The organism is Calothrix sp. NIES-2100 (genome assembly GCF_963875285.1).
Classification (GTDB): domain Bacteria; phylum Cyanobacteriota; class Cyanobacteriia; order Cyanobacteriales; family Nostocaceae; genus Aulosira.
This window is the reverse complement of record NZ_CAWNLA010000001.1, coordinates 3,697,421-3,755,091: the sequence shown is the minus strand read 5'-3', so window position 1 is coordinate 3,755,091 and position 57,671 is coordinate 3,697,421. Positions and strand designations below refer to the sequence as shown.

Below are 57,671 nucleotides of genomic sequence, written 5' to 3'. Positions count from 1 at the left end.
GTTCTAGATATAGTCAGCTTTGTGGTTGTTGTGTGTGGTAAAGACTCATAAGTTGACACCCAGCCAATGGTTGGTAATTTTATGCGTTTACCGCCCAAGTTTATGGGTCTACCACTGGCGTTAATTGTAAAGCTGTCATTTCTACCTTTGATTTTCAACTTGGGATAGTCTGCACGATTTTCAAAGAAGTTTTTAAAGGCTTTACCTAAGTTTTCAAAAGCAAATTCTGTGATTTTTTGACAAATCCCTTGTTCTTTAATCCAGGTGAGAACTGGTTTAACTTCATTATTAAAGAACTTCTTCAACATCAAATGATTTGGTTGATATCCTGACTGATACAAAGCTTTCCATGTTGCCAGTCCCCAGTTGTATGTAAATCGGGATATTCCAGCATGTTTTGACATCAACATTTTTTGTGATGATGTCAATTTTAGCTTGGTTTTGATAGCAGTTAACAACACAAATTTAAGCGATGAATGGCAAGCCATGTTTCAAATCATTATATAACTTGTCTTCTTCAGTCTAATCAGTTGATGTAAATTTTATTAAACCTAGGTGGTGACTGCCTCGAGACGCTCCGCAAGTCTGGATGGTTTTTTGGTAGGGTTTGTCAGCAAATGTCAGGTTTTGTCGGGTAAATAGTAGACTAGGAGATTACTCCTTAAGAGCCTTGTTTCGTGGTTGGAGTTAAACTTTCATAGATACAGATTGGTTGAAAAAACTACCTTAGAGTAGAGACCTAAACTGCCAAACCACTGCGATGCTAGACTTTATCCTATGACTTGCGATCAATCCTCAGAGCAACCGATGTCTGAACCGACTGGAAATGCAATCGACGCGGCGCAGCAAAACATGACACAAGCTCCATTTCCCATTGTTGGTGTTGCTGCCTCTGCGGGAGGATTGGAAGCCTTTATAGAGTTACTGCGCCATCTGCCCACGGATACCGGGATGGCATATGTGCTGATTCAGCATTTGTCTCCCAACCATGAAAGCCTATTATCGGAGATTCTCGCTAGAACAACGCAACTGCCAGTGCAGGAAGTGCAGGACGGGATGAGGGTAAAGCCAAACCAAGTTTACGTGATTCCGCCTAACACGAAGATGATCCTGTCTGAAGGCGTACTGCAACTGTCGCCCCGCGAGAAGATTCTGGGAAAATATATGCCAGGTGATGCCTTCTTTACCTCTTTGGCAGCAGATTGCGGGCATAAAGCGATCGCGGTGGTGTTATCGGGAACAGATGGAGATGGTTCGCTGGGGCTAAAGGCAATCAAGACAGCCGGAGGCGTAACGTTTGCTCAGTGTGAAAACACGGCAAAATTCGACAGTATGCCCAATACCGCAGTCGCCACAGGGAATGTCGATTTTGTACTGCCGCCGGAAAAAATTGCCTCAGAAATAGTAAACTTCAGTCGCAATCCTCTGCTAGCTTGCTCAGTGCCGGTCACAGAGGATGAAGAATTACCCGAAGCGAAAGATGTCCTCACAACCATTTTTGCACTGCTGCGATCAAGCACTGGCGTTGACTTCAGCCACTACAAGCCCACTACACTCAATCGCCGCATCCAGCGCCGAATGCTGTTGTACAAGCTAGAAGGTTTGTCAGATTACGCCCAGTATCTGCAAGCGCATCCAGCTGAAGTCAAGGCACTCTATGAGGAAATTCTGATCCACGTCACCCATTTTTTCCGCGATGCTGAAGCGTTTGAACTGTTGAAAGAGCGAGTCTTTCCCACGATTGTGCAAAACAAGTCAGCAGAATTTCCAATTCGGATTTGGGTAGCGGGCTGTTCGACGGGTGAGGAGGTTTATTCGCTCGCCATCTGCCTGCTGGAATTTTTGGCGGATAAAGCTACCCAGCCACCGATCCAAATTTTTGCTACAGACATTAGTGAGGTCTCGATCAACAAAGCTAGATCTGGCATCTATTCAGAAAATCAGATGGTGCAGGTTTCACCAGAACGCCGCCGCCGATTCTTCCATGTCCTTGAGGGAAGTAAATACCAAATTAATAAGACGGTGCGGGAACTGTGTGTCTTTGCTCGCCAGAACTTGGGCAGCGATCCGCCTTTCTCTAACCTAGATTTGATTAGCTGCCGAAATGTGTTGATTTATTTGGGAGAGGCGCTGCAAAAACGCATCATGCCCATCTTCCATTACAGCCTAAACCCGGAGGGCTTTCTGCTACTGGGCACCTCGGAAAGTACAGGTAAATACTCGGACTTGTTTACTTTAGTCGAGAAAAAGTACAGAATTTATAGCAAGAAATTAACCGCCACTCGTCCAACGTTTTCTTTTGTTACTAGTAATTATTCGATCGCTAAATTGGACGAGGATCAGCCAATGAAGCAGACTCCAACCGAAGGTTTTGATTTACAAAAAAAGATGGATCAGCTGATCTTGAGTCACTACGCCCCGGTGGGTGTGACGATCAACGACAAGATGGAGGTGCTGCAATTGCGGGGAGAAATTGATCGCTACCTCAAGCTAGTCCCTGGAGTTGCTAACTTCAACTTATTCAACCTGGTACGAGATGGCTTACTCATTGAGCTACGCGCTGCGATTTATCAGGCACAACGGCAAGAGTTGCCAGTTAGGAAGAATGGGTTAGGGATTGAAAAAGGCGATCGCGTCAAATTGGTCAATCTTCAGGTGATTCCTTTTAAGGTTCCGCCTGCTGACGAACTCCACTTTTTAGTTTTGTTTGAAGAAGTGCCACCTAGCGTGAGTAGCCCTAGCCTAATCGATTCTGCAAACCTCCAAGGAGATTTAGAGCGTGAGAATGCTCGGCTGAAGCAGGAACTTGCCACCGCAATTCAGGAGCGAGCAGCGACTCAGGAATATCTCCAAGCGGTGATTCAGGAGCAGGAACACACCAATCAAGACCTCAAAGTTGCCAATGAAGAAATTTTGTCGAGCAACGAGGAGTTGCAAAGCACTAATGAAGAGCTAGAAACCGCCAAAGAAGAAATTCAAGCAACCAACGAAGAACTCAATACCACTAACGAAGAACTTCGCAGCCGCAATATTGAATTATATCAGGTCAACAACGATCTAACCAATTTGCTGGCCTGCATTAATATCCCAATTTTGATGTTAACTTCGGACTTACGAATTCGACGGTTTACGCCAATGGCGCAGCGATTGTTCAACTTTATTCCCACCGATGCTGGACGACCACTTAGCGACATCCGCGCCAATCTCAATATCCCAGACTTAGAAGCGCTGATGTTAGAAGTTTTGGATACGCTCGGTGTCAAAGAGCGAGAAGTCCAAACCCAAGGCGGACATTGGTATAACCTCCGCATCCGTCCTTATCGCACTTTAGAAAACCAGATTGAAGGGGTAGTGTTGGTATTACTCGATATTGATGCCCTCAAACGCAGTGCCGCCACCTTAGAAGCCGCCCGGAATTACGCGGAAGCGATCGTAGAGACGGTGCAAGTGCCGCTAATCGTGCTGGACTCTGACTTCCGGGTGAACAAAGCCAATCGCTCGTTTTATGAAACGTTCCAGGTTTTGCCAACAGAAACGATGCAATCGCTCATCTTTGAATTGGGAAACGGTCAGTGGAACATACCCGAACTGCGATCGCTGTTGTCAGACGTTTTTGCCAACGATACCCCGATGCAAAACTTCGAGGTCGAGCATTACTTTGAGCGCATTGGGCAGAAAACCATGCTACTGAATGGTTGGAAAATCATTCAAGCAGGGGATGCCCAAAGGATTTTGCTGGCGATTGAAGACATCACCCCTCGCAAGGAGTTTGAAGCGGAGCGATCGCAACTCCTCAGCCAGGAACAGTCAGCTCGTCAACAAGCGGAGGCTGCCAATCTAGCCAAAGACGAGTTCCTATCAAATCTCTCCCATGAACTCCGCAACCCGCTCAATACCATGCTGGGCTGGGCGCAAATTCTCCGCACCCGCCAGCTAGACGAAGCAACTGTTACTCTTGGCTTGGAAGTGATGGAGCGGAGTGCCAGGGTACAAACTCAATTAATTGAGGATCTGCTGGATAGTTCACGGATTACAAGTGGCAAGCTACATCTCAACACACGGCTAATTGATCTGGTTTCAGTTGTGGATGACGCGATCAAGTCCATTGAACTATCCGCCGAAGCAAAATCGATTCAAATAGTTTCACGGTTGAACTCTGCAACGATTGTGGGCGATGGCGATCGCTTACAGCAAGTGCTGTGGAATCTACTCTCCAACGCGATTAAATTCACTCCCGTCGGTGGACGAGTGGAAATTACGTTGTCACCTGTGCAGACTCATGCGGAAATTCGGGTCAGTGATACAGGACAAGGTATCCGAGCCGACTTCCTTCCCTACGTGTTTGAGCGCTTTCGCCAGGGAGATTCCAGTACCAGCAAAGGCAGTCAAGGTTTAGGGTTGGGCTTGACAATTGTCCGTCATATCGTGGAGCTTCACGGCGGCACAGTGGGAGCAGAGAGTCCTGGCGAAGGACAAGGAACTACGATGATCGTGAGGTTGCCGTTGAGCGCGAGACCGCAAGAGATTACACCACCAAGTTACTTAGAACTGACAGCACAAGAGCCTCTCGATGTATTGAGCCAGGAGGTTCCTTCCCTGGAAGGCTTATGCATCCTAGTTGTAGATGATGAAGCAGATAGCCTTGAGTTAATGAAGTGGATGTTAGAAAACGCGGGCGCACAAGTGGTAGCTGTTTCCTCGGCTAGGTCAGCAATCATGGCGCTGACTGAATCTCCTGGCAAATATGATGTGCTGCTAGCAGATATTGGGATGCCTGACGAAGATGGGTTCTCTCTGATTCGTCAGGTGAGAGCACTTGATGCTCTTGCTGGTGGACAAATTCCGGCAGCAGCAATCACTGCCTATGCCAGCGAACGAGAACAGCAACAAGTGATCGATGCCGGATTTCAAATACACATGAAGAAGCCAGTTGACCTGACTCAGTTGGTAATTATGGTTGCGGACTTAGTTGGACGAGTGAGGAATGAGTAGCGCATGGTCAACGAAACTCTGCTTCCGGTCGCTGAGCCAAGCCGAAGCGATTGATGATTTTTTTATTTGGAAGTCCCTTACAGCTCCTTAAGGAATTTATGCCTGGACACGACATCATTGTCATTGGTACCTCGGCAGGTGGACTCAAAGCACTAGGCGCAATTGTCGGTGCTTTAAGATCTGATATCGATGCTGTTTTATTGATTGTTCAACACCTCGCAGCTGATAAGCCCAGTATTCTCCCCCAAATTCTTGCGGACGTTGGCTCGCTTCCAGCCTCTCACCCAGTCGATGGAGAAGAGATTGACAAAGGGCGAATATATATTGCTCCGCCCGATCATCATTTGTTGGTGGATCAAGGACACATACGGATCGTCCGTGGACCGCAAGAAAACCGATTTAGACCGGCAATCGATGCACTATTTCGTTCCGCTGCTCGCGCTTATGGTCCGAGGGTTGTGGGAGTGGTGCTGACGGGCTACCTCGATGATGGTACTGTGGGATTGCAGGCGGTTAAGAAACGGGGCGGCATTGCGATCGTTCAAGACCCGAAAGAAGCAGAATACCCTAGCATGGCAAAGAGTGCCTTGCGGTTTGTCAAGGTCGATTATTGTCTGCCGCTTGCCGAAATTCCAGACCTTTTAGTGCGTTTATCGAAGGAACCCGCCGCTGAGGAGGAAGCCTACCCAGTGACTAAAGAAATCGAAGTTGAATCCAAGATTGCTCAACAGGGAATGAACACCCAAGAATTTTTGCAGAATGTAGAAGCAATAGGGACTCGAACGACCTACACCTGCCCTGAATGCAACGGCAGCATCTGGCAAATTGGCAAAGACGAGCCGCTCCGGTTTCGCTGTCATATCGGGCATTCCTTTACAGCGAATGTCTTCCTAGCAGAGCAAACCCAGAATTTGGAAAACGCGCTTTGGTCGGCTGTTCGAGCGATGGAGGAAAAGGTCACGTTTTCGCGTCAAATGTCTGAGCAGATGAAAAATTACAATCTACAGAGCGCAGCAGCAAAATATGAAGAGCACGCAAAAAACTTGGATGCAGAGGTGGCAATGATTCGGGGAATTATTCTCAACGGCTTTGCCACAAAGCGAACCATTGCCGAAGCAGAGGAAGAACACTCAAAGTAATTCAGGACTTACGCAACTGGCACATATATTCTGGTCAACAGTCAACGGTCAACAGTCAATGGTCAAGGTTTTTTGGACATTTGACTCTTGACCGGAGGCGGAGCGTCTCCGGCTCCGCTGTGGACGGTTTTGGCTGAAAAAATATGACACTTGTGTAAGTCTTATAATTGTAGAATCATTTACTTATTCCCGGGTATTAGCCAACAACTGACAAAGACTGCCGTCAATCTTTTTAATGGTTTGTTGAATGGCAGCGAGGTCAATATAACAGTCGGCAGCATCAATCAGAGCGGCACTGGTCATTGAACGTAACCCAACAACTTCAACCCGAACACCTTGAGCAGCAATGGCATTTACTACATAGGCAAAATCTCCATCACCGCTTACCAGAACGGCTGTATCACAATGTTGAGCTAATGTCATCATATCAACCGCAATTTCTACATCAAGATTGGCTTTTTTGGCGCTGTTTGGAGCTTGTGTCACCGCCTTAGTAATAACCCGGAAACCAATGCGACGCATACAATAGAGAAATTTATATTGCTTCTCGTTCGTAGGGTCATACCCTGTGTAGAAAAACACATGAACCAGGCAATCTCTAGCTATTAAATAATGCAGCAGTTTGACATAATCAATCTCAAGTTTTAGAGATGAAGCCGCATAAAACAAGTTTGAGCCATCAATAAAAATGATAACTCGACCTCGATATCCTTGATTGGGAATCGAGTTTTCGTTAGCACTAAATAGGTCAGTAGCTTCACTTTCAAGCTTGGTATCTGTAAAGCTTGAGCTTTGATTAGATGCCTTCTTATCTGTTTTTCCTAAAACTTTTTTCTTAAAAACGGTGTCTATCACTTTTTCATCCCTCACCGAGACAGAAAACAAGAATTTTGTCATCGAGGAACATAGTCCTGTTGAATGTGAGAACTTTTAACAACTAACCGATGGCTAGCAATAGCTTCTACTAAAACAACAGTAGAAAGCATCATCATACAAATTTCTAGTTCAGCCTCTGGTGGTGCTTCAAATAAGAATCTTTCACCTACCTAGAAAACTAACGCGCTCAAAGCGCTAATTTGAAATATTCATTATCCGAGCGAGCTTAACCTTATGATTTTTATTAATGTAACAACAGATAATTCGCTCAGCACAGCCAGTAGGTAAAGTATTTAAGATTTGAGTCATGACAATGTAGCCAGCATTTTGTTCATGAATTTTAGTTTGACATACAGATGTTAAAGATCGCGTCTGAGTAAAGGCTTTAGTTATGTATAACTTATACAAATTCTGATAAAACATTCAAAAGTTGTAGCTGATGTTTGACTTCTTTACATAAAAAGATACAAAATATATTTGATTTCTTCGACTAAAACAGAAGTTATCAACTACTATGCATTGGAAGAGTCTTACTCATGACTGCAACCTTGATTAAAGTGCCCAGTTTTCGCAATACTCAGCGAGTGAAGTTTGTTGGTGGAGAAGGAATTGTGCGAAGCTTCAAACCTGAATCTGGAAGCTGGACTTATCTCGTCGAAATGGCATTGGGGCAGAAGCCTGATTTTGGCAGAGTAGGCGCAGAGACGATGGTCATTCTCAACGAGGCAGATTTGCGAGCTGTTTAATCTGGGTAACATTGCAATAGGGTTCGGATAAGTATTTTGAACTAAGAATTAGGTTTGGGGAAAAGATTAAAGGGTAAAGGTTAAAAATTTTTTCTTCCCCTTTCCCCCTTCTTTTTTAACCGAACCGTATTGGATGAAATTCGACCTTGATGCTTTTGACAACCTGCTAATTTGCTCATGCACCTTGATAGATGTAGAACAAAAAATTTTACCCACATAACTCAAGCATTTTTCAAAGAATATTTGTTACAGTTCAACCACTAAACTCTACCTCTCGGCAACCACCCATATTGAAATTAGTTCCTAGCTCATCTCACATAGTCATCAGTTGCTGAGCTTCCCAAAATCGAGCGATTGAAAGTTACTTTTATCATTAACAACTGCAACTAATGAACCAACAGCCGTTTTTCCAAAGCACAGAAGTATTGCACAAACGTTTAGCAGATTTATATCAAACTGCTACTGTTTTGCCTTGGGTACCATCAGAAATGCTACCACAAGCTTTTGAGGAACTTCATCACACCTCAAAAACATTACAGTTGGCAGTAGAAGAACTGTATCAGCAAAATGAGGAACTTATACGAACACAAAATTTTTTAGCAACCGAACACCAACGCTATCAGGATTTATTCGAGTATGCACCAGATGCTTATTTAGTGACTAATGCATTGGGTACGATTCACGAAGCTAACCAAATGGCAGCTAAATTACTCAATGTTGACAAACAATTTTTAATAGGCAAGCCAATTACTAACTTTATCCCCCTCAAAGAACGTGAGCAAGTTCGTAGCAAAATCAACCGATTATCTGAATCGGACAGAAATACAGAATTGTTTGTACGCTTGCAGCAACTTCATGGCGATATCTTTAATGCTGCTTTAACAGTGGCAGCCGTTCGCAATCAACAGGGTGAAGTAATCTCTCTGCGATGGTTAATACGTAATATTACTGCACGCAATAAATGGGAATCATCAGAAATCAAGAGTATTAGCAGCATTATTAGAGAGCGCCCCTTATCTAAATACATTAAAGGAGACAATATTCCTCTCAACCCGCTAAAAATTTTACATGTTTGTCGGGGTTGGGTGAAACTTAGTACTTTTTGTGAAACAGGTGAAGAAGTACTGATGGGCTTGGCTGGAGCAGGAATGATCTTTGGTTCTAGTATGACTTCTCTGACGATTTATCAAGCAAAAGCATTATCTGAAGTGGAGTTAGTATCAATTCATGTGTCAGAGATAACAGCTTCTCCTCACCTCAGCCATAACTTTTTACCAAAAATTAATCAACGGTTACAGCAAACAGAATCTTTGTTAGCCATTTCTGGAAAGCGGCAAGTACAAGAGCGCTTGCGTTATCTTTTGGAATTTCTCAAACAAGAAATTGGTGAACCTTTGCCAGAGGGAATACGCTTAAATGCTCGTTTGACTCATGAAGATATTGCTAGCGCCTGCTGTGCTAATAGAGTAACAATTACAAGATTTTTGAGCAAATTGAAACAACTTGGTGTAATTAGTTTTGATTCTCATAGACATATGATTTTAAAAGATTTTAATTGCTCAAAATAACCTGATAAACTGCGTCTACTTTAAAACCCATAGTTTTTTCTCGATCGGGTTTTGCTCCCAAATCCTATGTTTTCTCAAAGCCTTGTAGAGAAGTGCTTTTGTGAGTTGTCGGCTGGTAACAGCTTGGCCATTTTTACCCTAGTAAGCTGGATTTGAGACTTTGTTCTTTGTCTTGTTTGTTACATAACTTATAGAAGCTCTTTGAGATTGACCTGGTTTTCAGTCAAGGGGTGGATTATTGACGTACAAGAAAACTGTATATTTAGTTAAGTTTGTGAATGTATAAGTTCTGAGAGTAAAACCAAAGGTTTTATCTCATGGTGAAGCGATCGCTCCGGGCATCAGTTTCGGGAATTCAGGAAGCTAAATACGCCTTTGCTCGCAAGGGCTGGACTCAAGAAAACCTAGCAGGGGAAGTAGGCTTAAAGACGCGCCAATCGATCTGGCGGTTTTTCTCAGGGCAACCGATCGAGCGGCAAATTTTTTTAGAAATTTGTTCGATATTAGATCTGGATTGGCGAGAAATCGCGGTTGACCCTCCCGCCGAATTTCCGGAAACTAGGGGGGTGACCAATACTCCAATTGTAGACATCGACACGCTGGTGCAACAAGTGCGATCGCAGCGCCAAGACAAGATCCAAGACCAGTGTGGCATCTTGCAGTTGTTGAACATTAGCTACCCTGTCAGAATTGATGATATTTACATTAATGTCAACGTTTTGGAGGAGATTCCTAGCCAGCAGTGGTTAGAGCTAGCTGATCTGCAACGCCTCACCTCCAAAGAATTTAATCGCTTTGGTTTATGGGACGTATCTCAGACACAAATCGTGGGGATCAGAGCTGTCGAAACCTACTCAAAGCTTCGGGTACTGGGTAAACCAGGATCGGGTAAAACTACTTTTTTGCAAAATCTAGCGATTCAGTGTAGCCGAGGCAACTTTGCAGCCAATCGGGTTCCCATTTTCGTCACCTTGAGAGATTTTGCCAATGAGTCTAAAGCAGCAGGCGAGTTCAGTTTACTCAACTATATTCATCAGGAATTTCTGACCTCTGGGATTTCAAATTCGTCCGTCATTGAAACCTTACTGCGGGAGGGCAGAGTGTTGCTGTTGCTGGATGGGTTAGATGAAGTGCTGCATCAAGAGTGCAAGGCGGTAGTTGGGGAAATTCGCAGGGTTTCGGAAAAGTATCAAAATAATCTGTTTGTTGTGACCTGCCGCACAGCGGCAACAGCTTTTAACCTCAGACGCTTCACCGATGTGGAAATTTCTCTATTTGCTCAAGACCAAATTGTTGCTTTTGCACAGAAGTGGTTTACAGCATTCACAAAAACTACTGTTCAAGATGGGCAGAAACAGGCAGTTCAGTTCATTGAGAAACTAAATTTGCCGGAAAATATCTCTTTGCGCGCACTTGCTGTTACGCCTTTGTTTCTGCATCTTGTCTGTTGGGTCTTTCACCATCAGGGTAAGTTTCCGGCTAAACCGTCAGAATTTTATAAGCAATGTTTAGATCTTCTGCTCAGCAAATGGGATGAAACCAAAGGAGTTGAACGTGACCAATTGTACCAGAACTTTTCATTGCCACAAAAACTTAAGCTGCTGAGTCAAATCGCCACAACGACATTTGAGCAAGGGGATTACTTTTTTGAACAACAAGCCGTTGAACAACATATTAATGACTATATCCGTGATTTACCGAATGCTTCGACGGAGCCAGAGGAATTGCAATTAGAGAGTCAAGCAATACTCAAGGCAATCGAGTTGCAACATGGATTAGTGGCAGAACGCGTGTGGGGGATTTTCTCTTTTTCTTATTTGATATTTCAAGAATATTTCACGGCTCGAAAGATTGTTGCCAGTCACAATTTGCGAGCATCAGATCAATCGTTAGAACGGCTGGTAAGTCACATTACTGAACCCCGTTGGCGAGAAATCTTTTTGTTGACTGTTGCGATGTTGCGGAGTGCAGACTCTTTAGTGCAGTTGATGAAACAACGAATTGATGCGATCGTTGCTCAAGACCCACACCTACAAAACTTTTTAACTTGGGCAAGTCAAAAGTCTCTGACTGCTCCTCCCCAACCTGCTGCAACCCGTGCCTTTTTCCTCGCCTTAAATCGAACTCCTCACATTGCTCCGCATTTTGTCCTGGCCTGCACGTTTGATCAAAGTGTTTTTCTAGATACGGTGCTGGATCTTCTAGTGCTGGAATGCACTGTTGATGCCAAATATGATTTGCCTCATGTCCATACCTGCGCTGATGCACTTAGTACTGCGCTAGCAATCATTCTAGATCCTGAGCTACATCAAGCACTGCAACAGCTTCAAACCCAACTCCCCAACCCAAAGCAAAGCAAAGAAAAGCTTCAGGCATGGTGGCAAACGAATTATCTTACTTGGATAGAGCAGTTGAAGGCAGCGATCTTTAAGTATCGCAACACTCAGCATGACTGGCACTTCAGTCCAGAGCAGGAGGAGATATTGCAAAGATATTACGATGCGAATCAATTGTTGCTCGATTGCCTCAATAGCACTTGTGAGGTGACGGCTGTTGTGCGGCAGGAGATTAAAGCCACTTTGTTATTGCCTTAGGGACTTCCAGAAAATAAATTATCGTATGTCTTGCTAGGGAACAAGGGAAGGGGATGCGATCGCTCTGCAATGACATCGGCTTGTTATATTAAAACATCGCCCTGTTATGCCATTACATCGGCTTGTTATGCCATTACATCGGCTTGTTATATTAAAACATCGCCCTGTTATGCCATTACATCGCCATGTAATGCCATTACATCGCCATGTTATGCCATTACATCGGCTTGTTATATTAAAACATCGCCATGTTATAGGATTGCAGGTGGATACATTAACAAATTTTTCCATCGTTAAGCACTGCGATCGCACTTTCCCTTTTCTTCAGGTATACTGTGAGCGATCGCACTGACAAAACAAGCTCTGAATTAGCTCTGCGGGCTTTCGTCAGTCGGCTCCAACGATGTATTAACCTGGGCGATGGGAGCAATAGCTTGATGATCTCGCATCACTCTAATTAGAAATCGTAAAGCTTCATTAACCGCATCTGCACTGGGAAATATTTCTGCAACATCAGCTTCTAAGCGCACAGTAGTACCACCAAAACTTTTTCTTCCAGAGCCTAATTTTCTCACTTGTAAGCTTTTTAAGTCATACTCTGCCCGTAACTCATCTTCCATTTCTGATTTATCCTTCTTCATAGGCTTCTCGCTCGCTTCGTGTTACTTCTCTAGCACTAATGAGACGAATTGAATTTCGTCTTTCCGTATACGACACAATCAGCAATCGCCCTCGGTTTGATTCTCCCACAATCAGGTATCGCTCCTCATCTTCGGAATGGTCTGGATCGTAGAAATCAACATAAAAAGGATCATCAAAAACAGTTTTTGCTTCCTCAAATGAGACTCCATGCTTTGACAGATTGCTAACCGCTTTGTTCTCGTTCCACTCAAACTGCATGAGATCATTGTATCACTGCCTATTTGAGAGCTTTTTTGCACAGGCATACTACATCTTAACTACGACTCTTAAAACCCTGTTGCCCATTCACTGGGTCAAACAGTACATCATATTTATCAAAAAATGCAATTCCACTATTCACAACCACAGGATTTTCAGCCTTTGCAGAGATACTTATATTCCACAAATTAAACCCGTCACGGTTTCCTGGTGTCAAGCTGTAATCAAAAACCCCAGGAATTGTCACCTTCACCGCATTTTCTGGGCGTAATTTTCCTGGTTTGAGCTTACCCATGAGTGAAGCTGATTTAATCTCTGTAAAGCCACTACTTGTTCCAGTATCAGCAACCATTTTGCTGTTACAGGTATTTTTCATCGAACTCCCAGAAATAGTTACACAAACTCCGTTGAGTTGAGAGTCCCACCGATTACCCGGTAAACCATCAATCGCAGGTTGGGGACTTAAGGAAACCATCTGAAAACCTTCGCGATTATTGGCTGTTAAACCGATAATTAGACTACCGTTGTTTTTACTTCCACCATTACCACTCACAATCAACCCATTACTGAGATTTCCCGGTAGTTTTCGCAAGGGATTATAGGGAACTGCTTTTTCCGAATAGTTGACACCGATAATACCAGAGAACGGTGTACCATTTTTCGCAGAGCAATTAGGTTTTTGGGGGAGACATTGGCGACTGGTAACGATTTGCACGGGAACAGGTTCGTCTGTGGAGATGAAACCAATCCGCATAGTGGTGTAAACTAACTCACCTTCTAGGACAGTACCATCATTTAAGACTTCTTTGATAATTTGACCTGTTCTATTAATGGGAGCATTGCCTAAAAATTCTTGCGGAACTCTCAGCCCCGCAGATCCTGTATCTAATAAAACACGTTTTGGCTGACCACCTGCAACTGATACCTCCATAAAATAGCCGCGTACCCGTTGTCCCACGGAACCTTTAGTATATAAAGGAACTGTTATGGTATTAAAACTGGGCTTACGGGCGATAAATTGGGAGGTATCGCGCACCACCGGATTGGGAAACAGTTCTTGAAATCCTGCTTGGCGCTGTGCTACTGGTTCCTGTGCATAATCCCAAAGGCTTTCGTAATAGAAAAAGGTAACACCTAAACCCCGTTGTTGCGCCGCCCGGACTTGAGATTGTATTTGTTGCATGGAAACTGGGCGATTTCTCAACCCTGCCATAATACCGATACCAGTAGGTATTAATTGTTGGGTTTCGATAAGTTCTGGGGTGGTAAGTTTACCGTTAAAACTTTCCAAATCATTACGGTAAAGCTGGACAATTAGCTCGTCTACAACACCCAACCGTACCCAGTTCAGCCAGTCTTGCAGTTGATATTTATACGCAAAGTCGTAATAATTAGGAGATACAGAGAAAACCGCGTTGGGTTTTCTAGCTTTGACAGCTTGGTTTAGCTGAAGCATAAAAGCTGTGATTTTATCTATGCGCCATTGCTTCCATGCTTGGGCGTGAGGATTTGGTGGAGGAGGGCTGCCAGTTTCTTGAGTGTACAGGTTAATTGTGTACTTGTCGTAGCCAAAATCAACCGGTAAACTCATGTGATCGTCAAATTGAATGCCATCAGCGTTATATTGGGTGATGATTTCTAATACAAGGTCAGTAATAAACTTTTGCACTTCTGGATGAAAGGGATTTAACCAAGCCACCTCACCCGCAGCGCTAATGGAAGTTTGGGTTCCATCCTGCTTTTGCGTTAGCCAATCGGGATGATTTGATGCGAGTTCGGAAGTTAGGGGAGCCATGAAACCAAACTCAAACCAAGGGATGGCGAGTACACCTTGGCTGCGGGATTGAGTAACGATGTCTGCAATTATGTCTTGTCCTTCTCTACCTTTGAAGTAAAAAGGGATACCCGCTTTTTGTGCTACGGCGCTGGGATATTTTGTATAACCATCATTCCAAACTACCGGATAAATGGTGTTAAAGTTCAAGCGGTGCAGTTGAGCAATGGTATCTTGGAGTTTAGTGCGATCGCTCAGAATGTCAAAATCATTATTAGTTAGCCAAACTCCGCGAATTTCTCCCAGAGGTGACGGCGATAGTTGAGCCGTGACAGGGGTGAGGTTATCTAGCAGTAAGACTGTAGCAAATGATATTGCAAACAGAAGTGGAAGCAGGCGCTTAATTGACCGTAAACCCTTATCAATAAATGAAAATTGCATAAGTACAGATATTAAGTTACTTAGCAAGCTAATATTTTTTATACTTTTAAACTGAAAGTGACTTGCCATTACTGTCTAAATAGGGCTTACTGAAAATTCCATACAATACAAACATAAAATGACTGCACCAGTAAAACTGATGCAGGTTTAGCTTAGTGAACTAATTGACGCAACTAAGGGGTAATTAGTGCCAAAATCTGATAATTTCGTCAGTGTGCTTAGTTCACTGCACTGATTGTTGACAATATTTTTGCAGAAGATTGACGGCTAACTCAAAATTGTTAGGTTGAGTTTGTACGGCGTAAGCTTCTCTCTCTAAATCTTGTCTGTGGACATCGGTATAACGCATAAACAAGGGTCGCGCATAATTGATGGGTTCAATCTTTAACCGTAAAGTTCTGATTTTACCGTTTCCCGCGCATACTTGTGCAGCATGAACAGATTCATGGATAAGAGTTTGATTAGCGATTCCTAAATCAAAGACTACGGGATTAATCCAAATTTTTTTGGTACCCTCTTGTAATAAACCATAAGCTCCGCGCTTTGGTGGTAGCTCGATGATTACCTGAAAACCAGATTTTTCTAATTTATTTTTTAATTCTCTAAATTGTTTTTCGGTAGTCGAGGTTTGCGCAATCAGTAATAAAGAACTTAATAAAAGGGTTTTTAGCATATATAGTATTAAATTTATAAAAATCCAGAGGTTCAGAACCCCGACTTCTTGAAGAAGTCGGGGTTCTATTTGTTCACAGTTTTTTGAATCCTATCAAACAACAAGAGCGATCGCATAATTTAAAGGGTGGGACTATGCCCATTGGTGTCAATTTAAGCTCGAACGCTTACCCGATATACGTTTTACCCCACCCCTCAATCTCCTCCCCGCTTGCGGGGAGGGGAAGTTTTGCGTCAGCAAAACTGGGGTGGGGTAACGCGGATCTTGATGTTAAGTGAGAGAATTCGCTTATCACGTCTTGATAAGGGTTTCACGTTACCAATGGACTATGCCCACCCTTTAAATTAAGATTCCAGTGCTTGTGCTGTCTTCTCTGTATTCAACTTGAGAATTAAAACTCCCAAAGGTGGTAAACACAAATCCAAAGAATAAGGACGATTGTGCAACGACCAATCATCAGTCCACTTACCGCCTAAGTTACCCATGTTGCTACCGCCATACTGACGCGCATCACTATTAAACAACTCGGTATAAAAACCTTTTTCTGGTACTCCTATGCGGTAATGGGAATGAGGCTGGGGTGTGAAGTTGCAAACCACAACCACAAAATTTTCCGAATCCTTTTCTCGGCGCATGAAGGAAACCACACTATGACGGTTGTCGCTACAGTCAATCCACTCAAACCCCGGTTCAGCAAAATCTTGGGTGTATAAAGCTGGTTCGCTGCGATAAAGATGGTTCAGCTCATGGAAAAATTGTTTTAACTGTTGGTGTGGCTCGTATTGTAGTAAGTGCCATTCTAAATCACCCCAGACATTCCACTCACTCCACTGCCCAAACTCCATGCTCATAAACATGGTTTTTTTGCCGGGGTGAGCAAACATATAGCTAAACAAACAACGGATATTAGCTAACTTCTGCCATGTATCCCCTGGCATTTTACCAATCATATTGCTCTTGCCATGCACGATTTCATCGTGGGATAGCGCCAGCATGAAGTTTTCGCTGTGGTTGTACCACATACTAAAGGTGATGTTGTTTTGGTGGAACTGACGGAACCAAGGGTCCATGCTGAAGTAGTCTAGCATGTCGTGCATCCAGCCCATATTCCACTTTAAATTGAAACCCAGACCACCTGTGTAGGTAGGCCAAGATACCATCGGCCAAGAAGTAGATTCCTCAGCAATGGAAAGCGCACCTGGAAAATAGCTGAAAATCAGAGAATTTACCTGACGCAGAAAATCTGCTGCTTCCAGATTTTCTCTACCACCGTACTGGTTAGGTAGCCATTCTCCTGGTTTACGGCAATAATCAAGGTACAGCATCGAAGCCACAGCATCGACGCGAATGCCGTCAATATGGTACTTGTCAAACCAGAAGAGGGCATTTGCTGCTAGGAAATTACGGACTTCGTGACGCGCGTAATTAAATACCAGCGTTCCCCATTCTTTGTGTTCGCCTTTGCGGGGGTCAGCGTGTTCGTACAAGTGACTACCATCAAAGAAGGCTAAACCATGCCCATCTTTGGGGAAGTGACCCGGAACCCAATCAACTAGCACACCGATGCCATTTTTGTGACATTCGTCAACAAAGTACATGAAATCTTCGGGGCTACCAAACCGGGAAGTAGGAGCATAGTATCCGGTTACTTGATAACCCCAAGAGCCATCAAAGGGATGCTCCGCAATCGGTAACAGTTCTACATGGGTGTAACCCAATTCTTTGACGTAGGGTATCAGTTTATCTGCTAGTTCCCGGTAAGTCAGGAAGCGTGCGCCGGGTTTCAGTTCAGAAACTATAACTACAGGTTCAGTTTCACCATTGGGTAATTTGGCGGGTTCAGCACTAGAAGCATGTAGCCAAGAGCCGATATGGACTTCGTATACTGATACAGGCTGGGTGAGAGGATCAGTGTGACGCCGCTGTTCTAACCAATCTTGATCGCTCCATTTGTAAGTATTTAAATCGGTAACAATGGATGCAGTTTTTGGGCGTGCTTCCTGTTGGAAACCGTAGGGATCAGATTTTTCGTAAATGTGACCTTCAAAATTTTTGATTTCATATTTATAATGCTCACCCACTCCTAATTCGGGAATAAACAATTCCCAAACGCCAGTCGGGCCTTTTCGCATTTGGTGTTTGCGTCCATCCCAGTTATTAAAATCTCCCAGCAAAGAAACGTTACGAGCATTAGGTGCCCAAACAGCAAAGTAAACGCCTTTCACGCCGTCTACTTCTGTGAGGTGCGCTCCCAGCTTTTCGTAAATTCGGTGGTGATTACCCTCACCAAACAAATGTAAGTCAAAGTCTGTGAGGTTGGGAGAACGGAAAGCGTAAGGATCGTAGGTGACGCGCTCGTGATCCCCTTCTTTAATTTTTAACTGGTAGTTTGCCAGTTCTGCTGTTTCAATCGTGCATTCAAAAAAGTGGGGATGATGCACTGCTTGCATCGGATATTCTTTCCGTTCTTCAGGAATTACTACCCAGGCCGCACTTGCATTTGGTAGGTAGGCTCGCACAGCCCAGACATTTTTGCCATCTTGTTCTATGAGATGCGAACCCAGTACTTCAAAGGGATCTTGATGTTGATTCCAAACGATGCTGTTAACCTGTTCAGGGGCGATCGTGGTCATGGACATGAAAGCTACCTACGTTAAATAAAGTGATTGACTAAACTACTTTTGTAATTTATATATATATTCTTTACATTTATTTGCAATTTTGTCCCCACCGTTATCGTACATCAGAAAGGGTTCACTATTACCTGATTTCGGGGATGAGGGAAGGGGGATGAGGGGGACAACTGACAACTGACTATTGACTATTGACTATTGACAAATTTCTCAAATTCCTAAAAATGGGAAAATTTGCAGCAAACCCTTACGTATCCGCAATAAAAAAATCTGATCCCGAATTTTCGGATCGAGTTTTCGTGGCGGGCTAACTTGCAACTGCTCTTGCAATTGTGCATATTCGGCGGCAGTTAGTGGCTTACCATCAATAGGCGATCGCGCTGCGATAATTATCTGTGTCCGTAAAATTTCTTCGGGAATATCATCTGGTGGTGGTAATGCCATACCTACTGTGCCTATATGGCTGCTCAACCACACCAAAATGCTCATGCTGATGCTCAAAACCAAAAATCTTGTCCGCTTCATCGGTATCCTTGATTGGTCATTTGTCATTGGTCATTGGTCATTGGTCACTTGTCAAGGTTAATTCTCTGTTCCTATTGACTCTGGACTATTGACTCTTGACTATTGACACCGGATTCTTGACAACCCTAACCTTGATTGATTGAGCCAGTTACGTCAGTTCTATGTTTATGCGATCGCAGCAAAAGGACACTTGGTAGCAGTACTTACTTTGTTCACCAGTGTCCTCTATCTTGCTGACTGAATTAAACAGCTACTTAAGCAACCTCTACTTTGCATCAAGTAACAACAGACTCTTAATACCTGAGCGGCTCACCAAATCTACTCAAAAGATATGGTGAGGACTGCTGTTAGTGACCTAGCGATAACTAAGGCTTGGGGCTGGCGCTAGGGCTAGGGCTAGCAGCACCAGCTTTAGGAGAGGCAGCACCAGACTTAGGAGAGGCAGCACCAGGGGCAGGGCTAGTTTTAGTACCACCAGATGTTCCAGAATCAGTGGGTTCGCCTGTAGATGCTGGGCTGCTGCTTGCACCACCACCAGCACCGCCACCAGCGTCACCACCACCACCTTCGCAAGCTCCGAGAAATGTAGCCAGACTTAAAACGAGAGCCAAACCAAAGATTTTTGTTTTCATAACTCCTCTTTCACCAATTGTGGCAAGAACAAATTTTCGCCTGATGACTAAGATACCTTATTTGTTGCTTTTTTTTAAAATACTTTGAGGAATATATATTCAACGGAATGTGAACGATTTTTTCCCAAGTAGCATGGTAAAGCGTCTCAGATAATTTAGTTGATCTTGACATACTAAGAATCTAGCCTAATCACTAAACGTAATATTCATTAAACTCATCTCACTACTTCTGAGGATATATTTCGATAATTGAAGGATAAGATCCATGACCGACTCAAGTGTCTGAGTAGCGGACAAAAGCGGGCATTGGACATTAGGGATTGGGCAAAAGTAATTATTCTCCTTGCTTTCTAGTCCCTAATCACGATTTTGGCGCTAGATTACCACAGGCTTTAGCTGACAACGAAGGTATGTAAATTAACTCCCTCTCATCCCTAGCCCCTATTCCCTAGTTCCTAGTCAACACCTGTAAATTTAGCAGCAAAGCGAGCTATCATACCAAAAATTGTCATGTTTTCGCAGACACTTGTCGCTTACGCTCTAGCATTGCCATACTTTATAGACAATGCCCAAAGGGTCAAGTTGTCCAAGTGGAGTTCGCTGCTAGCGCGAGCATTGCAATACGCAAGTAATGCCAACATTGGGGCAGCTACCTACCAGAACACTGAAAAAATTTTAGGGTATCATTTGTGCTGATTGCATCAAAGGCGATTTGAACCTTAGCAAAAACAGACAAGCAATCTCAAATCCAGTTTTTCCAACCTGAAGAAAAAATTATGGCTGCTGCTCGCAAATCAGCTGTTTCTGCAACAAGTAATTGGTTTCGCCGAGATTCTACCCCATCTTTGGGGAAGAGGCGCTCGGCACATCGACTCTCAACTGCCCCAAGAGGCTCTACACCTGCTGTTGAACCTTCACCAGTACCCGCGAAAAGACAACGGCGTTCATCGAAAAAGTTATCTGTTTCTGGCACTAATGGCTCAGTTATGCCCCCAGTAGTGCAATCAGGTAAACAACAAGCTACCAATTTCAAAGCGCAGTCAAGTACTGTAAATAAAAGTCCGAAATTGGGTTTTCTCAGCCTTCCTGTGATGAATAGTGGGGGAACTTTACCTGTGTGGTTGCTGCGTTTTTATGCCTGTCATCGTTATTCCTCATGTGTCGCATTTTTGTTAGTAGCAACAACCTTGGTAGTCTATGGTTGGACAGTATATTCTCAGGAACTGTGGAGCCAGGGATACCGCAGATTGCAAACTTTACAACGTCAGGAGCGGCAATTGACGACAACTAATGCCGCACTAACCAACAAAATGGCCCAAGAAGCAGAACAACCGGCAGCAGGATTGGCACTACCAACTCCATCTCGCACGATTTTTTTGCCACCAGCAGCTCATAGTCCTAATTCCACACCCACTCAGACAACGCCCAATCAAGAGACGCAAGCGCCAATTTCCTCGCCGCTGGGATATTAAAGTTAAGAGTCAATGGTCAATAGTCATTGGTCAATTGACTTTGGACTTGAGACTATTGACTCTGGACTATTGACTCTGGACTATTGACAATGGACAAACCCAATGCGTAAGTCACCAAGTAGAAGCAAATTCAAAAATTTTCGCCATTCAGATTTTACAAGGCGGAAGAAGTTTTCTCAACAAGGTTTACTAGAGGAATCGACCTCGAATACTGAAGACAAACTAGCTAATAGCAGAACTCGACTGTTCATCACATGGGGTTTACTAATTGCCGCCGGGTTGGGGCTGGCGATTAATTTGTATCAATTACAAATTGTCCGGGGAGCAAAGCTCACAGAAAGGGCCAGAAACCAGCAAATGGTAAATTTAAGACCTTTTATGCCGCGTCGCCCGGTAATCGATCGCAGCAATAATTTGTTGGCGATCGACCGTCCGGTATATACTGTTTTTGCCCATCCCAAGCTGTTTGATAAGTCTAATGAAGAAATAGCCAAAATTCTGGCTCCAATAATCAACAAAGATGCTGCTGATTTAGTAAAAATCTTTGAAAGTAAAAAAAGTGGGATTACACTGGCCCCAGCATTGCCGGAAGAAATTGCCGATCGCTTTATCGCATTACATTTAAATGGGTTTGAATTTACACAAAAATACTCGCGTTTTTACCCACAAGAAGATTTAGCCGCTGATGTGGTGGGTTACGTGAATCTTGACCGTCGCGGTCAGGCAGGTGTGGAATATAGTCAAGAGAAGTTATTAGAACGTTCTGTGCAAACGGTGCGCTTAAGTCGGGCTGGTAATGGCGCATTGATGCCAGATCATGCACCGGAAGGATTTTTGCATTTTGATGATTTGCAATTACAATTAACTCTCGATAGTCGCCTGCAACGGGCAGCTCGTTCTGCGCTCAAACAACAGATGGAAAAGTTTGGTGCAAAACGAGGCGGAGTAATTGTCATGGATGCATCGGATGGTTCGATACTGGCTTTAGTTTCCCAACCTACTTACGATCCCAATCAGTACTCCAAAGCTAAAATCGAACTGTTTAAAAACTGGACAGTAGCAGATCTTTACGAACCAGGATCGACATTCAAGCCATTAAATGTAGCGATCGCTCTCGAAAATGGTGTAATTAAACCAGACGATGTATTTAATGACCCTGGTTCAATAGCAGTAGCCGATCGCATCATTAAAAATGCGGAAAACAAACGTTACGGGCAAATCAACATTGCGCAAATTCTCCAACATTCCAGCAATATTGGCATGGTACAAATGATCCAACGATTGCAGCCCAATATCTACTACAATTGGCTGGAACGTTTAGGATTAGGGCAAACCGTTGATACAGATTTGCCTTTTGAAGTCGGCAGTCGGCTCAAAAGTCAAGAAGAGTTTATTTCCTCACCAATTGAACCTGCAACTACCTCTTTTGGCCAAGGCTTTTCTTTAACACCCTTGCAGCTAGTACAAATGCACGGCGCTTTAGCTAATGGGGGTAAATTGGTAACACCTCATGTTGTCCGTGGGCTAGTTGATAGCAAAGGGCAGATGCATTATGTACCCACTCTCCCTACACCACGTCAAATTTTCTCCAGAGCGACAACCCAACGAGTAGTGGAGATGATGGAATCTGTAGTTTCTGAAGGCACTGGCAAGGTGGCACAAATACCACGATACCGGATCGGTGGTAAAACAGGTACAGCACAAAAAGCTAGTGCCTCTGGTGGTTATATCGCTGGCGCTAGAATCACCAGCTTCGTCGGGATTTTACCTGTAGAATCTCCCCGCTATGTTGTTTTGGCATTAGTAGATGAGCCAAAAGGAGAAAATGCCTATGGTTCTACCGTCGCTGCACCGATTGTCAAAGCTGTGATGGAAGCATTGATTCCAATTGAGCAAATTCCGCCCAGTCAAGCAAGCGATCCCAGCCTAGTAAATCCTCAAAATTGAGGGCTAGGGGCTAGGAAACTCAGGGACTTACCACTAGAGCAGGGCGGACAGATTCCCGCGATCGCTCTGACTCTGCCTATGCAGGAGAAATTGACGAAAAACAGGCAATCCTAGCAGGTTTTCCCCAGCATATTCCTCCGCCAGTCGATCCAGCCAACCTGGTTCATTCTATTACCCATTTGCGGAAAAACACTTGATTTAACTAATTACTAATTCATAATTCGTAATCATTCGACTTGCAAGAGTACAAGTGACGCTCCTTCTCACTGGGGGAGACGCTGACGCTACGCACAGTCGCTACCGCTTTGAAGATCGCGAACGTAATTTTTGGGTTTAATTCCCCTTCGTCTATAAGTGGATTTGTTTAAGTCGGGGTCTACATCCCCATCTCCAACCGTCTTTAATTACGAATTACGAATTATCAATTACGAATTATTTTAACAGGGCATCAAAGCATCTGATCTCCCTAGTACCGCCATATCTTCTGCATCTAACTCCATTGGTGTACCACTCCGAATTAATTCGGAAAAATCTTCATTAGGCACCATAACTGTTAATGTATACAAGCGAGTTGAACCTGTATTTTTAATCAAATGAGTGCCTGTAGGCGGTACTAATAAACTATCTCCGGCTTTAATAGCAACTTGCTTACCATCACAAAGAGCTATACCTTCCCCTTTTAAGACAAAAAACATTTCTACTGCCCATTGATGACGATTAGGTGGAGTTTGCCCACCCACATCAAAAATTTCTACACAGCAAGTTAAGGAAGTATTAGCATTTGCTGTATCAAAAATAATTGCTAACCGATTAGAATCGTGAGGGCTAATGCGGTAAACTTGATAATCTTTGGGAGATTTAATCACAGGAATTACGCAACGAGTAGCGTGCATTAATTTATCTCCTCTGAAGTTGTTGATGTCCAGCAAAACTCAAGAATTAGCATTTTGCAATGCTGTTAAAATCTCTTGGGAGTCAGTCACAAAACCGAAGCATTGTTTGACGTTGTACAACGTCGCCAGCCAACAATAGTCGGGGGAGGTTGTAGCAGTGCAATCTTTGACTAAAATGCAGTCATATCCTAAAAAGTTGGCATCACATAGGGTAGCCATCACACATTGATCGGCATTGACACCAGCAAAAAAGATTGTCGTTGTTCCCAAGTTACGCAAGATACTATCTAAGGGAGTATCCCAAAAGCCGCTCATGCGATATTTATCAATCAGAATATCTGACGGTAACTGTTGGAGTTCGTCTACTACTGCTGCTGCCCAACTACCCGCCATGAGTACTTTAGCACCATTGGTAGGTAAGGGATGGCCTAATCCCACGCCGTCGCCTGTGGGGTTGTAAACGTGATGCAAACCAGCACTAATATTCAGTAAATCAGGACGATTTCCCCAATTTAACCAAATTACCGGCACACCAGCCCCACGCAGCTGTGGTAGTAAGTTTTGTAAAGGTGCAATTGGCTTGCGGGCTGGGGAAACATCTACACCGATATGGGCTAACCAGCCATCGGGGTGGCAAAAGTCGTTTTGCATATCAATGACGATAATGGCAGCTTTTGCCAAGTCCAGTCGCAGGGTTTTAGTTTCTGTTGATAAAATAGCGGGTTGTGGGGTCTTTGGCGGACGAGTAATGTCTGCGATCGCCTGATTCACTGTCCAAGCATTTGGTGCAACTCCCAATGACCGAAAAGGCTGATTCATAAAATAGCAACACCCAAGACCATGTTCTAATTTGTAACCTGAAATTCCCTTAGACGCTCGATTACTTAACTAAGGTTAAAATCGTGAAGTTTATTATTCAGTGTTCCCCAAATCTGAGACTGTATGCATTTAGTTAGATGTTTACTCGCCGCATATCGCTACTCAGTATAAATTACACCATCCCAGTAACTCACTAGATAACATAAGCTCTCCTTGAAGTTCTCCCAAAGAGCAACACTGTTCATCATCTCGCTAAAACTATCTAAGTGTGTAGCAAAAATTTCCGGAAAAGGTAATTATCGTTTTGTAGTTTTTTTTGCATCGGCACAGAGCGATCGCAGTCATACCGTTTCTGGATGAAGATGCGCCTAATTAGCCCACGGAGGTAAGCTCTGTTTGTAAGCCACTAGCTTCCAGCCTGCGGGCGAATATAGCGCAACTGCAAATAGAATTGGTCTCACTAAATCTAAATATTAGGGTAAGAATCGCAGTTAATTCCCAATCTTTGACCTTTAAGAAACCTTTGGTTAAGGAAGAGAGAAAATGACGCTACCGAATCGTGAAAGTTTTTTTGAGGCTGTTCAGGCATTCATCACTTCCTTTGATATAGAGGAAAGTAAGCGTATTTTGACAGAATATCAAGACCTATTGTTGACAGATACTGCGGATCAGATATTTGTAGAGTTATTGGAATATAATGAAGGTAATTCTACGGCCACATACCTTTTAACTGAAGACCGTACTCTTTTGCGTCGCTGTCGTGAAGTGGGAATAGAGCAGGCATTTAGCGAGCAAGCTGATTCACAACAGATTAAACAAGTAACCAAAGCCGTTCTGATCTTTGGCAATACCCGAACACCAGAAGAAGGAAAGCGTGTTGTAGAGCAATATCAGGAATTGTTGTTAACAGATGAAGCTGATCGCGTTTTGACTGATTTATTAGTGAAGTATGCAGAAGATTTCTCCAGAGTCTCTTGGTTAATGGGTCTGCATGATTTGCTTCGCCGATGTCGTGATGTAGGCATTGAAGTTGCGTTTGCTGAACTTTCATGTTTACCCACTCCCTCAGAACAACCTCCTGCTCTCAGGCAAATGGAAGCAATGCGCCATCATGCTTCAGCCATAAGCTACCTTGAGCGCAACGAAACTGAAATAACTCAAAGCATTGAACGAGCTATTTGGCATTGTCACCAGGCGCTAACAATCCTACCTCCACAGGAGCCTCCGACTTATGATTGGGCGAAAATTCAGCACACACTTGCATCCGCTTATGCAGAACGCCGTGTTGAAGATCGCGCTGAAAACCTAGAACGTGCAATTTATCATTATCTTCAGGCATTACAGGTTTTTTCGAGTTCGGAATTTCCTAATGAATGGGCTGCGACACATCTTGACATTGGTATTGCATACAAAAATCGGATTCGAGAAAATCGTGCTAATAGTTTGGAACAGTCCATCAGACATTATGAACAAGCGTTAGAGGTTTACACTCGTGACACTTATCCTACAGAATGGGCGCGTGTCCAGAATAACCTAGCAAATGCTTATATTCACCGCATTCATGGAGAACGAGCTGATAACTTGGATCGTGCTATTGAGTACTGTAATCAAGCACTAGAAGTTCGTACCCGTGATGTTTTCCCAGAAAAGTGGGCAATGACGCAGCATAACTTAGCAACCGCCTATGCTCAAAGGTTGCGCGGTGAGCTATCTGATAATTTGGAAAAAGCTATTTTTCACTATGAACAAGCGCTACAAGTTCGCACCGAGGAATCATTTCCAGAATTCTGGGCAATGACTCATCTCAATTTAGGGCTTGCCTATATTTCCCGCTTGCAAGGAGAACGTTCAAAGAATTTACAACAAGCTATTACCCATTGTGAACAAGCATTAAAGATTTACAAGCGCTCCGCCTTTCCACAAGAGTGGGCATCGGTTCAAAACAACCTGGCGATCGCTTACCTTAAAGCTAATAATGTTGAGCAAGCAATCGAGCATGGGCAGCAGGCGTTAGCAGTACGTAGAAAAAGTGATTTTCCTGAACAATGGGCAGAAACAAATAATAACCTGGGAGAAGCTTACAAGTTACGGCTCACTGGTTCACCAGAGATGAATTTGCGGCAAGCGATCGCTTATTACAAGCAAGCTTTGGATGTTTACGCTGCGGATACGTTTCCAGATAATTGCCGCACAACAGCCCGCAACCTCGGTAAACTCCATTTTGAGCAACAAGCTTGGGCAGAAGCCGCTAGTGCCTACACCAAAGCCCTCCAAGCTGGCGAGAACCTCTACCAATCTGCCATCCTGCTTGATGGCAAAGCCGTCGAACTTGCCGAAACCAACGCTTTGCCGCGTCTTGCTGCCTATGCTCTCGCCCGCAGTGGCGACCTGCAAGCGGCTGTTCTTACCCTAGAGCAAGGTCGCGCCCGTGGATTCAGTGAAACCCTAGACAGAGACAGAGCCAACCTCACTCAACTTCAGCAACTCGCCCCCAGCCTTTATACTCAATACACAGATACCACCAACCAACTCCGTAACCTCGAAACGCAACAACGCCTGCGGATCACCTCAGATGATCGCCATAGCCTTACCCCCGAGGCTCTCCGCTCCCAAGCCCTGCAACTACGCGAAACCTTGACAAAAATCATTGATCAAATTCGCCAAGTTCCGGGCTATGAAGACTTGTTGGCTCAACCCAGCTTCGATGACATCCGCCAAGCTCTCCGCCCTGGTATCCCGCTCGTCTATCTCGTAACCAGTCCTGCTGGTAGCCTCGCCCTGATCGTCACCCAAAAGGGCATTGATGATCTTTGGTTGGATGACCTCACCGAAAACAGCCTAGGAGAAATCTTCCTAGCCTGGTTCAGGGCTTATTATGACCAATCACAAACCAACCGCCCAGCTTGGCTAGCCGCGATTGAACAAGGCACTCGCCAACTCTGGCAACCCCTGATGTTACCCCTAATCAAGCACCTCCAGCAGAACAATTTCCAGCAAGCCACTCTCATTCCAACAGGTTTACTCAGCTTTCTCCCCCTGCACGCTGCCTGGGTCGAAGATTCTACCGCTCCCACTGGAAAGTACTACGCCCTGGATGCCATCCAGTTTACCTATGTTCCCAATGCGCGATCGCTCTCAACGGCTCAGGAAATTGCTCAACGGACTGTGGCAAATTCCATACTAGCAATTGATAATCCCTGTAAAGATTTGCCCAATTCTACTCGTGAAGTTACTGCTGCTGTTGCCACCTTCCCCCAGCACAAAGTTCTACAACACGAACAAGCTGCACTCTCAGATGTTCTTGCTGCTCTGCCTCACTACAACGTTCTGCACCTCTCCTGCCACGGCACAGCCAACCTCCGAGAACCCCTCACCAGTGGACTTGCCATGAGCGATGGACTGCTCACCCTGCGCGATCTCCTTGACCTCAAACTCGACGGCATTCGCTTGGCCATCCTCTCCGCTTGCGAAACTGGACTAGCAGGAATTGAACTGGCTGACGAAGCCATCAGTCTACCTACAGGTTTACTCCAGGCAGGTGTCGCCGGCGTTGCAGCTTCCCTGTGGTCAGTTTCCGACCTCAGTACTATGATGCTCCTCACCCGCTTCTATGACTTCTGGCGGAGCGATAATCTGGAAATCGACCAAGCTCTTCGTCAAGCCCAACGGTGGGTACGGGATTCTACTAACAGTGAAAAAGTCGCCTACTTCAAAGCTTCACTACCTGAATTCGTCGCTCAGGTAAAAATGCCCGCCGAAACTGCTAGCTTCCTGTATAAGTCTGTTCTCCTTTCAAACCCCAAAGCTAGGGATTTCGCCCATCCCTTCCACTGGGCAGCCTTTCATTATGTGGGTGTGTAAATGTTTATTATTCATCACCAGGAGATAACCCATCATGTACGAATCCGCTGATATCCTAGAAGCCGCCCGTTCCATCCGTCCATACCTCAGTGAATTGCTCTCAACCGCACAAGCAGAAGAGATTGACCAACAACTTGCTGATCTGCTGGCACAAGCCAACACTAGGCAACCCATCGATAACCTCATCCTGGAACTTCTAGCCGCCCAAGATGCCACCCGTGAATGGTTGTCCAGATTTCTCCAAGATAAACAACAACCAGAGCATTTGAGAAGCTTCTCTCCCTTACCTGGTCAGGGTTCAATTGTGAATGCTGCCAAATTTGTTTGTCCCCAAGGCGACTACACATGGTATCGTCCCAGAGTTGGCATTGAGCCACCCCGTTGCCCTACCCACAATCTGCCCTTAGATCAGGCATAACTGCCAAGGTGCATCATGTCCGCAAAATTCCTGGAAAGCTTTGGCAGCAAACTCGCCGAGCAATGGGTTGCCACCCTGCTCACCCCCGCCTTTGTCTTTTGGGCAGGGGGAACCGCAGCCGGACTACAGCGCTTCGGCTGGAAACGTGCTAGCACGTGGTTCAGTCAACAAAGCGAACCCCTACAAATCGCTATCCTTGTCGGCGTTTTCTGCCTGATTGTCGCCTCTGGCTTCGTGGTGCAACGCTTCGATTTGCCTGTGCTGCGTTTTCTGGAAGGCTATTGGCATCCGTGGCTGCGTCCTTTGCGTCGTTGGTTGATCGCCAGAGAAGCGAAACGCAGTCAACGGATTAGCGATCGCTGGCAAACACTTCAACGTCTCAATTCCCTCACTGCCGAACAGCGCGATGAACTGATCCAACTCGACTGGCAGCAACTCCACCTCCCCCTGCCTAACCAACTCATGCCCACTCGCCTGGGTAACATCCTCCGTGCTGCCGAACAACGCCCCTTAGAAAAATATGGATTAGATGCGATCATCTGCTGGTCACGCCTGTGGCTTCTCCTCCCCGATGCAGTCAAAAAAGACCTGCAAGAAGCCCGCGCCGACCTCAACACCGCCGTCCGCTTCTTGCTGTGGAGTCTGTTATTTATCCTCTGGACATTTTGGGCTTGGTGGGCGGCTCCTGTGGGCATTATTTCTGCCATCTTTGCTTACTATTACTGGGCAATTGATGCCGCCACAAACTATGGTGAACTAATTGAAGCCACCTTTGACCTGAATCGCCATCTACTCTATCAATCTCTACGTTGGAATTTGCCCCCCGATCCCAAGGAAGAGCGTATTGTGGGACGGCAGCTGACAGAATACTTATGGCGGGGTTTTTGATTCTAGGGAGAAGCGATCGCCTCCAAGTAGTACTAAACGCCGAGTTATATCATGTTCGGTTAAACACTTATAATATTTCAGGACTTACGCAACTGGCACATATATTCTGGTCAAGAGGAGCCAGCGCCGTGGGCGGGTTCCCCGACTTGAGGAGCCACTGCGTTGCCGGGGTTCCCCCGGTTGAAGCAAGTGGCGTGCGACTGGCGTTCAATGGTCAAGGTTTTTTGGAAATTTGACTCTTGACCGGAGGCGGAGCGGCTCCGCTCTGGACGGTTTTGGCTGAAAAAATATGACACGCAGCTTTAGTCCTAAAATAAATTTTTCCTTAATTCATGCGCCATCCCTTTCTGGTCACTGAGCTTGTCGAAGTGTAGGTGGAATAATTTCATACTTCATACTTCACAGTCTTCAGTTGAGCGCATCTGGGAATATCTTTGACAGCAACGGCAGTAATGGCAGATTATCTGACTTTGAAATTTTGCTACTCAAATGCTACTCATTAAGAAGTAAAAACAAGCTATTGTAAGCCCTCATGAAGTTTACTATCCAGAATGCTTTAATTCCTACTGATAGTGCTTATGCATTTGTTGATGTCCAGATTGTGGACGGTAAAATTGCGGCAATCGCCCCAAGTCTGAATGTGATTGGCACAGCAATTGATGGCACAGATCAGCTATTACTTCCAGGTTTCATCAACGCCCATACCCATTCTTCGGAAATGTGGCAACGCGGCGCGATTCCACCTTTACCTTTAGAATTATGGCTGGCGGAACTCTACGATTTTGCCAACCTCGATTTAGAAAAAATTTACCTCAGTGCTTTGGGAACAGCGGTGGAAACTCTACTTTCTGGGGGTACGAGTGTAGTAGATCATTTGGTGTTAATTCCGGGACTGGAGTTTGAAACTATTGCTACTGCGACGCGCGCCTACAGGGAAGTCGGAATTCGCGCCTTTATCGCCCCATTAATTCAAGATGAATCCTTAGCAGCCGGCATACCATCCGGAGAATCGCAACAAAGTCATGAGCCTTATTTTCGCTCAACTCAAGCCACCCTCGACATCATCGAAGAGGTGGTAAAGCAGTTTCATCGCCCGGATGAGGGTGTGAGTATTTTAGTTGCGCCTACGGGAATTCAACTGTGTAGTGATGCTTTATTTACTGGGTGTATTGAATTAAGCGATCGCTATAATCTTTGTCGTCACTCTCACTTACTGGAAACCAAAGCACAGGAAAAACTCGCCCAAGAGAAATACGGTTGTTCTGCTGTGGAACATCTCAAACGGATTGGCTATTTAAGCGATCGCACAACTCTTGCCCATTGTGTCTGGTTGAGTGATGCTGATATTGCTATTCTCGCAGAAACTAAATCTACAGTTGTTCACAATCCCTTGAGTAATTTGCGTTTAGGTAGCGGTATTGCCCCAATTTTAAAATATCGTCAAGCTGGAGTAAATGTCACCTTTGGTTGTGATGGCGCTTCTAGTAATGACTCACAAGATTTGCTAGAAGCTATTAAAATTGGTTCTATTTTACACAACATCACAGACTTAGATTATCAGCACTGGATTACACCCAGGCAAGCAGTCACAATGGCCTCCTTAGGAGGTGCTAAGGGATTAAATCTCGCAGATCAACTCGGTACTTTATCAATAGGTAAACAAGCCGATTTAGTACTTTACGATCTGACTAATTTATCCTTATTACCTCGTACAGATCCCATCGGGTTATTAGTGTTAGGAAGACCTAGCAATGTTGTCAATAGTGTTTGGGTAAATGGTAAGCAAATAGTCGCTAATGGCAAAGTTACCACAATCAACGTTGACGACTTGCGAAAAGAAATATTTAACCACAGCCAATGGCATAGTCAACGCCAGTCTCGGACTGTAGCCCAACTTGCAGCCCATTATCGTGCAGTGATGGGTTTACCTGAGTGAAAATTATTGGGGATTGGGAATACAATCAAAAAATTTCCCTGTTTCCCCATGTTTTTTGGTTATTATTGCCCGCCTTCACCATTGGCAACTTTGACCAACGCGATCCACACTGGAGATAAGACTTCACTGAGCTAACTTAAATGTTGGAGCTACTTGCAAGAATCACAATTAATCCTAAACAGTGTGGCGGTCGCCCCTGTATCCGTGGCATGAGAATTCGGGTATCAGATGTACTAGACTTATTTGCGGCTGGTCTGACTGCTGAACAAATCTTAGAAGAAATGCCCGATCTGGAAATGGATGACCTCAAAGCATCCCTGATCTACGCTTCACGTAAAGTTAATCATCCAGTGCTAGTTGCATGACTATTTGGGTAGATGCACACCTGTCACCTGCGATCGCCACCTGGATAACAAATACACTTGGGGTAACAGCAGTAGCTTTACGTGACATTGGACTCAGAGATGCTGAAGATCTTGAGATTTTCGAGACAGCCAAATCACAGGGAGTGATTTTGATGACTAAGGATAGCGACTTTGTTGATTTGGTAACTCGTCTTGGTTCACCACCACAAATTATTTGGTTGACATGTGGTAATTACATCAAATGCTCGATTGCAAGAGATTCTGAGTGCAACCTTACTAGACGCGCTGCAACTTTTGAGTGCAGGTGAGACATTGGTGGAGATTAGCGGGAATTAGCCGCACCATAAAAACCGACTTTTGACACCAATTTACGACAATAGGAGCGCGGTACAAATCATTGGTGTCAACTTAAGTTAAAAGGCTTATCCCACAAGCGTTTTACCCCACCCCTCAATCCCCTCCCCGTAAACGGGGAGGGGAGGTTTTGCGTCAGCAAAGCCGGGGTGGGGTAACGCGGATCTTGATTTTAAGTGAGAGAATTCGCTCATCAAGTCTTGGCAAGGGTTTCGCGTTAAGTTGACACGTATGGGTACAAATGCCCAATGCCCAATACTTATTTGCACCCCAAACTTTCCCGTGTAGAAACACCAGTAACAGGATTAATGCCATCGGCGCGATCGCATAATAAAGACACTTGATAGCGGTCAATCAACGCATCGGTAAAATCAGCACCAGTAATCACCGCATCATAAAAGCGGCTATTGGTCAAAGTTGCTTCTGTGAAAATCGCATTTTTCAGGTTAGCACTATCAAAAGTTACGCGATCGACCAAAGCACCGCTGAGGTTTGCATCTTCTAAATTTGCTTTTAATAAAACGCCTTTCGTGAGAATAGCGTTGGTTAAATTTGCTCCTTGAAAATTTGCCTCCCGCATTTCTGCTGCTACGAATTTTGCACCAGCTAAATCAGTGTAGGAAAAGTCACGATTTTCTAAATGAGTATTGTTGTAGTTGATGGTCTTTGCTTGCGCAAAAGCTGGTTTAGGAGTAAACAGCACCCATAAACCAGCCAATAGCAAAATCAGTATTAAACTCAAACAGCGTCGCCAAAATTTTTTCATAATTTTGTCCTTTGTCCTTTGTCAATTGTCAGTAGGGGCGGGTTTATTTAAATCATCGTGAAAGAGCGAGGATATCTGTGAACCCGTCCGTACAATTGTTATTTGCTACTGACTACTGACTACTGACTAATGACTAATGACTATTTCCAATCTTTACCAATCCGAATTGTCAGATCAGATTCCAAATCTCCGGTAGCGGAAACTTCGATTTGACCTAAACCAACTATTTGTTGCAGGTTAGCTCCTAGTTCTCGGTTACCTTTTTGGACAATAATTTGAGTTTGACGTTGGGTATCAGGCCAATCTGGCACTGCGTAAACACTGGTGAAGCCTTTTTCTTTGAGATATTTGATAACTTTTTCAGTTAACTGCGGTTGATTAGAAGCATTTTGAATAGCAATTTTGAGTTTAGGTACTGGTCGCGCATCGGGCTTCAGACCTGGTACATTTACCCCAACATAATCATTCAATAGGCTCTGTTGTCCAGTCATATTCAACCAATAACTATTGGGATCTTGGCTGAAACGGCTGAAGCCACCAGGTAACACAGTCATTTGGAAATTATCCCGATCTTGGTTGAGCGAGAAATTCACCAATGCCATCATTTCTTCGATTTTCAGGTTGGTATCAAAGTACTTCCGCATAATCCTGGTTAATTGCGGTAACCTGGGTAACACAGTAGGACTATTGAGCCGTTCTAATAACGCTTTGATCAGTGCTTGCTGTCGTTGTACTCTTGGCAGATCTCCCAAGCCTGGTTCGCGGTAACGCACAAATAGTTCTGCTTGTTCGCCGTTGAGTGTTTGCCAACCGCTGACCAAACTGATGGATTTACCAGAGGTATCTTGATATGACATGGATTGAGGCACGAAAACCTCTACCCCACCCAATTGATCTACTAATTGACGTAAGCCACTAGTAGAGATGCGTATGTAGCGATCGATTGGTGCATTACTTAAGGTCCGGCTGATTACCCGCGCTGCCAAAACTGGGCCGCCTTGGGCATTAGCATCGGATACTTTGGTTAATCCCTTTGCTTCGGGGATGGCAATCATCGTATCTTTAGGAATCGAAAGCACTTTAATCGATTTATCGCTGGGGTCGAGGCGCGCCATCAGCATAGTCTCGCTTTTGCCAGCAAAACTTTCCGGTGAGCCATCAACAGTACCTTTGACTGGTTCAATCCCCATAATTAAAATATTCATGGGTCTTGAAAGCTGATACTCGGAGATTTTGCCCCATAGTTCCCCAGGTAAGGGGATTTTTTGCTGTTCTTTATTACCTAGACCTGCATCTTCATCGGTTTGATCCAGATTGCTCCATAAAGGAGTCCACAACGCCAAGGTGGATACTAGCAGCCCAGATAAGACTATCCCTAAAACAACTGTTAATATCCACAACAGCCATCTGGGCATGGTCAAGCCCAACCGCTCATAAAGCTGGTTAGGTATTTCTCCTACAGATTCTACAACTTTCCGGGAAACAATAGCTGGTTCCTGGGGTGTAACCTCCGTATCTGGTGCTGGTACTTCTGGCGGTGCAACCAGATTCTCTGACCTTTGTAATTGCTGAGGCTTAACCTCATCTGCATCTAAATCTGCTACTTGTTGCGGCGTAATTTGATTTTCCGCCCATTGCATTTGTTTAATCACAATTATCTCCCCACTCAACCACTCCCTAGAAGTATGTTAATGCAAGCTACAAATCTTGCCAGTGGATAAGCCCACTGTAAACTTGTAGTGTTCTTTAGTAGGTGTGTATGACAAAATGACTAACTCATTGTTCCCTGTAATCCTTGCTGGTGGTAAAGGTGAGCGTTTTTGGCCATTGAGTCGTTCTGGGCGACCCAAGCAATTTTTAAGTCTTGATGGTAGCTCTAGGAGCCTACTACAAGCAACCGCCGATCGACTGATAGAACTCGTAAGCGGATGGGATTCTTTGTTTGTCATCACTTCTAAACAAATAGCTGAAGGAGTGCGACAACAATTGCCACAACTTCCGTCACAAAACTTATTAATCGAGTCAGAGGGAAGAGACACTGCCGCAGCTGTTGCTTGGACAAGTTTGTTAATCAAACAGCGCTATGGAGAAGACGCTGTCATCGGCTTTTTCCCCGCCGATCACTGGATTGCCGATCGAGAAGCATTTGCTAACACATTACATGCTGCTAGCTCTTTAGCGGCAAGCACAGAAGCGATTGTCACATTGGGGATCAAGCCAACTTTTCCATCAACTGGTTACGGTTATATCGAACAAGGCGCAAAAATTGGTAGCTTTAATGAGTTGCCAGCTTATCACGTCAACCGCTTTACTGAAAAGCCCAACCGAGAAACGGCGGAATCTTTTTTATCAACGGGGCGTTTTAGCTGGAATAGTGGCATGTTCTTTTTTCGAGCTGGGGTGGTTCTGAAAGAACTTTATACCCATGCACCGGAAATTATTGAACCTCTAGCACAAAATGGTCCTGATATTTATCCGCAATTACCTAAAAAAAGTATAGACTATGCTCTCATGGAAAAGACCAATTTAGCATATGTCTTACCAGTGTCATTTGCTTGGGATGATTTAGGAGATTGGAATGCGATCGAGCGCTTACTCAAAACAGAAGAGACTCCCAATGTGGAACTTGCTACCCATGTTGGGCTGGATACCAAAGGGTCACTGCTTTACGCCACCGATGACAATGACGTAATTGTTACCATAGGCTTAGAGGATGTTGTGATTGTGCGCGATCGCAATGTTACCCTCATAGTCAAAAAAGACCGTACCCAGGAAATTAAGCAGATACTCAAAACACTCCAAAGCGATCCCCGATTTACCGACTTGCTATAGCTGTAAAAGTTAAAACCCTTGGCAGAGGTTAACATTCTGCTTATTTTATTATAACTTGATCAGGGCTGCTGACTAGAGGCTAGGGACTAGGGGCTAGAGGGGACAAGGAGGACAAGGGAGACAAATAAAAAATGCCCCATGCGCCATGCCCCATGCCCCATGCCCCATGCCCAATTCCCAATTCCCAAAAATAAATGTTCTTAACTCAAACTGTTCCCCGTCAACGAGAAATTATTGAAGTAGTGCTGCGTAATGGCTGGGATTATATGCGCAGGCTACTGACTGGTGGTAAAGCTGATGAACCACAGTTACCCACACCTGCGGTGTTAAAAAATATCCTGGTGGATTTGGGGCCTGTTTATGTCAAACTCGGTCAGTTACTATCTACCCGTCCAGATTTACTCAGTGCTGGTTACATTGATGAACTATCCACGCTGCAAGATGAAGTTCCACCAGTTCCCTGGACGGAAATCGAAATCCTGTTACGCCAACAGCTAAAAGCGCCACTAGAACAAAGTTTTAAAACAGTTAATCCTGTCCCAGTAGCAGCCGGATCAATTGCCCAAACCCATCGCGCTACATTAATAGATGGTCGGGAAGTAGCTTTAAAAGTGCAACGTCCGGGAATCGATCTGACAGTTGCTCAAGATATTGCTTTAATTCAAGGGATTGCTGATTTAGTCGCCCGGACTGATTTTGGCAAAACTTACGAAATTAAATCTATTGCTGAAGAATTTACCAAAGCCCTAGAAGCTGAGTTAGATTTTACGCGGGAAGCTGGATATACAGACCAACTACGGCGGAACTTATCTCATAGTAAATGGTTTGATCCCCAACAAATAGTGGTTGCGCAAATCTATTGGGAATTAACTACAGAAAAATTAATGGTGATGGAGTGGCTAGAAGGTGTACCCATACTTTCAGCCAGATTAAATAGTAATAATAATGGTAAAGATCCCGTTCCAGAACGCAAAGCCATCACGACTTTGTTATTTAGAGCTTTTTTCCAACAACTATATATAGATGGATTTTTTCACGCCGATCCCCATCCGGGAAATTTATTCTATCTCGTAGATGGGCGGATCGCGCTGTTAGATTGTGGCATGGTGGGCAGACTAGATCCCCGCACGCAACAGATTTTAACAGAAATGCTGTTAGCGATCGTCGATTTAGATGCCCAGCGATGTGCGCAGTTAACTTTACAGCTAGCAGATTCTAGCCAGCCGGTGATTTTAGCGCGCCTAGAAAATGATTATGACCGGATGCTGCGCAAGTATCTCAACGTCAATTTATCGGAAATTAATTTTAGTCGAGTAATTTACGAAATTTTCCAAGTCGCCCGGAATAATAAAATTCGCTTGCCGAGTAATATGGGCTTGTATGCCAAAACTTTGGCTAATTTAGAAGGGTTGGCGCGGGGGTTTAATCCAGAACTGAACTTTGTCGATGAAGTTCAGCCCTTGCTCACAGATTTGTTCCGCCGCCAGTTAGTCGGGGAAAATCCTGTGCGATCGCTCTTAAGAACTGCATTGGATATTAAAAGCCTATCCTTACAATCTCCCCGGCAAATTGAACTGTTATTAGACCGAGTAACATCGGAAACATTGCAGTGGAATTTATCGCTGCGGGGTTTAGATGGTGTCCGCCGGACTATGGATGATGCTGCCAATCGCCTTTCCTTTAGCATATTGGTAGGTTCACTGATAATGGGTGCAGCAATTATATCCAATCATGCCCAGACAAGCCAACTATCTTTTTTGAGTACCATCCTGTTTGCCGTTGCTAGTTTTTTGGGGCTATGGCTAATTGTGAGTATTTTGCGCTCAGGTCGGTTAAAATGAGGCTTATGCCGATAATCGTGGCTGAAAACCTGAGCAAATTTTATCCGGTGGCGGTGAAAGAACCGGGGATTAAAGGGACAATTACCCACTTTTTCCGCCGAACTTACCGTTCTATTAAAGCAGTTCAAGATGTTTCCTTTGAAATCGCTACTGGGGAAGTAGTCGGTTTTTTAGGGCCGAATGGCGCAGGGAAAACTACTACACTGAAAATGCTGACGGGGCTGATTCATCCTTCTAGCGGGAAGGTAAGAGTAGCGGGACAAATTCCCTTTCATCGCCAAGAAGCTTTTTTACAAAAGATTACTTTGGTGATGGGACAAAAGCAACAATTGATTTGGGATTTACCGGCTTTAGATTCTTTGAGAATTAACGCAGCGGTTTACAATATTCCGGAGCGAGAATTTAAACAGCGAGTTGGCGAATTATCCGAGATGCTTTTCCTGGGAGGAAAGCTTACCCAACCAGTGCGGAAACTGTCTTTGGGCGAACGGATGAAGGCGGAACTTTTAGCCGCACTCTTACACCGTCCCCAGGTATTGTTTTTGGATGAACCTACCTTGGGATTAGATGTGAATGCGCAAGCGGGAGTCCGGGATTTTTTACGGGAGTACAATCAGCGTTATCAAGCAACTGTACTGTTGACTAGTCATTACATGGCTGACATTACGGCTTTATGTCAACGGGTGTTGTTGATTCATCAAGGAACGTTGATGTACGATGGCAGCTTAGATGAACTTTTGGAACGTTTCGCACCTTATCGAGAAATTCATGTTGAATTAGCTCAATGTTTACCACGAGAAAAACTTGCATCTTATGGTGAAGTGCAACTCTTAGAAGGGCGGAGTGTGCGTTTTTTAGTTCCCCAAGAGGTGCTGACGCAAACGGTGTCGCGGATTTTGGCTGATTTGGAAGTGGTGGATTTAAAAGTAACTGAACCGCCTGTAGAAGAAGTGATTGGTAAAGTTTTTCAGGTGGGTGTGGTTTGAGATAAAGGGTATCATGCAAGCTTCTTTAATTGGTTTTACACCATTACCATGCTTTGTGGGATTGATTGTAAAATTGGATGTACCAGGAGGATGCACAATTAAAGAAATAGCATCACGGATTTCACTACGAATAATCAACCAATCGTTTGATTCTGCAAAACTCCCTACACTGATTAAAGAAACTTCTTGAACAATCTTCATAACTAAGTTTTAGTTAATTTTATCCGGTAAGTTTTTAGCATATTTTCTAGCAAAAACTTTAACTTTATAGATGAGCAAGCTAATTGTCTAATCGTTTAAAGACTGAATTAACAGGCTAGGACGTGCAGCCTGGACAACAAGATAAAGAGCGGGATGATGAACAAATATATAGTGTTCATACTCGTACCAATTCATCTCACTCTTTTGTTGGTTACAAATTTGGCAAATAACCCACAAATTCTGAAATTCCATTGATAACCAAGGAAACTGCGCTCGCGGTAGCTTATGATCTATCGTCTTACCGCCTTTTTGGGAGTAGTGATGCTTACAAACTGGACAGTACCAATCTGAATTTTCTCTCACCCACTTTTTACTTTCTGGGGTTGTTCCACATTCATAATCACCATTAATATACCGCCAGTAATCGAATTTTCTGTAATTTTCAAAATCTTGATGAGTTAATTTGTGATACCGCTTGTTGCCAATCTTTTTAGCAAGCTCAAATAATTCTTGAAGTTCTTTGTCTTCGATATTCACGGTATATCTCACCTAAATATTATATTTTTATATATTTTTTGTGGCGATATCTCTTTTTGGAGCTTGTACTAAAATCAATAAATTCTACTTCTGTATCAGGAAACTGCTGGTCTATTTTTTCGGCAATCTCGTTGACTTCTATAGCTAATTTGTGATTGAATTCTGATATTTCTTGACTTGTGAGATATTTATTGCCAATCCGATCGGCTTCTAAAAATAATTCTTCGAGCGTCAATTCGGCAAATTGATGTTTATTCAAAAATTCTTCTATTTTAGAAAAAAGATTAATCACATTATCCCAGCCAATGTTTTTATAAGAATTTTCTTGGAGCCAAGCTTGCTCTTCTTTATGAAGCTTGGTTCTATTTTTTGAGTTAGTGATTTGCACATCACGGTAACTCATTCCCTGGAAAAATATTTGACAAGGTTTTTTATGAGTCATGGAGTCATTTGGTTATCCTAATGTTGATTTAAACATATTCATTAATGCTTGGCGAATTTCACTGTCTTCATATCGCAGAAGTTTTTTAGTATCTATAGCTAGTCTGAGCTTAATGGCATCAACTAAATTTTTCAAGGCTTTATTATCCTTTTTAAGTTGGTCATTTAGTTGAATCAGCTCATGATTTTGAGAATTGATAGTCTGGAATTGGCTATCTAAACTTTTAATTTCGGCAGCGTATTTTTCCCTTTCCTGTTTTTGAGACTTATTTAGTTGGTCAATTTTTGCCGTATATTCCTGATGATTCTGATGAATTTCTTTATTCTTCTTGGTTATCGTACCTTTATGCGTAGCTTGAAGCCGCTGGCGATTGACTAGTTCAGAACCAGCAAAAGGTGAAATCCCTCTGCGAATGCTAAGTTCATCAGGATTGGTATTAAAGTTAATTAATTTCAAAGCCCGCTTAGCATCCGCTTGTGCCCATCCCTCACTTTTAAGTAGCTTAAGAGCCTGTGATTTATTCACGGTGTTCTGAGATAATTAATGTTCAATATATTCTGGTTTGATAATATATTGTACCCATGTGATTAGTTAGACTAACAATTGCAGTCTTAAATGGTGGGGAAATGTAAACGAATGACTGAGCATGAGGTGAGCACAAAACTGAGCACTTCTACTACAGAAACAGACCTACGCTGAATGTAGAAAACAATAGCGTAAGGTTACTAATATGACTCAAATTCTAGAACGCCAAGCTGGTGGCTTATATGTTCAAACTCCTAACCAACAGCAAATTGCTTTTCCCCTGAAGCACACGGAAGTAGAAGCTAAGGTTACAGGTAACATCTCACGGGTGGAAGTTACCCAAAGCTTTGAAAATCCTTTTACGACTACCCTAGAAGCTGTTTATATTTTCCCGTTACCAGATGAAGCGGCTGTTGATGATATGCTGATTCGCATTGGCGACAAGACTATCAAAGGTAGTATTAAAAAACGCCAGGAAGCACAGCAAATTTACGAGCAAGCGAAGCAACAAGGACGCACGGCGGGGCTGCTGGAACAGGAACGGGACAATATTTTTACTCAATCCCTGGCTAATATCAAACCAGGTGAGCAAATTGACGTGATTATTCGCTACTCTGATAGCTTGAAATTTGAGGGTGGAAATTATGAGTTTGTCTTCCCAATGGTGGTAGGGCCGCGTTACATTCCAGGGACAACTATTGAGGAAAATGCTGTAGGCGGTGGTTCGGCTTCTTTCCCGATGATATCTAATCAAGATACGGATTTAGTACCAGATGCTTCGCGGTTGAATGCGCCGATTTTGCCATTGGGTACGCGATCGCGTCATGATATCAATGTGACGGTAGAAATTGATGCGGGTGTAGACATTCATGATGTGCGATCGCCTTCTCACCAAATTCAAATTTCTTACGAACAACAGCGCGTACTGGTAAAACTTGGGGGTGGCGATACAATCCCCAACAAAGACTTGATTTTACGTTACCAAGTCGCTGGAAATTCCACTCAAGCAACTATTCTCACCCAAGCTGATGAACGCGGTGGACACTTTGCACTATACCTGATTCCGGCTCTTGAGTACCGTCCAGAACAGGTGGTTCCTAAAGATATGGTGTTTCTCATTGATAGATCTGGTTCTCAAAGTGGCGCACCATTGATGCAATGTCAGGAATTGATGCGGCGTTTTATCAATGGACTCAATCCTCATGACACTTTTAGTATTATTGATTTCTCCGATACCACTCAGCAACTTTCGCCTGTTCCTCTCGCCAATACTTCACAGAATCGCGCTTTAGCAATTCAGTATATCAATCGATTAAACGCAGGTGGCGGAACGGAGATGTTACGGGGTATTCGCACAGTTTTGAACTTCCCAGTCACAGATCCCGGACGGTTGCGCAGTATTGTACTGTTGACTGATGGATATATTGGTAACGAAAATCACATCCTTGCAGAAGTACAACGTCATCTCCAACCAGGAACCCGTCTCCACAGCTTTGGTGCTGGTAGTTCGGTGAATCGCTTCTTACTCAATCGCATTGCGGAATTAGGAAGGGGTATTTCTCGCGTCATTCGTCACGATGAACCAGTCGATGAAGTGGTGAACAAATTCTTCCGCGCCATTAATAATCCGGTTCTCGCCAACATTAATTTGCAATGGGAAGGTGATGGTACAGCGCCAATGATGTATCCTTCTACACCTCCTGATTTATTTGCTGAACAGCCGTTAGTGCTATTTGGACGCAAACCAGATAGTCGTGGAGGTAAACTGCATATTAGCGGGATTGCTGCGGGTGGTACGCGCTATCAACAAACCTTTAATGTGAATTTTGAGACAACGGGTAATACTGCGATCGCGCAACTTTGGGGACGTTCCCGCATCAAGGATTTAATGAATCAGATGATGAATGGTGAAACCAAGTCAGGCGTGGAAGCAGTCACAGATACAGCGCTGACTTATCAACTATTATCGCAGTATACCGCCTTTATTGCTGTGAGTGATGATATCCGAGTCAATCCTGCTGAAGCTTCTATATCTGTGCAAGTACCTGTAGAAATGCCAGAAGGTATCAATTATCAAGGTATATTTGGTAGTGCTGCACCAACAATGTTGAATGCTCAGTCTGACGCACCTGAATTTTTAACACTCGCAAGAATGCAGCCTGCTGCGCCACCATCTCCAGCGCCGATGTCTCCCCCTCCGCCAATGGCTGCAATACCGCCAACAGCAATACCTTCTTTTGAAAAAACAGAGTTACCAAAAGTAGAAAGAGTCAGGGCTAAAAAGGAAGCTTATCCTGCGGTTCCAGGTAGGGCAAATTTTGAAACAGAAAGCAAACTTTCAGAATTTGTTCCTGTTTGTCATCTGCAAATTTTGAGTGTGTCAGGATTAAATCAAGAGATGGTTTCTCTACTCACTAAACATTTGCAATCAGTTCAGGTTTCTACAGCTTTTAATGGCGATTTAGTCTTTGATTTGCAAATCAGTAAAGGAAGGGTGAGACAGGTGATATTGGATGAGCAATTCTCTTCTTTGAAGGATGAGAATGTGATTGAAATAATCAGGCGATCGCTTTTAACTTGGCTAGCTCCAAAAACGCTAACAACTACGGTGATTCTGACAATTAGAATTCAACCTTAATCAATTCATAACTACCGGGGGCTACCCCGGTTTTTCATGTAATACCAAACTGCAATCTAAAACGTAACATTGAATCTTACACAAGGGCGGGGAAACCCCGCCCCTACCAAAATCTTAATTACATATCAGAACCCGGATTGGTATAAAATCAATTTTTTTCTCCCGCAGAGACGCAGAGAAGAGTGGAAGAGTAAAGATTTATCTGTTATTAAATATGTTTGCTGACAAATTCGATTACTTCTGTTAGTCCTTGTTTTGTTTTTAAATTTGTGAAAATAAAGGGTTTATCACCGCGCATTTTTTTTGCATCCCGTTCCATAACATTTAAATCTGCACCGACATAGGGCGCAAGGTCAATTTTGTTAATTACTAATAAATCAGATTTAGTAATTCCCGGCCCACCTTTGCGAGGGATTTTATCACCAGCAGCTACATCAATGACATAAATTGTTAAATCAACTAATTCAGGACTGAATGTAGCTGCTAAATTATCGCCGCCACTTTCTAAAAATACCAAATCTAAATTAGAAAAACGCAGTTCTAACTGTTCAATAGCAGCCAAATTCATCGAAGCATCTTCGCGAATCGCGGTATGGGGACAACCGCCAGTCTCTACACCCAAAATGCGATCGCTTGCTAAAGCCTGAGAACGCACCAAAAATTGTGCATCCTCCTGAGTATATATATCATTCGTCACCACCGCAATCTGATACTGCTCGCGTAACGCCTTACACAAAGCATCTACCAAAGCAGTCTTCCCCGAACCCACAGGGCCAGCAACCCCTACTCGAAATGTGTTGTTTGTCATTTGTCATTTGTCATTTGTCATTTGTCATTTGTCATTGGTCATTTGTCTCCCTTGTCCCCCTTGTCCCATTTCTCCCCACACTCTCCCACACTCTCCCAAACTCCCCAAACTCCCCACACTCCCTCATCCCCCTTGTCCCCCCTCTTCCTCGGCGGTTCATTAACTCCTAAATAACCTGGTATACTGCGTCTCATGCTGCATACTAGCTAAAGATAAGCCCCAAGTACAACAGGCGAGGTCATCATCCTCTAAAGCTAAAATTTGTACCGCTGCAATACTCAGCAATTCCTGTAAATCCAGTAACAACATCTGTCCTGCGGTTTGTCCTAAAGGTATAATTTTTACACCAGCAGTAATTAAATTACTTGCCCAACTATGCAGATATCCTAGTAAAGCAGCTTTGATATCAATTTGCCAATGAGCCGCAGCTATACCAAAAGCGATCGCATAATTGCACGGATTACCAACAGCATTCAGCGTTGCCATGATTTCTGGTTGTAGTTTACCAAGTAACTGGATCAGAGATCGCCCCATTTGCCAGCTAGAGTTGCGTAACTCTTCTGTTTCCCTAGCCGCAGATAACCAGCGATTCCAATAGGTTAAAGCTTCTAAATCATCCATTTTCGCAGATTTATAAGCCCGTAGCATCACCGCAGCCTCTACTCTAATAGCACCATAACGCAGTTGCGAATTTAACCATGCTTGGAGATGTTGCTGATTTGCAATCACACCTTGTTCAACCAGAGTTTCTAAACCTTCAGAATAACTATATGCTCCCACAGGTAAAGCTGGGCTTGTTAACTGTAAAATCGATAAAAAAGAACTATCAGTGAGCGTGATGTCCATAGGCTCCCTGTTCTGGCTGAAATGGTAAAATTTCTTCTTTAATTTCTAGTCCCAGTTGTTCCAACATGGTGCGTAAAACTGAGTCTGTGGATAAGCGTAAATAGTTAATTGTAATTTCTACAGGTACATGACGATTGCCTAAATGGTAAGCTGCCCTGAGTAGTAACTGTGGTGTTTCGGCAAAGACGGTTAATACTGGTTCTGGTTTAGCCGTAATCCTAATTAAATTACTTTGGGTTTCATCTTGGAGAATATCGCCATCTTGCAGCACTGTTCCTCTAGGTAAACGCAAGAATACAACTTTACCATCTTCCGTTTCAAAGCGATGACGACTGCGGGTGCGTTCTTGTGCAGTCAGAGGAAGGATAAAGCTAACTACTGCATCAGGATCGGGCGGTTTACGTTGGGTAAACGTCAACATAATTGATCAACGAAAACTTTTAGGTACTATAGCAGCGATGGGTATTGTTGCGATCGCTCACCTAAAACCATTCCTCTCAACCATCAGCAACCGCGATTCATTTTATCGCTAAATGTATAAAAATTTACATTTAACATAAATTGTGCCTTTACCTATTGTTCTGATAGGATAGCGGCTGGGTAGAAATCAACTACAAAATTATTATCAAACTTTTAGTAAAAATAGTGACAACAACCTTCTACATTTCACGGTTATTGCCACGCACCTAAAACAGTAGCAGAAAAAATCAATGTATTTCCAGACATAGATGAGGATTTTTAACTGTCATCTTTTCTAACTTTGAATTTTGAATACTTCATGAGCTTCAGTACAAGTTTTGAATTTTGAATTGATATTAGCTGGTTGGATCTACTGGAATCAAAAGGTAGGCTGCATGGTCATGAGGTACGTTGGCGCTTTGACCTTCAGGCTTGTCATTTTCAACTGTACTTTTGCTGAGGTTCGCTGCATCTTTACCCTCTCCTAAGAGGAGAGGGCTAGGGAGAGGTAGGAGAGAGGTTTACCAGAGAGGTCTATTTGTGGTGTATTTACAGGAATATGCTGTAATTAATGAAAAATCTGCCAGATTGTTACCCAGCAGATTATCAAGAATTTATGCAAATTTGCCAAGAAATTGATTAGCTAAGCTGTGCTAGCAAAGATTATGGCGCCCAAGGTGCAGCAATCTTGAAGGATGCATCATTGTTATATAAGCTATCAGTAGCTTGGGGGTCAATCCACAATTCATAGTTGCGATGACGAAGATAATAGGTGGGATAGTTGAAAGATGCAAATGACACAGCAGTTGAGTCTGCTAATCCAGCTTTGGGACAAAAAGTAGCATCTGCTTTGAATAAAGCTGTACTATCGTTTTGATTCAATGTGAGACGATAATTTTGATGCCTTAAATAGAAACCTGGATTATTTTTTGACTCAAAAGAAATACACGCAGAATTTGCTAGTCCAGAGACAACATTCCAAGTAGTATTATTTTTCGTCAAGGTATCACTACTACTACTGACTGCTTGGATATAACCCAAAGAATTTGTTTGTCCTATGTAGTTAGATGGAGAATTAAGCGCTTGGAAAGATTGTAAACCACTTAAGTCATCGGTTCCAGGTTTCCAAGGTGTGACGAACTTGAAGGTAGCATCCTGCTTGTATGGGTTATCGCTAGCTTGGGGATCAATCCAAAACTCATAGTTGCGATGGCGCAGATAATAGGTGGGATAGTTGAAAGACGCAAATGATACAGCAGTTGAATCTGCTAATCCGGCTTTGGGACAAAATGTGGCATCTGCTTTGAAAAGTGCTGTATTATCGTTTTGATTTAGCTTGAGACGATAACCTTGATGTCGGAGGAATGCACCCGCAACATTAACTGACTCAAAGGAAATACACTGCTGATTTGCTAACCCTGGTACGATTTTAAATGTTGCACTACTCTTGTCTGTGTCACTACTGTTAGCGTTCACCGTCTTGAGATAAGCCAGTGAGTTAGTTTCGCCAAGGTAGTAAGTAGGATAATTGATTGACTGGATTGACTGTCGCCGATAGAGTGGTACTTGGGCGTTAGGTGGAGGTACAGGGGAAGGATTACCACCTACTTGGATAATTTTGGCTACAGAAGGTACACCAGCAGAGTTGACTAAAAACAGCATATAGTAACCCGGTGGTGCAAGATTAGCGTTGGCGGGTGCTGTCACATTCAATGTGGTTCCCGATGTGCTGAAGGATAGGGGTACTAGACGCTGATCGAAGTTAGTTGCATGGGTAACTGCACCAAGTTTAATCAGATGCACTTTGGCTATACTAGCTGAGGCGGAAGATGTGACAGAGAAGGCTTGTCCATAGTTGAGTGAATCAGGTGCAAAACTGATTGTGGGACGTACAGCTAGCTTACCATCGAGTTGGAACAGATAAGGCGGGGAGAAAATCTCAGCATTCTGTTCATTATGACCTGCTGCACCACAAGGGCCGCACACACCCCCAGCAACGACTACACGACCATCAGGCAATAATAAAGCTGTGGAGTGATATTGGCGCGGTTTAGCCATGCTGGCTAAGGTTTTCCACTGTCCAGTATTTGGGTTCCAGACTTCCGCTGCATACACTGCGGTGTTTAAGTCAAACTGAGATCCCGGTTGTCCATCTTTACCATTGGGGTTAGAGTTACCACCAGTGACTAATACTTGACCGTCAGCAAGAATGGTGAGGTTTTGCTGTCGTCGTCCATAGGTGAGGTCAGTAGTTCGAGATACTAGAGGTTGAGTACCGTTGATATCAATTGTATAGGTACTCTTCGGTGCTGGGCCGCCACCGGCTACGAGGATTTTGCCTTTGGTATACATGGCATAGCTACCGTAATCTCGGAAAATGCCATCACGATCGCCAACAGATGCGATCGCACCTGTACTATTAGTATCGAGGTAGCGTAGGGAACTTTCTGGCCCTGCGTAAAATATCTTACCATTCGGCGCTACCTGCGTCCACGGGAAATAAGATGTGTTATCAATAAAACCTTTCGGTAGTGCAAAGGGAATCTTGGCATTGCTTAAACTCCGCCATGTACCAGATTCAAATATTTCTGGTGTATCCGCATCTGATGGATAAGAGCCACCAGTCACCAGAATGTTACCGTTAGACAGTAAGGTAGAACTGGGATAATATCTCCCAGTATTCATGTTCTGGTACAGTGACCACTGGTTTGTTTGATTGTTAAAGATGTGTGTGGTACTATCTGCAACCCCAACAGTACCAGTGACTGTGAATACTTTACCATCTGGTAACTGGCTATGGGGAGCGCAGAATAATTCCTCTCCCTGTAAGGATTGATTGGAGTTAAGTTCTGTTTTGGTATTGTTAACCGGATTCCAGAGTATAGTTTTGTTGGTTGCACCGCCAAATCCGTTAGCTGTGCTATCCCATGCAAGTACATTACCATCTGGCATCAAGGTTAAATGCACTCCGTAAACTGGCCAGGGATCGACGGCAGACCATGCACCTGTATAATATGCACTGGCTGTAGTTTGGGCATATACGCCATTGCTGACAGCAATTATCAAGGCGATCGCTGCCGCAATTATCGAAAACTTTGATTTAGATTTCATTAAATTGGGATGTTTGTCAGCACCAAGTCAAAGAATGCAATAATTTGCAATCTTTTTAATCCGCAGCGTGATTACCTCACAACTACGAACAGAAAAATACTTTCCTATAGCAGAAATTATCAAATATCAGAGCATCAATCAATTATTAATTGTGTAAAAATACTTAAAGCTTAGGTAAATCCTTCATCCTTTATTGTGTGAAGTTTTGTATTGAATACAAAATCAAATAAATGATGTGCCATTTCTAATTTAGAACAAGGTGGAATTTCTCTTTGTCTCCCTTGTTTATCTAAAAATATCGCTTGATTATTATCGCTGCCAAAACCACTATCAGTTTTATCGATGGGATTGGCAACAATCGCATCTAATTTTTTATTTTGTAATTTTTCTAAAGCAGGCGTTACAATATCCCCAGTTTGAGCAGCAAATCCAATTAAAAGTTGATGTGGTTGCTTGATTTTTGCTAGCTCACTGACAATATCTGGTACAGATTCTAAAGGTAAAGATTGGGGAAGCGATCGCTTGGGTAATTTCTCGGTACTATAATCTCTAGGCTTAACATCCGCCACAGCTGCGGACATGACTATTACATCTGCACTTGCTAAATATTCCTGCATCACTTGCTGCATTTGTTCTGCATTCATCACGGGAATTGCTTGCACTCCTAAAGGCACATCCCAACTAGCAACCCCATGTACTAAGGTAACGTTTGCACCTCGGTGGAGTGCTGCTTGTGCTAAAGCTAGTCCCATTTTACCTGTGGAAGGATTGCCGATAAACCGCACGGGGTCAAGATACTCTCGCGTTCCCCCAGCGCTAATTAATACTCGTTTCCCAGCTAAATCTCTTTTACCACCCGTGTGCAATAACGATTGAATATAACTTAAAATCTCTGGAGGTTCTGCCATTCTCCCAGCACCCACGCGATCGCACGCTAATAATCCCGATGCCGTACCTATACCATGATATCGGCTATCTGTCAATAACTGCTGCCAATTTCGCTGGACTGCAACCTGTTCCCACATATCTGTGTTCATTGCTGGTGCTAGCAGCACAGGACAAGTAGAAGCTAGTACAGTATTCGTGAGTAAATTATCCGCCATCCCATAAGTTAACTTGGCTAATGTATTGGCAGTTAAAGGAGCAATTACCAATAAATCTGCCCATTCACCCAATTCGATATGCAAAGGACGAGAGTGAATAGGTTGCCAAAACATATCATCCGTATAGGCGGGATGACGGGAAAGGGTGGCTAAAGTTAGGGGTGTGATAAATGCTTGCGCTGAATTAGTGAGAATTACACGCACCTCTACCCCAGTTTTAAACAGCCGCGAAACTAGTTCACAGACTTTATAGGCGGCGATACCGCCGCCTACACCGATTAAAACCCTAGATAATTTTGGATTCAGCATGAGCGATCAAGGATGAGAAAATAAGATTAAAGTACTTTCATCCTTCATCGTTCTCACTTCATCCTTCATCTAAGCTTCATCGTATGGTTCCAAGTCTAAGAGGTGGATATAGGGTTCAACTAATTCCGGACGCTGAAATGCGATCGCTCGCAGTAGATGCCAATCATTCAAACCCTCAAAAGCATTGCTATAATTATCCATCTCCAGACGTGTAGCTAACTCTTCAACATCTGTCACAGTCATGGCAGCAATTTCTTTTTTGGAAATGCTTAGAGTTTTCATAATGCTTGCCCCTCCCTATTGCAGCATTCGCACCCAGCATGGGTCGGGTTGTGCTTTTCACGGCCACCCAATATATCTTACTCATTAGATGGTGTGGATTTTGTAAAAATTTTCCTTATTTCTACGTTATTTTGTAAAAAAATTGCAACCAAAGCTACTCAATTGCCTTGACTACAAAATTCCGTAGCAGGTCTAACATTTGTAAACCGATTTCATGACCCATGTCAAATTCCTGGTATTCTAACGGAACTCCCAAGGCTTCTAAGGTATTTTTTGCTCTCACCGCAGCGGATAATGGAACAACTTCATCTTGTCTACCATGAGTAATCAATGTTGGTGGAAAAGTATCTTGTGCAGCCTTTCCAGCTTCAGGATGCAAATAACCACTCATCGCCACTAAACCGGCTAGAGGTAAGTTTAATCCTACATCTAAAGTCATTGCCGCTCCTTGGGAAAAACCACTCAACACTGTCCGTGATAAAGGTACACCCGTGACATCTTCCAAAGATAGCAACCAATCTGTGAGTAATTGCCGGCTTTCGGTTAACCCTTGATACATATTTTCTGTTCTCAGGTCATACCATGCCCTACCTGTGGCAGCATAAGGATAAGGGTAAGGCGCATTCGGAAATACAAACTGATAATCTGGCAAATCAAAAAAAGGCAATAAACCTGCTACATCATCAGCGCTAGCACCCCAACCGTGTAAAGTTACGATTAAGCCAGATGGTGCTTGTTCTGTTTCTGGGGGAACGGAAATAAATTCTAAAGTTTGAGTCATTTGTTGGTGGTCAGTAGACAAGAATAAATAATCAAGGACAATCCTAATCAAAAGTAGGTAATGGCAATAGGATAAATTTCACATTTTTTTTTAGTGTTGTACATGACTTGTAAAATATTCTTCTGCCTTTATTCGTTGATACCAAAGGAGACTGGGGAATTATGGCACGTTTGGCTTTGCTGAGTGTATCCAATAAAACTGGTTTAATTGACCTTGCTCGTAGCTTAGTTGAAGAATTTAACTTTGATTTAATTAGCAGTGGAGGCACAGCTAAAGCAATCAAAGATGCGGGAATACCAGTTACAAAAGTCTCTGATTATACAGGTTCACCGGAAATTTTAGGCGGTCGAGTTAAAACCTTACATCCCCGGATTCATGGCGGGATTTTAGCCCGAAAGGATTTTCCCCAAGATATTACTGATTTAGAAAATAACCAAATTCGTGCGATTGATTTAGTAGTCGTCAATCTTTATCCGTTTGAAGAAACTATTGCTAAACCAGGGGTGACTTTACCGGAAGCGATTGAACAAATTGATATTGGTGGCCCAGCGATGTTAAGGGCTGCATCAAAGAACTTTGCTCATTTGACAGTGTTATGCGATCCCGCCCAATATGATGAATATTTAGAGGAATTACGCCAAAATGACGGGGAAGCATCCCTAGAGTTTCGCCAAAAGTCAGCTTTAAAAGGATTTTTACATACTGCTAGCTACGACCAAGCGATCGCATCTTACCTCATCGCCGCCCAAAATGATGAATCTGCTTTACCGCAGCAATACAGCCTTGTTGGGAAACAATTGCAATCTCTGCGTTATGGTGAAAATCCCCATCAAAGCGCTGCTTGGTATGAAAGTGGAAATACACCCACCGGCTGGGCGGCTGCAAGTAAGCTGCAAGGAAAAGAACTAAGTTACAATAACTTAGTTGATTTAGAAGCAGCACGGCGAATCATTACTGAATTTACAGATACCCCCGCTGCTGCAATTCTCAAACATACAAATCCCTGCGGTGTGGCTTTGGGAGATACCCTCAAAGAAGCTTATGAAAAGGCTTTTAATGCTGATGCTGTTTCCGCTTTTGGGGGAATTGTCGCCCTTAATCGTCCGATTGATGAAGCTACAGCCAGTGAGTTAACCAAAACCTTCTTAGAATGTGTGGTAGCACCTGGTTGTGAAGGCGATGCCCAAGCAATTCTCGCAGCTAAATCCAAAGTCAGAGTTTTAATTTTACCAGATTTGAGCAGTGGTCCCAAAGAAACAGTCAAAGCGATCGCCGGTGGTTTTCTCATCCAAGCTGCTGATGATGTCATTGCTGACACGAGTCAATGGAAAGTTGTCACCGAACGTCAACCCACCGACAGCGAATTAGCCGAATTGCTATTTGCTTGGAAAGTTTGCAAACATGTCAAATCAAATGCCATTGTGATCAGCCGCGATCGCGCTACTCTGGGAGTAGGTGCCGGACAAATGAACCGTGTCGGTTCAGCTAAAATCGCCCTGGAACAAGCTGGTGAGAAAGCTCAAGGCGCGTTTCTTGCTAGCGATGGCTTCTTTCCCTTCGATGACACCGTTAGAACAGCCGCATCTGCGGGAATTACTGCCATTGTCCAACCAGGAGGAAGCCTGCGCGATCAAGATTCCATCAAAGCTGCCAATGAATTAGGGCTAGTAATGGTGCTAACAGGACTAAGACATTTTTTACACTAAAATTGTGCCCGTGTCTAGTACACTTTATAAACTGTCACTAAAAATACTTGTAAATTCTTGGGACAAGTGATATGTTTTAGTAGTGTGTGAGGAGCAAGTTAAAGATAAAAAACGCCTGGGGTGGAAACACGGCAACACTCCCAGGCGTTTTTTAATGGGCTTATTACTTTTGACTGTTGACTTCTGGACAACTGACAACTGACAAAACCTAACTTTGATCGAGAACATCAATTCTCGCTGTGCCAACGGGGATATCTCCTTGTAATCCTACCCGTTGCGCAGTCACTCCATAAAGTAGCGTTCTCGCGGCGGGAATTCTGGTTTTTACGCCTGTAAACTGCACTTCTATAAAACCACCGGTGGCGACAGGTTGATCGAATGCGATCATCAAACGTTCCTTAGTAATCTGTGTCTTAGCTGCAATTTCTCTACCGAATTGATCATGAATCTGAACTCGATCAAAACGTTCCATTTGGTAGGGGAGAGTAATCATTAAATTTTGTACAGACATCCCATCTACTGCCACCCTAATAAAGTGTGTACCATTAAATACACCAGCGTCAGTTATATGGGGAACGTTAATTGTAGATGCTATTTGAGATGGTTGTTGTGTGTTTAGCTGTTCAGATTTGGCAGGTGAAGCGATCGCGCTAGCAGATGTGGTAAGTATTAAAGCAGATAAAGCACCAAAAATAAATCTTTTCATAATCAATACCTATTTTTTGGGTGAACCATTGGCTCAATGTCGTTTAAGAGCCTGTAACTAATAGATTGATTGATGACGATGAGATATAACTGACGAATAAATTAGATTATTCTGAGATTTGAATATTAGTTTTCTCAGTTACAGCAGTTTCCAAGTAATTGAACCACAGATCCTTTCGTAGGGGCACGGCACCAGTCATACGTGTCAACTTAACGTGAAACCCTTACCAAGACGTGATGAGCGAATTCTCTCACTTAACATCATGATCCGCGTCACCCCACCCCGGCTTTGCTGACGCAAAACCTCCCCTCCCCGTTTACGGGGAGGGGATTGAGGGGTGGGGTAAAATGCCTGTGGGATAAGCCTTTTAACTTAAGTTGACACCAATGGGTACCAGTAAGATTATTGTTTGTACCAGAAGATTGTAGATGCTGTGCCCCTACCACTTGAAAAAGGCTGTAAGATTTTATTAGCATGAAACCCCCTTGTGGCGAAAGAAAGACAGTTTTCTCATCAAAAGCTCTAACTCTATTCAGGAAAAACTCATTTTTCTGGATAATCTAACGATTACAGTAAAGTTATTTTTATTCTGAGATTAGCTGCTTGAGGGGAAAAATATGACAGCACATATCCTGGTAGTGGAAGATGAAGTTAAACTAGCGCGATTTGTGGAATTGGAATTAACTAGCGAAGGATATCAGGTAAGTGTAGCCCATGATGGGATTGAAGGTTTGACTTTAGCGCGAGACTCATCGCCAGATTTAGCGGTGCTGGATTGGATGCTACCGGGACTTTCGGGTTTAGAAATTTGTCGCCGTCTGCGTGCCACTGGTAACTCCATTCCCGTGATATTATTGACAGCAAAAGATGAAGTAAGCGATCGCGTGGCTGGTTTAGATGCAGGTGCTGATGATTATGTAGTCAAACCCTTCAGCATTGAGGAACTGTTAGCCAGAATCCGCGCCCATCTCCGTCGCACTCAAGAACCAGATGAGGATGTTTTACACTTTGAAGACTTAAGTTTAAATCGTCGCACTCGTCAAGTATTTCGGGGTAAACGCGCCATTGAATTGACAGCAAAAGAGTTTGATTTATTAGAATACCTGCTGAGTCATCCCCGCCAAGTATTTACTAGAGACCAAATTTTAGAGAAAGTTTGGGGTTATGATTTCATGGGCGATTCTAATATTATCGAAGTTTACATCCGTTACCTGCGTTTGAAGTTAGAAGAAAATCACGAGAAACGCTTAGTTCATACAGTGCGTGGCGTCGGTTACGCACTGCGGGAGTAGCATTTGGTTTCTTTGTGGCTACTGAAACGCAAGTCAGCTTAGAGAAAAAATAGTATCCCAGTTCATACAAATTTTAAAAAGAATGTGAGCCAATAATTTAACTTCACTATTCCAGCGTGTTCATGCTTAAAGGGGAGTTGTGTAAATTCAATTCCACAAATGTATGTTCTATTTGCCTATGTGATTTTTAACTATGGAACCAGTCTTCAAAATTGCATCTGTTTCCAGCATAGAAACACTTCTCAAGTTAATGAGTGAATTCTATGCACACGAACAATTATCCTTTGATGAGCAGGCTGCAAGTTCAGCTTTAAAACTGATTTTGAATAATGATTTGTATGGACAAATCCACCTGATCCATTTAGACAACAATATCGTTGGCTATCTAGTTGTAACATTTGGTTTTAGTTTAGAATATCTTGGGCGTGATGCTTTCATCGATGAATTATATATTCAGGAGAAGTATCGAGGACAAGGGATAGGAAAGCAGAGTTTACAATTGGCTGAGAAAATTTGCCGAGAGCAAAATATTCAAGCGCTACATTTAGAGGTAGAACGGGAAAATATACATGCTCAGACTGTGTATCGCAAAGCAGGATTTGTTAATAGCGATCGCTATCTGCTGACAAAATGGTTATAAACCTTGTCTCCTGGTTATTTGGTGCGGTTGAAGATTGCGATCGCTTGGTAGCAATTAAATTTTCCATGATTCTGGATTAACAATAACTTGTATTTATGTATTTGAAAAAGAAGAGTATTTGTTCTTATCTAGCGAAATGCATAGAGTATAAGTAGCAGCTTGATATATATGAATGGATGGGTGTATTAGTATGTTTGAACATTTAAGGGAAATACATTATCAACAAGGGTGTCGCGATCGCGATGCTGGGTTATTACCTCAAATGCAGGGTTCGGTTTATTTGGAAGCTTACCTCAAGGGAAGACCAGAAGGTTTAGATGGTATTATCCAATACTTTCCTTCTGTTGAAGCGTATATGAAATGGAAATTTAAAGATTTAGGACATTCAGTGTCTTGAGACTGGCGATTGCGGATAAGGGAGACAAGGGGGACAAGGGAGACAAGGGGGACAAATGACAAATGACAAATGACCAATGACCAATGACTATTTTAGGAATACGCTAACATACCATTGTATAAATAACAGTGGTTAAACCGCGTAAATGTATGGATATTGCTTTAATTGTTAAATTTCTTGCGCCTTGTCTGCCATTTCTGTTGAATGTGGGTAATAAAGCCGTAGAAGGTGCATCGCAGAAAGTTGGTGAGGATGGGTGGAATAAAGCAAAAGCTATTTGGGCTAAGTTGCTACCCAAGGTAGAGGCGAAGGAAGCAGCGAAAGAAGCGGCGGCGGATGTGGCGCAAAATCCAGAGGATGAGGATTTACAAGCCAGCTTGCGAGTGCAAATCAAGAAGATTTTGGATGCGGATACAGCACTTGCAGAGGAAATAGCCAAGATTTGGCAAGAAACAAAATCTGCTGACGGTTCGGTTAGTCTTAACGCTCAATCTTACGATGAAAGTATACAGATTAATAAAGCAGGTGGTGTTGATAACTCAACCTATGACTTTAGGAGGTACGACAACCCAAAGTAATTAATATTATTACTGCTGAACAGCAGGAAATATTAGCTTTATTAGAAAGCAGTACCAAGGTAGAATCGCCTGGGGTTCTCAAAGCTGGGAACCCACAGAAAAGTTTGGCTTATTGGCAAGGACGAAAAACCGAAATTGTCCAAATACAGCAATGGTTAACTGATGAAAATACCTTTTTAATTGGCATAGAAGGTATCGGTGGCGCGGGTAAATCGATGCTGGCGGCGAAAATTTATGAAGAAATTGCAGGTTTCCCCAAGCGTTTTTGGGCTGATGTGAGTAATGGGGCAAGTTTTAGCGATTTAGCCCGTCAAGTACTCAGTGAATTTGGCTTTCCGGTTCCAGAAGAAGAAGCGCAGTTAGTAGAAGCGCTGGTGAGGTGTTTACGCAGTGGTGAATTTTTACTAATTATTGACAACCTGGAGAGTTTATTACAACCTAATAGACAATGGGGAAGTCTATTCTACGACGAATTTTTCAACGATTGGGTTGAATTTGGCGGTAATAGTAAGGTAATAGTTACCACTAGAGAAAGACCAGAATTAAAAGGTTTTGAGTGGCTACCTTTGAAAGGGTTGCTAGTAGATGAAGGGGTAGCACTGTTAACAGAATTAGGCATTCGGGGAGATTTAGCGGAGTTTGTTGAATTGGTAGATGGACATCCCCTGCTGTTGCGATTGGTAGGTGATTTATTAAAAGAAGAATATCCCCAAGACCCAGATTTAAAAAGATTAGCAGATTTAGGGTTAGGCAATTTGCGTCAGTTGTTGACAGATCCTCAAGTAGTAGGCGTACATCGCCGGGAAAATGTGGGGATGGTGTTGGTGTTAGATGCCAGTTTTAATAGATTGAATGAGTTACAAAAGGCTTTATTGCTGAATATTAGTGTTTATCGTGGTGCGGTTGATAGTGCAGCAGCCGTGGCGGTGTTGCCAGGAAATTCAGCCGCAGAGATTGAGGGAGAATTGAGGAATATTGTTAAGCGTTCTTTGTTGGTAGAAAAACTCAATGGTAAGCGGCGGTTTGAGTTTCAGCCTGTGGTGTTGGAATATGTGCGGTATAAGGCTGGTAATCAAACAGAGGCGCATCAACAAGCCATTGATTATTATCGCTCAATTGCTAAAAAAAAGCCTTGGAAAACAAAAGATGATGTAAAAGAATACTTAGAAATCTTTCATCACTTTTATCAGTTGCAAGATTATGACTCTGCCTTTGATACGCTTTGGATTTGCGATGATTTTTTAACCTTGCGGGGTTATTATGCATACCAAGTAGAATTATATGGGCAGTTGGTAAGTAAATGGGAAGAAATTGGGGATAAAGAAAATTGGAATTATGATGCTTCTCTCACTTTATTGGGTAATGCTTACAACTCCCTTGGACAGTACCCACAGGCGATTAATTTCCATCAGCAGTCTTTGGAAATAGCTAGAGACAGA

The 57,671-nt window shown here is 43.5% G+C and carries 50 protein-coding genes and 1 pseudogene (1 of these 51 cut by a window edge); 25 read left to right on the top strand and 26 right to left on the bottom strand.

Annotation, left to right across the window (positions count from 1 at the left end):
* On the bottom strand, window positions 1–488 hold the 5' portion of the coding sequence (locus AACU32_RS15420; RefSeq protein WP_339377934.1) for an RNA-guided endonuclease InsQ/TnpB family protein. It extends 646 nt beyond the left edge of the window; 488 of the gene's 1,134 nt are visible here — the first part of the coding sequence; the start codon lies at window positions 486–488; its stop codon lies off the left edge, out of view.
* 319 nt (window positions 489–807) lie between these two features.
* Here AACU32_RS15420 and AACU32_RS15415 point away from each other — a divergent pair, with 319 nt between their 5' ends.
* Window positions 808–4,992 carry a chemotaxis protein CheB gene (locus AACU32_RS15415; protein WP_339377933.1) on the top strand — a complete coding sequence of 1,395 codons (4,185 nt, stop codon included), beginning with the start codon at window positions 808–810 and terminating at the stop codon, window positions 4,990–4,992.
* A 98-nt stretch (window positions 4,993–5,090) separates the two neighbouring features.
* Window positions 5,091–6,131: a chemotaxis protein CheB gene (locus AACU32_RS15410; protein WP_096608029.1), complete on the top strand. Its 1,041-nt coding sequence runs from the start codon at window positions 5,091–5,093 to the stop codon at window positions 6,129–6,131.
* A 183-nt stretch (window positions 6,132–6,314) separates the two neighbouring features.
* On the opposite strand, the gene AACU32_RS15405 is transcribed toward AACU32_RS15410, so the two are convergent.
* Together AACU32_RS15405 and AACU32_RS15400 are read right to left on the bottom strand one after the other, a co-directional pair.
* Window positions 6,315–6,986, bottom strand: a complete 672-nt coding sequence (locus AACU32_RS15405; RefSeq protein WP_339377932.1) for a LabA-like NYN domain-containing protein — start codon at window positions 6,984–6,986, stop codon at window positions 6,315–6,317.
* Between the two features lie 38 nt (window positions 6,987–7,024).
* A pseudogene (locus AACU32_RS15400) lies at window positions 7,025–7,162 on the bottom strand (hypothetical protein); the annotation flags it as partial.
* A 381-nt stretch (window positions 7,163–7,543) separates the two neighbouring features.
* On the opposite strand from AACU32_RS15400, the gene AACU32_RS15395 reads away from it, so the two are divergent.
* From AACU32_RS15395 to AACU32_RS15380, 4 genes are all read left to right on the top strand, one after another.
* Window positions 7,544–7,753: a hypothetical protein gene (locus AACU32_RS15395; RefSeq protein WP_096600862.1), complete on the top strand. Its 210-nt coding sequence runs from the start codon at window positions 7,544–7,546 to the stop codon at window positions 7,751–7,753.
* A 389-nt stretch (window positions 7,754–8,142) separates the two neighbouring features.
* Window positions 8,143–9,321, top strand: a complete 1,179-nt coding sequence (locus AACU32_RS15390; protein ID WP_096600861.1) for a PAS domain S-box protein — start codon at window positions 8,143–8,145, stop codon at window positions 9,319–9,321.
* Window positions 9,322–9,638: 317 nt separating this feature from the next.
* Window positions 9,639–11,915: an NACHT domain-containing protein gene (locus AACU32_RS15385; protein WP_096600860.1), complete on the top strand. Its 2,277-nt coding sequence runs from the start codon at window positions 9,639–9,641 to the stop codon at window positions 11,913–11,915.
* A 127-nt stretch (window positions 11,916–12,042) separates the two neighbouring features.
* Window positions 12,043–12,267, top strand: coding sequence for a hypothetical protein (locus AACU32_RS15380; RefSeq protein ID WP_339377931.1), 225 nt, complete (start codon window positions 12,043–12,045; stop codon window positions 12,265–12,267).
* 16 nt (window positions 12,268–12,283) lie between these two features.
* On the opposite strand, the gene AACU32_RS15375 is transcribed toward AACU32_RS15380, so the two are convergent.
* The 7 genes from AACU32_RS15375 to AACU32_RS15345 all read right to left on the bottom strand — a co-directional run bounded on the left by AACU32_RS15375 (window position 12,284) and on the right by AACU32_RS15345 (window position 19,493).
* Window positions 12,284–12,556 (bottom strand): hypothetical protein, encoded by a 273-nt coding sequence (locus AACU32_RS15375; protein WP_096600859.1) that lies wholly within the window; start codon window positions 12,554–12,556, stop codon window positions 12,284–12,286.
* Window positions 12,543–12,815 carry a BrnT family toxin gene (locus AACU32_RS15370; protein WP_096600858.1) on the bottom strand — a complete coding sequence of 91 codons (273 nt, stop codon included), beginning with the start codon at window positions 12,813–12,815 and terminating at the stop codon, window positions 12,543–12,545. The genes AACU32_RS15375 and AACU32_RS15370 overlap by 14 nt, the downstream gene beginning before the upstream one ends.
* A 55-nt stretch (window positions 12,816–12,870) precedes the next feature.
* Complete coding sequence (locus AACU32_RS15365; protein WP_339377930.1) at window positions 12,871–15,030, bottom strand: glycoside hydrolase family 10 protein; 2,160 nt, start codon at window positions 15,028–15,030, stop codon at window positions 12,871–12,873.
* Between the two features lie 223 nt (window positions 15,031–15,253).
* The gene (locus AACU32_RS15360; RefSeq protein WP_096600854.1) at window positions 15,254–15,703 is read right to left on the bottom strand and encodes a hypothetical protein; all 450 of its coding nucleotides are present in this window, start codon (window positions 15,701–15,703) and stop codon (window positions 15,254–15,256) included.
* A gap of 344 nt (window positions 15,704–16,047) precedes the next feature.
* Window positions 16,048–18,342, bottom strand: coding sequence for a 1,4-alpha-glucan branching enzyme (glgB, locus tag AACU32_RS15355; RefSeq protein ID WP_339377929.1), 2,295 nt, complete (start codon window positions 18,340–18,342; stop codon window positions 16,048–16,050).
* A 204-nt stretch (window positions 18,343–18,546) separates the two neighbouring features.
* Entirely contained in the window at window positions 18,547–18,825 is a 279-nt protein-coding gene (locus AACU32_RS15350; RefSeq protein ID WP_445223226.1) for a hypothetical protein, read from the bottom strand.
* 401 nt (window positions 18,826–19,226) lie between these two features.
* A complete protein-coding gene (locus AACU32_RS15345) occupies window positions 19,227–19,493 on the bottom strand; it encodes a hypothetical protein (protein ID WP_096600848.1) in 267 nt (88 codons plus the stop codon).
* Window positions 19,494–20,269: 776 nt separating this feature from the next.
* Between AACU32_RS15345 and AACU32_RS15340 the strand changes: the two genes are divergently transcribed.
* Together AACU32_RS15340 and AACU32_RS15335 are read left to right on the top strand one after the other, a co-directional pair.
* Window positions 20,270–20,965 (top strand): hypothetical protein, encoded by a 696-nt coding sequence (locus AACU32_RS15340; RefSeq protein ID WP_096600846.1) that lies wholly within the window; start codon window positions 20,270–20,272, stop codon window positions 20,963–20,965.
* 102 nt (window positions 20,966–21,067) lie between these two features.
* On the top strand, window positions 21,068–22,912 hold the full coding sequence (locus AACU32_RS15335) for a peptidoglycan D,D-transpeptidase FtsI family protein (protein WP_096600844.1): 1,845 nt from the start codon (window positions 21,068–21,070) through the stop codon (window positions 22,910–22,912).
* 437 nt (window positions 22,913–23,349) lie between these two features.
* Here the strand turns inward: AACU32_RS15335 and AACU32_RS15330 are convergent, their stop codons facing one another.
* Both AACU32_RS15330 and AACU32_RS15325 read right to left on the bottom strand, forming a co-directional pair.
* Window positions 23,350–23,805 carry a cupin domain-containing protein gene (locus tag AACU32_RS15330; RefSeq protein WP_096600842.1) on the bottom strand — a complete coding sequence of 152 codons (456 nt, stop codon included), beginning with the start codon at window positions 23,803–23,805 and terminating at the stop codon, window positions 23,350–23,352.
* Window positions 23,806–23,844: 39 nt separating this feature from the next.
* Window positions 23,845–24,624, bottom strand: a complete 780-nt coding sequence (locus AACU32_RS15325) for a cysteine hydrolase family protein (protein ID WP_096600840.1) — start codon at window positions 24,622–24,624, stop codon at window positions 23,845–23,847.
* Window positions 24,625–25,167: 543 nt separating this feature from the next.
* Here AACU32_RS15325 and AACU32_RS15320 point away from each other — a divergent pair.
* The 7 genes from AACU32_RS15320 to AACU32_RS15290 all read left to right on the top strand — a co-directional run bounded on the left by AACU32_RS15320 (window position 25,168) and on the right by AACU32_RS15290 (window position 32,400).
* On the top strand, window positions 25,168–28,485 hold the full coding sequence (locus tag AACU32_RS15320) for a CHAT domain-containing tetratricopeptide repeat protein (protein WP_096600838.1): 3,318 nt from the start codon (window positions 25,168–25,170) through the stop codon (window positions 28,483–28,485).
* Window positions 28,486–28,519: 34 nt separating this feature from the next.
* Window positions 28,520–28,903, top strand: a complete 384-nt coding sequence (locus tag AACU32_RS15315) for a hypothetical protein (protein WP_096600836.1) — start codon at window positions 28,520–28,522, stop codon at window positions 28,901–28,903.
* A 15-nt stretch (window positions 28,904–28,918) separates the two neighbouring features.
* On the top strand, window positions 28,919–29,791 hold the full coding sequence (locus AACU32_RS15310) for a hypothetical protein (protein ID WP_096600834.1): 873 nt from the start codon (window positions 28,919–28,921) through the stop codon (window positions 29,789–29,791).
* Window positions 29,776–30,027 (top strand): hypothetical protein, encoded by a 252-nt coding sequence (locus tag AACU32_RS15305; RefSeq protein ID WP_096600832.1) that lies wholly within the window; start codon window positions 29,776–29,778, stop codon window positions 30,025–30,027. Before AACU32_RS15310 ends, AACU32_RS15305 begins: the two co-directional genes overlap by 16 nt.
* A 296-nt stretch (window positions 30,028–30,323) precedes the next feature.
* Window positions 30,324–31,727, top strand: a complete 1,404-nt coding sequence (locus AACU32_RS15300) for an amidohydrolase (protein WP_096600830.1) — start codon at window positions 30,324–30,326, stop codon at window positions 31,725–31,727.
* A 140-nt stretch (window positions 31,728–31,867) separates the two neighbouring features.
* Entirely contained in the window at window positions 31,868–32,092 is a 225-nt protein-coding gene (locus AACU32_RS15295; protein WP_096600828.1) for a DUF433 domain-containing protein, read from the top strand.
* Window positions 32,089–32,400, top strand: a complete 312-nt coding sequence (locus AACU32_RS15290; RefSeq protein ID WP_339377928.1) for a DUF5615 family PIN-like protein — start codon at window positions 32,089–32,091, stop codon at window positions 32,398–32,400. Before AACU32_RS15295 ends, AACU32_RS15290 begins: the two co-directional genes overlap by 4 nt.
* 305 nt (window positions 32,401–32,705) lie before the next feature.
* Here AACU32_RS15290 and AACU32_RS15285 read toward each other — a convergent pair whose 3' ends face one another.
* Both AACU32_RS15285 and AACU32_RS15280 read right to left on the bottom strand, forming a co-directional pair.
* Window positions 32,706–33,212, bottom strand: coding sequence for a pentapeptide repeat-containing protein (locus AACU32_RS15285; RefSeq protein WP_096600826.1), 507 nt, complete (start codon window positions 33,210–33,212; stop codon window positions 32,706–32,708).
* 140 nt (window positions 33,213–33,352) lie between these two features.
* Entirely contained in the window at window positions 33,353–34,864 is a 1,512-nt protein-coding gene (locus tag AACU32_RS15280; RefSeq protein ID WP_096600824.1) for an LCP family glycopolymer transferase, read from the bottom strand.
* A gap of 115 nt (window positions 34,865–34,979) precedes the next feature.
* Between AACU32_RS15280 and AACU32_RS15275 the strand changes: the two genes are divergently transcribed.
* The 3 genes from AACU32_RS15275 to AACU32_RS15265 all read left to right on the top strand — a co-directional run bounded on the left by AACU32_RS15275 (window position 34,980) and on the right by AACU32_RS15265 (window position 38,871).
* The gene (locus tag AACU32_RS15275; RefSeq protein WP_096600822.1) at window positions 34,980–36,044 is read left to right on the top strand and encodes a mannose-1-phosphate guanylyltransferase; all 1,065 of its coding nucleotides are present in this window, start codon (window positions 34,980–34,982) and stop codon (window positions 36,042–36,044) included.
* 194 nt (window positions 36,045–36,238) lie between these two features.
* On the top strand, window positions 36,239–37,885 hold the full coding sequence (locus tag AACU32_RS15270; protein ID WP_096600820.1) for an ABC1 kinase family protein: 1,647 nt from the start codon (window positions 36,239–36,241) through the stop codon (window positions 37,883–37,885).
* A gap of 5 nt (window positions 37,886–37,890) precedes the next feature.
* Window positions 37,891–38,871, top strand: coding sequence for an ATP-binding cassette domain-containing protein (locus tag AACU32_RS15265; RefSeq protein WP_096600818.1), 981 nt, complete (start codon window positions 37,891–37,893; stop codon window positions 38,869–38,871).
* Here the strand turns inward: AACU32_RS15265 and AACU32_RS15260 are convergent.
* From AACU32_RS15260 to AACU32_RS15245, 4 genes are all read right to left on the bottom strand, one after another.
* On the bottom strand, window positions 38,806–39,072 hold the full coding sequence (locus AACU32_RS15260; protein WP_339377926.1) for a hypothetical protein: 267 nt from the start codon (window positions 39,070–39,072) through the stop codon (window positions 38,806–38,808). The two genes, AACU32_RS15265 and AACU32_RS15260, sit on opposite strands and share 66 nt — an antisense overlap.
* An 87-nt stretch (window positions 39,073–39,159) precedes the next feature.
* Window positions 39,160–39,609, bottom strand: a complete 450-nt coding sequence (locus AACU32_RS15255) for an HNH endonuclease (RefSeq protein ID WP_339377925.1) — start codon at window positions 39,607–39,609, stop codon at window positions 39,160–39,162.
* Window positions 39,610–39,628: 19 nt separating this feature from the next.
* Window positions 39,629–40,051 carry a hypothetical protein gene (locus AACU32_RS15250; RefSeq protein WP_339377924.1) on the bottom strand — a complete coding sequence of 141 codons (423 nt, stop codon included), beginning with the start codon at window positions 40,049–40,051 and terminating at the stop codon, window positions 39,629–39,631.
* A 12-nt stretch (window positions 40,052–40,063) separates the two neighbouring features.
* Window positions 40,064–40,576, bottom strand: a complete 513-nt coding sequence (locus AACU32_RS15245; protein WP_096600814.1) for a hypothetical protein — start codon at window positions 40,574–40,576, stop codon at window positions 40,064–40,066.
* 205 nt (window positions 40,577–40,781) lie between these two features.
* On the opposite strand from AACU32_RS15245, the gene AACU32_RS15240 reads away from it, so the two are divergent.
* Window positions 40,782–43,214, top strand: a complete 2,433-nt coding sequence (locus AACU32_RS15240; protein ID WP_096600812.1) for a VIT domain-containing protein — start codon at window positions 40,782–40,784, stop codon at window positions 43,212–43,214.
* Between the two features lie 208 nt (window positions 43,215–43,422).
* On the opposite strand, the gene ureG is transcribed toward AACU32_RS15240, so the two are convergent.
* From ureG to AACU32_RS15205, 7 genes are all read right to left on the bottom strand, one after another.
* Window positions 43,423–44,022 (bottom strand): urease accessory protein UreG, encoded by a 600-nt coding sequence (ureG, locus tag AACU32_RS15235; protein ID WP_096600810.1) that lies wholly within the window; start codon window positions 44,020–44,022, stop codon window positions 43,423–43,425.
* A 159-nt stretch (window positions 44,023–44,181) separates the two neighbouring features.
* Entirely contained in the window at window positions 44,182–44,868 is a 687-nt protein-coding gene (locus AACU32_RS15230; protein WP_096600808.1) for an urease accessory protein UreF, read from the bottom strand.
* On the bottom strand, window positions 44,849–45,289 hold the full coding sequence (ureE, locus tag AACU32_RS15225) for an urease accessory protein UreE (protein ID WP_096600806.1): 441 nt from the start codon (window positions 45,287–45,289) through the stop codon (window positions 44,849–44,851). Before ureE ends, AACU32_RS15230 begins: the two co-directional genes overlap by 20 nt.
* A 701-nt stretch (window positions 45,290–45,990) precedes the next feature.
* Window positions 45,991–48,438 (bottom strand): AbfB domain-containing protein, encoded by a 2,448-nt coding sequence (locus AACU32_RS15220; protein WP_096600804.1) that lies wholly within the window; start codon window positions 48,436–48,438, stop codon window positions 45,991–45,993.
* Window positions 48,439–48,608: 170 nt separating this feature from the next.
* Entirely contained in the window at window positions 48,609–49,850 is a 1,242-nt protein-coding gene (coaBC, locus tag AACU32_RS15215) for a bifunctional phosphopantothenoylcysteine decarboxylase/phosphopantothenate--cysteine ligase CoaBC (RefSeq protein ID WP_096600802.1), read from the bottom strand.
* A 69-nt stretch (window positions 49,851–49,919) separates the two neighbouring features.
* Window positions 49,920–50,132, bottom strand: a complete 213-nt coding sequence (isiD, locus tag AACU32_RS15210; protein ID WP_096600800.1) for a protein IsiD — start codon at window positions 50,130–50,132, stop codon at window positions 49,920–49,922.
* Between the two features lie 154 nt (window positions 50,133–50,286).
* The gene (locus AACU32_RS15205) at window positions 50,287–50,913 is read right to left on the bottom strand and encodes an alpha/beta hydrolase (protein WP_096600798.1); all 627 of its coding nucleotides are present in this window, start codon (window positions 50,911–50,913) and stop codon (window positions 50,287–50,289) included.
* 161 nt (window positions 50,914–51,074) lie between these two features.
* Here AACU32_RS15205 and purH point away from each other — a divergent pair, with 161 nt between their 5' ends.
* Window positions 51,075–52,619: a bifunctional phosphoribosylaminoimidazolecarboxamide formyltransferase/IMP cyclohydrolase gene (purH, locus tag AACU32_RS15200; protein WP_096600796.1), complete on the top strand. Its 1,545-nt coding sequence runs from the start codon at window positions 51,075–51,077 to the stop codon at window positions 52,617–52,619.
* 208 nt (window positions 52,620–52,827) lie between these two features.
* Here the strand turns inward: purH and AACU32_RS15195 are convergent, their stop codons facing one another.
* The gene (locus AACU32_RS15195) at window positions 52,828–53,325 is read right to left on the bottom strand and encodes a hypothetical protein (RefSeq protein ID WP_096600794.1); all 498 of its coding nucleotides are present in this window, start codon (window positions 53,323–53,325) and stop codon (window positions 52,828–52,830) included.
* 617 nt (window positions 53,326–53,942) lie between these two features.
* Here AACU32_RS15195 and AACU32_RS15190 point away from each other — a divergent pair.
* From AACU32_RS15190 to AACU32_RS15170, 5 genes are all read left to right on the top strand, one after another.
* Entirely contained in the window at window positions 53,943–54,617 is a 675-nt protein-coding gene (locus AACU32_RS15190; protein WP_096600792.1) for a response regulator transcription factor, read from the top strand.
* Window positions 54,618–54,810: 193 nt separating this feature from the next.
* Window positions 54,811–55,257: a GNAT family N-acetyltransferase gene (locus tag AACU32_RS15185; protein ID WP_096600790.1), complete on the top strand. Its 447-nt coding sequence runs from the start codon at window positions 54,811–54,813 to the stop codon at window positions 55,255–55,257.
* A gap of 190 nt (window positions 55,258–55,447) precedes the next feature.
* Window positions 55,448–55,654: a hypothetical protein gene (locus AACU32_RS15180; RefSeq protein ID WP_096600788.1), complete on the top strand. Its 207-nt coding sequence runs from the start codon at window positions 55,448–55,450 to the stop codon at window positions 55,652–55,654.
* 149 nt (window positions 55,655–55,803) lie between these two features.
* The gene (locus AACU32_RS15175) at window positions 55,804–56,232 is read left to right on the top strand and encodes a hypothetical protein (RefSeq protein WP_096600786.1); all 429 of its coding nucleotides are present in this window, start codon (window positions 55,804–55,806) and stop codon (window positions 56,230–56,232) included.
* A 104-nt stretch (window positions 56,233–56,336) separates the two neighbouring features.
* Window positions 56,337–57,671: NB-ARC domain-containing protein (locus AACU32_RS15170; protein ID WP_339377922.1), on the top strand; the 1,335-nt coding region annotated here is incomplete at its 3' end.

What these genes read in the sequence shown, in the direction of transcription:
- AACU32_RS15315 (WP_096600836.1), top strand. Translation starts at nt 28,520, where the DNA reads ATGTACGAATCCGCTGATATCCTAGAAGCCGCCCGTTCCATCCGTCCA.
- AACU32_RS15180 (WP_096600788.1), top strand. Translation starts at nt 55,448, where the DNA reads ATGTTTGAACATTTAAGGGAAATACATTATCAACAAGGGTGTCGCGAT.
- AACU32_RS15270 (WP_096600820.1), top strand. Translation starts at nt 36,239, where the DNA reads ATGTTCTTAACTCAAACTGTTCCCCGTCAACGAGAAATTATTGAAGTA.
- AACU32_RS15290 (WP_339377928.1), top strand. Translation starts at nt 32,089, where the DNA reads ATGACTATTTGGGTAGATGCACACCTGTCACCTGCGATCGCCACCTGG.
- AACU32_RS15365 (WP_339377930.1), bottom strand. Translation starts at nt 15,030, where the DNA reads ATGCAATTTTCATTTATTGATAAGGGTTTACGGTCAATTAAGCGCCTG.
- AACU32_RS15205 (WP_096600798.1), bottom strand. Translation starts at nt 50,913, where the DNA reads ATGACTCAAACTTTAGAATTTATTTCCGTTCCCCCAGAAACAGAACAA.
- AACU32_RS15250 (WP_339377924.1), bottom strand. Translation starts at nt 40,051, where the DNA reads ATGACTCATAAAAAACCTTGTCAAATATTTTTCCAGGGAATGAGTTAC.
- AACU32_RS15195 (WP_096600794.1), bottom strand. Translation starts at nt 53,325, where the DNA reads ATGAAAAGATTTATTTTTGGTGCTTTATCTGCTTTAATACTTACCACA.
- AACU32_RS15260 (WP_339377926.1), bottom strand. Translation starts at nt 39,072, where the DNA reads ATGAAGATTGTTCAAGAAGTTTCTTTAATCAGTGTAGGGAGTTTTGCA.
- AACU32_RS15185 (WP_096600790.1), top strand. Translation starts at nt 54,811, where the DNA reads ATGGAACCAGTCTTCAAAATTGCATCTGTTTCCAGCATAGAAACACTT.
- AACU32_RS15360 (WP_096600854.1), bottom strand. Translation starts at nt 15,703, where the DNA reads ATGCTAAAAACCCTTTTATTAAGTTCTTTATTACTGATTGCGCAAACC.
- AACU32_RS15285 (WP_096600826.1), bottom strand. Translation starts at nt 33,212, where the DNA reads ATGAAAAAATTTTGGCGACGCTGTTTGAGTTTAATACTGATTTTGCTA.
- isiD (WP_096600800.1), bottom strand. Translation starts at nt 50,132, where the DNA reads ATGAAAACTCTAAGCATTTCCAAAAAAGAAATTGCTGCCATGACTGTG.
- AACU32_RS15370 (WP_096600858.1), bottom strand. Translation starts at nt 12,815, where the DNA reads ATGCAGTTTGAGTGGAACGAGAACAAAGCGGTTAGCAATCTGTCAAAG.
- AACU32_RS15240 (WP_096600812.1), top strand. Translation starts at nt 40,782, where the DNA reads ATGACTCAAATTCTAGAACGCCAAGCTGGTGGCTTATATGTTCAAACT.
- AACU32_RS15275 (WP_096600822.1), top strand. Translation starts at nt 34,980, where the DNA reads ATGACTAACTCATTGTTCCCTGTAATCCTTGCTGGTGGTAAAGGTGAG.
- AACU32_RS15310 (WP_096600834.1), top strand. Translation starts at nt 28,919, where the DNA reads ATGTCCGCAAAATTCCTGGAAAGCTTTGGCAGCAAACTCGCCGAGCAA.
- AACU32_RS15305 (WP_096600832.1), top strand. Translation starts at nt 29,776, where the DNA reads ATGGCGGGGTTTTTGATTCTAGGGAGAAGCGATCGCCTCCAAGTAGTA.
- ureG (WP_096600810.1), bottom strand. Translation starts at nt 44,022, where the DNA reads ATGACAAACAACACATTTCGAGTAGGGGTTGCTGGCCCTGTGGGTTCG.
- AACU32_RS15265 (WP_096600818.1), top strand. Translation starts at nt 37,891, where the DNA reads ATGCCGATAATCGTGGCTGAAAACCTGAGCAAATTTTATCCGGTGGCG.
- AACU32_RS15345 (WP_096600848.1), bottom strand. Translation starts at nt 19,493, where the DNA reads ATGAAAACAAAAATCTTTGGTTTGGCTCTCGTTTTAAGTCTGGCTACA.
- ureE (WP_096600806.1), bottom strand. Translation starts at nt 45,289, where the DNA reads ATGTTGACGTTTACCCAACGTAAACCGCCCGATCCTGATGCAGTAGTT.
- AACU32_RS15350 (WP_445223226.1), bottom strand. Translation starts at nt 18,825, where the DNA reads ATGAGCATTTTGGTGTGGTTGAGCAGCCATATAGGCACAGTAGGTATG.
- AACU32_RS15175 (WP_096600786.1), top strand. Translation starts at nt 55,804, where the DNA reads ATGGATATTGCTTTAATTGTTAAATTTCTTGCGCCTTGTCTGCCATTT.
- AACU32_RS15220 (WP_096600804.1), bottom strand. Translation starts at nt 48,438, where the DNA reads ATGAAATCTAAATCAAAGTTTTCGATAATTGCGGCAGCGATCGCCTTG.
- AACU32_RS15320 (WP_096600838.1), top strand. Translation starts at nt 25,168, where the DNA reads ATGACGCTACCGAATCGTGAAAGTTTTTTTGAGGCTGTTCAGGCATTC.
- AACU32_RS15295 (WP_096600828.1), top strand. Translation starts at nt 31,868, where the DNA reads ATGTTGGAGCTACTTGCAAGAATCACAATTAATCCTAAACAGTGTGGC.
- AACU32_RS15325 (WP_096600840.1), bottom strand. Translation starts at nt 24,624, where the DNA reads ATGAATCAGCCTTTTCGGTCATTGGGAGTTGCACCAAATGCTTGGACA.
- AACU32_RS15335 (WP_096600844.1), top strand. Translation starts at nt 21,068, where the DNA reads ATGCGTAAGTCACCAAGTAGAAGCAAATTCAAAAATTTTCGCCATTCA.
- AACU32_RS15300 (WP_096600830.1), top strand. Translation starts at nt 30,324, where the DNA reads ATGAAGTTTACTATCCAGAATGCTTTAATTCCTACTGATAGTGCTTAT.
- AACU32_RS15390 (WP_096600861.1), top strand. Translation starts at nt 8,143, where the DNA reads ATGAACCAACAGCCGTTTTTCCAAAGCACAGAAGTATTGCACAAACGT.
- AACU32_RS15330 (WP_096600842.1), bottom strand. Translation starts at nt 23,805, where the DNA reads ATGCACGCTACTCGTTGCGTAATTCCTGTGATTAAATCTCCCAAAGAT.
- AACU32_RS15340 (WP_096600846.1), top strand. Translation starts at nt 20,270, where the DNA reads ATGGCTGCTGCTCGCAAATCAGCTGTTTCTGCAACAAGTAATTGGTTT.
- AACU32_RS15395 (WP_096600862.1), top strand. Translation starts at nt 7,544, where the DNA reads ATGACTGCAACCTTGATTAAAGTGCCCAGTTTTCGCAATACTCAGCGA.
- AACU32_RS15375 (WP_096600859.1), bottom strand. Translation starts at nt 12,556, where the DNA reads ATGAAGAAGGATAAATCAGAAATGGAAGATGAGTTACGGGCAGAGTAT.
- AACU32_RS15385 (WP_096600860.1), top strand. Translation starts at nt 9,639, where the DNA reads ATGGTGAAGCGATCGCTCCGGGCATCAGTTTCGGGAATTCAGGAAGCT.
- purH (WP_096600796.1), top strand. Translation starts at nt 51,075, where the DNA reads ATGGCACGTTTGGCTTTGCTGAGTGTATCCAATAAAACTGGTTTAATT.
- AACU32_RS15380 (WP_339377931.1), top strand. Translation starts at nt 12,043, where the DNA reads ATGCCATTACATCGGCTTGTTATATTAAAACATCGCCCTGTTATGCCA.
- AACU32_RS15230 (WP_096600808.1), bottom strand. Translation starts at nt 44,868, where the DNA reads ATGGACATCACGCTCACTGATAGTTCTTTTTTATCGATTTTACAGTTA.
- AACU32_RS15415 (WP_339377933.1), top strand. Translation starts at nt 808, where the DNA reads ATGTCTGAACCGACTGGAAATGCAATCGACGCGGCGCAGCAAAACATG.
- glgB (WP_339377929.1), bottom strand. Translation starts at nt 18,342, where the DNA reads ATGTCCATGACCACGATCGCCCCTGAACAGGTTAACAGCATCGTTTGG.
- AACU32_RS15410 (WP_096608029.1), top strand. Translation starts at nt 5,091, where the DNA reads ATGCCTGGACACGACATCATTGTCATTGGTACCTCGGCAGGTGGACTC.
- coaBC (WP_096600802.1), bottom strand. Translation starts at nt 49,850, where the DNA reads ATGCTGAATCCAAAATTATCTAGGGTTTTAATCGGTGTAGGCGGCGGT.
- AACU32_RS15190 (WP_096600792.1), top strand. Translation starts at nt 53,943, where the DNA reads ATGACAGCACATATCCTGGTAGTGGAAGATGAAGTTAAACTAGCGCGA.